Source organism: Neisseria mucosa, assembly GCF_003044445.1.
GTDB classification, from domain to species: domain Bacteria; phylum Pseudomonadota; class Gammaproteobacteria; order Burkholderiales; family Neisseriaceae; genus Neisseria; species Neisseria mucosa_A.
The window spans coordinates 1-56,570 of the sequence record NZ_POWX01000015.1; the positions used below are offsets into that span (position 1 = coordinate 1).

The 56,570-nt window shown below is 52.5% G+C and carries 53 protein-coding genes, 2 tRNA genes and 1 pseudogene (1 of these 56 running past the window's edge); 27 read left to right on the top strand and 29 right to left on the bottom strand.

The features are described 5' to 3' along the window. Window positions 1-399: 399 nt before the first annotated feature. The 5 genes from DBY90_RS08900 to DBY90_RS08925 form a co-directional block, all read right to left on the bottom strand. Window positions 400-1,374: a S49 family peptidase gene (locus tag DBY90_RS08900; protein ID WP_107987034.1), complete on the bottom strand. Its 975-nt coding sequence runs from the start codon at window positions 1,372-1,374 to the stop codon at window positions 400-402. Window positions 1,375-1,455: 81 nt separating this feature from the next. Next, on the bottom strand, window positions 1,456-2,406 hold the full coding sequence (locus DBY90_RS08905) for a YheT family hydrolase (protein ID WP_107145803.1): 951 nt from the start codon (window positions 2,404-2,406) through the stop codon (window positions 1,456-1,458). Next, window positions 2,406-2,906, bottom strand: coding sequence for a phosphatase PAP2 family protein (locus DBY90_RS08910; RefSeq protein ID WP_234405125.1), 501 nt, complete (start codon window positions 2,904-2,906; stop codon window positions 2,406-2,408). The genes DBY90_RS08905 and DBY90_RS08910 overlap by 1 nt, the downstream gene beginning before the upstream one ends. A 716-nt stretch (window positions 2,907-3,622) precedes the next feature. Then, window positions 3,623-4,609, bottom strand: a complete 987-nt coding sequence (locus tag DBY90_RS08920; RefSeq protein WP_107987038.1) for a peptidylprolyl isomerase — start codon at window positions 4,607-4,609, stop codon at window positions 3,623-3,625. Continuing rightward, window positions 4,606-7,014 (bottom strand): LPS-assembly protein LptD, encoded by a 2,409-nt coding sequence (locus tag DBY90_RS08925; protein WP_199904708.1) that lies wholly within the window; start codon window positions 7,012-7,014, stop codon window positions 4,606-4,608. The genes DBY90_RS08920 and DBY90_RS08925 overlap by 4 nt, the downstream gene beginning before the upstream one ends. A gap of 69 nt (window positions 7,015-7,083) precedes the next feature. Between DBY90_RS08925 and amgK the strand changes: the two genes are divergently transcribed. Beyond that, window positions 7,084-8,088 carry an N-acetylmuramate/N-acetylglucosamine kinase AmgK gene (gene amgK / locus DBY90_RS08930; protein WP_107987042.1) on the top strand — a complete coding sequence of 335 codons (1,005 nt, stop codon included), beginning with the start codon at window positions 7,084-7,086 and terminating at the stop codon, window positions 8,086-8,088. Between the two features lie 407 nt (window positions 8,089-8,495). Here the strand turns inward: amgK and DBY90_RS08940 are convergent, their stop codons facing one another. From DBY90_RS08940 to DBY90_RS08955, 3 genes are all read right to left on the bottom strand, one after another. After that, window positions 8,496-9,971: a malate:quinone oxidoreductase gene (locus DBY90_RS08940; RefSeq protein WP_070492921.1), complete on the bottom strand. Its 1,476-nt coding sequence runs from the start codon at window positions 9,969-9,971 to the stop codon at window positions 8,496-8,498. A 390-nt stretch (window positions 9,972-10,361) separates the two neighbouring features. Beyond that, window positions 10,362-10,949, bottom strand: a complete 588-nt coding sequence (locus DBY90_RS08950) for a GNAT family N-acetyltransferase (RefSeq protein WP_070492919.1) — start codon at window positions 10,947-10,949, stop codon at window positions 10,362-10,364. Between the two features lie 94 nt (window positions 10,950-11,043). After that, entirely contained in the window at window positions 11,044-11,634 is a 591-nt protein-coding gene (locus DBY90_RS08955) for a 5-formyltetrahydrofolate cyclo-ligase (RefSeq protein WP_107987044.1), read from the bottom strand. A 77-nt stretch (window positions 11,635-11,711) separates the two neighbouring features. Here DBY90_RS08955 and DBY90_RS08960 point away from each other — a divergent pair, with 77 nt between their 5' ends. The 6 genes from DBY90_RS08960 to DBY90_RS08990 all read left to right on the top strand — a co-directional run bounded on the left by DBY90_RS08960 (window position 11,712) and on the right by DBY90_RS08990 (window position 18,957). Beyond that, the gene (locus DBY90_RS08960; RefSeq protein ID WP_107987046.1) at window positions 11,712-11,954 is read left to right on the top strand and encodes a hypothetical protein; all 243 of its coding nucleotides are present in this window, start codon (window positions 11,712-11,714) and stop codon (window positions 11,952-11,954) included. A 173-nt stretch (window positions 11,955-12,127) separates the two neighbouring features. Then, the gene (gene rpsB, locus DBY90_RS08965) at window positions 12,128-12,856 is read left to right on the top strand and encodes a 30S ribosomal protein S2 (protein WP_002243114.1); all 729 of its coding nucleotides are present in this window, start codon (window positions 12,128-12,130) and stop codon (window positions 12,854-12,856) included. A 121-nt stretch (window positions 12,857-12,977) separates the two neighbouring features. Then, window positions 12,978-13,832, top strand: coding sequence for a translation elongation factor Ts (gene tsf, locus DBY90_RS08975; RefSeq protein WP_009175015.1), 855 nt, complete (start codon window positions 12,978-12,980; stop codon window positions 13,830-13,832). A gap of 311 nt (window positions 13,833-14,143) precedes the next feature. Further along, window positions 14,144-14,863, top strand: a complete 720-nt coding sequence (gene pyrH / locus DBY90_RS08980) for a UMP kinase (protein ID WP_003741378.1) — start codon at window positions 14,144-14,146, stop codon at window positions 14,861-14,863. Between the two features lie 425 nt (window positions 14,864-15,288). Then, complete coding sequence (gene mnmG / locus DBY90_RS08985; protein WP_070492915.1) at window positions 15,289-17,184, top strand: tRNA uridine-5-carboxymethylaminomethyl(34) synthesis enzyme MnmG; 1,896 nt, start codon at window positions 15,289-15,291, stop codon at window positions 17,182-17,184. A 279-nt stretch (window positions 17,185-17,463) separates the two neighbouring features. After that, entirely contained in the window at window positions 17,464-18,957 is a 1,494-nt protein-coding gene (locus DBY90_RS08990) for a KAP family P-loop NTPase fold protein (RefSeq protein WP_070492938.1), read from the top strand. 57 nt (window positions 18,958-19,014) lie between these two features. On the opposite strand, the gene DBY90_RS08995 is transcribed toward DBY90_RS08990, so the two are convergent. The 4 genes from DBY90_RS08995 to pyrE all read right to left on the bottom strand — a co-directional run bounded on the left by DBY90_RS08995 (window position 19,015) and on the right by pyrE (window position 21,928). Then, window positions 19,015-19,090, bottom strand: a tRNA-Thr gene (locus tag DBY90_RS08995). 315 nt (window positions 19,091-19,405) lie between these two features. Next, on the bottom strand, window positions 19,406-20,716 hold the full coding sequence (argA, locus tag DBY90_RS09000) for an amino-acid N-acetyltransferase (RefSeq protein ID WP_070492913.1): 1,311 nt from the start codon (window positions 20,714-20,716) through the stop codon (window positions 19,406-19,408). Continuing rightward, window positions 20,713-21,174, bottom strand: a complete 462-nt coding sequence (locus DBY90_RS09005; RefSeq protein WP_070492911.1) for an MJ0042-type zinc finger domain-containing protein — start codon at window positions 21,172-21,174, stop codon at window positions 20,713-20,715. The genes argA and DBY90_RS09005 overlap by 4 nt, the downstream gene beginning before the upstream one ends. 112 nt (window positions 21,175-21,286) lie before the next feature. After that, a complete protein-coding gene (pyrE, locus tag DBY90_RS09010) occupies window positions 21,287-21,928 on the bottom strand; it encodes an orotate phosphoribosyltransferase (RefSeq protein ID WP_070492910.1) in 642 nt (213 codons plus the stop codon). A 252-nt stretch (window positions 21,929-22,180) separates the two neighbouring features. Here pyrE and DBY90_RS09015 point away from each other — a divergent pair, with 252 nt between their 5' ends. From DBY90_RS09015 to DBY90_RS09040, 6 genes are all read left to right on the top strand, one after another. Further along, on the top strand, window positions 22,181-22,867 hold the full coding sequence (locus DBY90_RS09015; protein WP_019270041.1) for a Bax inhibitor-1/YccA family protein: 687 nt from the start codon (window positions 22,181-22,183) through the stop codon (window positions 22,865-22,867). Window positions 22,868-22,995: 128 nt separating this feature from the next. Then, a complete protein-coding gene (gene coaD / locus DBY90_RS09020; RefSeq protein WP_016686445.1) occupies window positions 22,996-23,502 on the top strand; it encodes a pantetheine-phosphate adenylyltransferase in 507 nt (168 codons plus the stop codon). 368 nt (window positions 23,503-23,870) lie between these two features. Then, a complete protein-coding gene (locus DBY90_RS09025) occupies window positions 23,871-25,979 on the top strand; it encodes a TonB-dependent receptor (RefSeq protein ID WP_107987048.1) in 2,109 nt (702 codons plus the stop codon). A 298-nt stretch (window positions 25,980-26,277) separates the two neighbouring features. Further along, window positions 26,278-26,640 carry a hypothetical protein gene (locus tag DBY90_RS09030; RefSeq protein ID WP_019270038.1) on the top strand — a complete coding sequence of 121 codons (363 nt, stop codon included), beginning with the start codon at window positions 26,278-26,280 and terminating at the stop codon, window positions 26,638-26,640. Continuing rightward, window positions 26,640-27,026 (top strand): acyl-CoA thioesterase, encoded by a 387-nt coding sequence (locus DBY90_RS09035; RefSeq protein ID WP_070493043.1) that lies wholly within the window; start codon window positions 26,640-26,642, stop codon window positions 27,024-27,026. Before DBY90_RS09030 ends, DBY90_RS09035 begins: the two co-directional genes overlap by 1 nt. Next, window positions 27,023-27,511 carry a TlpA family protein disulfide reductase gene (locus DBY90_RS09040; protein ID WP_070493039.1) on the top strand — a complete coding sequence of 163 codons (489 nt, stop codon included), beginning with the start codon at window positions 27,023-27,025 and terminating at the stop codon, window positions 27,509-27,511. Before DBY90_RS09035 ends, DBY90_RS09040 begins: the two co-directional genes overlap by 4 nt. 218 nt (window positions 27,512-27,729) lie before the next feature. Here the strand turns inward: DBY90_RS09040 and DBY90_RS09045 are convergent, their stop codons facing one another. After that, window positions 27,730-29,382 carry an ArnT family glycosyltransferase gene (locus DBY90_RS09045; RefSeq protein WP_070493036.1) on the bottom strand — a complete coding sequence of 551 codons (1,653 nt, stop codon included), beginning with the start codon at window positions 29,380-29,382 and terminating at the stop codon, window positions 27,730-27,732. 169 nt (window positions 29,383-29,551) lie between these two features. Continuing rightward, window positions 29,552-29,767, bottom strand: a complete 216-nt coding sequence (gene rpmE, locus DBY90_RS09050) for a 50S ribosomal protein L31 (protein WP_016686438.1) — start codon at window positions 29,765-29,767, stop codon at window positions 29,552-29,554. A gap of 283 nt (window positions 29,768-30,050) precedes the next feature. On the opposite strand from rpmE, the gene DBY90_RS09055 reads away from it, so the two are divergent. Beyond that, complete coding sequence (locus DBY90_RS09055) at window positions 30,051-30,566, top strand: acyltransferase (protein ID WP_411713479.1); 516 nt, start codon at window positions 30,051-30,053, stop codon at window positions 30,564-30,566. Between the two features lie 85 nt (window positions 30,567-30,651). Here the strand turns inward: DBY90_RS09055 and cysS are convergent, their stop codons facing one another. From cysS to DBY90_RS09070, 3 genes are all read right to left on the bottom strand, one after another. Next, window positions 30,652-32,073, bottom strand: a complete 1,422-nt coding sequence (cysS, locus tag DBY90_RS09060) for a cysteine--tRNA ligase (protein WP_070493030.1) — start codon at window positions 32,071-32,073, stop codon at window positions 30,652-30,654. Window positions 32,074-32,255: 182 nt separating this feature from the next. Then, entirely contained in the window at window positions 32,256-33,410 is a 1,155-nt protein-coding gene (obgE, locus tag DBY90_RS09065; protein ID WP_070493027.1) for a GTPase ObgE, read from the bottom strand. A gap of 194 nt (window positions 33,411-33,604) precedes the next feature. Then, window positions 33,605-34,303 carry a thiol:disulfide interchange protein DsbA/DsbL gene (locus tag DBY90_RS09070; RefSeq protein ID WP_070493023.1) on the bottom strand — a complete coding sequence of 233 codons (699 nt, stop codon included), beginning with the start codon at window positions 34,301-34,303 and terminating at the stop codon, window positions 33,605-33,607. Between the two features lie 210 nt (window positions 34,304-34,513). Here DBY90_RS09070 and murJ point away from each other — a divergent pair, with 210 nt between their 5' ends. Further along, window positions 34,514-36,055, top strand: coding sequence for a murein biosynthesis integral membrane protein MurJ (gene murJ, locus DBY90_RS09080; RefSeq protein ID WP_070493020.1), 1,542 nt, complete (start codon window positions 34,514-34,516; stop codon window positions 36,053-36,055). Between the two features lie 177 nt (window positions 36,056-36,232). Continuing rightward, window positions 36,233-37,207 carry a glycosyltransferase gene (locus tag DBY90_RS09085; protein WP_083286765.1) on the top strand — a complete coding sequence of 325 codons (975 nt, stop codon included), beginning with the start codon at window positions 36,233-36,235 and terminating at the stop codon, window positions 37,205-37,207. Window positions 37,208-37,278: 71 nt separating this feature from the next. Here the strand turns inward: DBY90_RS09085 and DBY90_RS09090 are convergent, their stop codons facing one another. Continuing rightward, window positions 37,279-38,079 carry a competence/damage-inducible protein A gene (locus DBY90_RS09090; RefSeq protein WP_107987050.1) on the bottom strand — a complete coding sequence of 267 codons (801 nt, stop codon included), beginning with the start codon at window positions 38,077-38,079 and terminating at the stop codon, window positions 37,279-37,281. A 314-nt stretch (window positions 38,080-38,393) separates the two neighbouring features. Here DBY90_RS09090 and argG point away from each other — a divergent pair, with 314 nt between their 5' ends. From argG to DBY90_RS09115, 5 genes are all read left to right on the top strand, one after another. Further along, a complete protein-coding gene (argG, locus tag DBY90_RS09095; RefSeq protein ID WP_107987052.1) occupies window positions 38,394-39,737 on the top strand; it encodes an argininosuccinate synthase in 1,344 nt (447 codons plus the stop codon). Window positions 39,738-39,808: 71 nt separating this feature from the next. Next, window positions 39,809-40,024 (top strand): DUF4177 domain-containing protein, encoded by a 216-nt coding sequence (locus tag DBY90_RS09100; RefSeq protein WP_003765071.1) that lies wholly within the window; start codon window positions 39,809-39,811, stop codon window positions 40,022-40,024. Next, window positions 40,017-40,232: a hypothetical protein gene (locus DBY90_RS09105; RefSeq protein WP_107987054.1), complete on the top strand. Its 216-nt coding sequence runs from the start codon at window positions 40,017-40,019 to the stop codon at window positions 40,230-40,232. The genes DBY90_RS09100 and DBY90_RS09105 overlap by 8 nt, the downstream gene beginning before the upstream one ends. 95 nt (window positions 40,233-40,327) lie before the next feature. Beyond that, window positions 40,328-40,777, top strand: coding sequence for a DUF3290 family protein (locus DBY90_RS09110; RefSeq protein ID WP_003677016.1), 450 nt, complete (start codon window positions 40,328-40,330; stop codon window positions 40,775-40,777). A 12-nt stretch (window positions 40,778-40,789) separates the two neighbouring features. Continuing rightward, on the top strand, window positions 40,790-41,419 hold the full coding sequence (locus DBY90_RS09115; protein WP_107987056.1) for a DUF421 domain-containing protein: 630 nt from the start codon (window positions 40,790-40,792) through the stop codon (window positions 41,417-41,419). 139 nt (window positions 41,420-41,558) lie between these two features. Here DBY90_RS09115 and DBY90_RS09120 read toward each other — a convergent pair whose 3' ends face one another. Then, window positions 41,559-42,998: a surface lipoprotein assembly modifier gene (locus tag DBY90_RS09120; RefSeq protein ID WP_107987058.1), complete on the bottom strand. Its 1,440-nt coding sequence runs from the start codon at window positions 42,996-42,998 to the stop codon at window positions 41,559-41,561. A gap of 108 nt (window positions 42,999-43,106) precedes the next feature. Beyond that, on the bottom strand, window positions 43,107-43,847 hold the full coding sequence (locus tag DBY90_RS09125; RefSeq protein ID WP_107987060.1) for a Slam-dependent surface lipoprotein: 741 nt from the start codon (window positions 43,845-43,847) through the stop codon (window positions 43,107-43,109). 298 nt (window positions 43,848-44,145) lie between these two features. On the opposite strand from DBY90_RS09125, the pseudogene DBY90_RS12935 reads away from it, so the two are divergent. Then, a pseudogene (locus tag DBY90_RS12935) lies at window positions 44,146-44,265 on the top strand (IS5/IS1182 family transposase); the annotation flags it as partial. 118 nt (window positions 44,266-44,383) lie between these two features. On the opposite strand, the gene DBY90_RS09135 reads toward DBY90_RS12935, so the two are convergent. After that, window positions 44,384-44,459, bottom strand: a tRNA-Phe gene (locus DBY90_RS09135). A gap of 220 nt (window positions 44,460-44,679) precedes the next feature. Between DBY90_RS09135 and DBY90_RS09140 the strand changes: the two genes are divergently transcribed. Next, window positions 44,680-44,952, top strand: coding sequence for an oxidative damage protection protein (locus DBY90_RS09140; protein WP_029609564.1), 273 nt, complete (start codon window positions 44,680-44,682; stop codon window positions 44,950-44,952). 79 nt (window positions 44,953-45,031) lie between these two features. Here DBY90_RS09140 and DBY90_RS09145 read toward each other — a convergent pair whose 3' ends face one another. Both DBY90_RS09145 and DBY90_RS09150 read right to left on the bottom strand, forming a co-directional pair. After that, on the bottom strand, window positions 45,032-45,637 hold the full coding sequence (locus tag DBY90_RS09145; RefSeq protein WP_070492992.1) for a nitroreductase family protein: 606 nt from the start codon (window positions 45,635-45,637) through the stop codon (window positions 45,032-45,034). A gap of 199 nt (window positions 45,638-45,836) precedes the next feature. After that, window positions 45,837-46,238, bottom strand: a complete 402-nt coding sequence (locus DBY90_RS09150; RefSeq protein ID WP_070492438.1) for a DoxX family protein — start codon at window positions 46,236-46,238, stop codon at window positions 45,837-45,839. A 345-nt stretch (window positions 46,239-46,583) separates the two neighbouring features. Between DBY90_RS09150 and DBY90_RS09155 the strand changes: the two genes are divergently transcribed. Then, a complete protein-coding gene (locus tag DBY90_RS09155) occupies window positions 46,584-47,480 on the top strand; it encodes a LysR family transcriptional regulator (RefSeq protein ID WP_070492439.1) in 897 nt (298 codons plus the stop codon). Between the two features lie 75 nt (window positions 47,481-47,555). Here DBY90_RS09155 and DBY90_RS09160 read toward each other — a convergent pair whose 3' ends face one another. The 5 genes from DBY90_RS09160 to DBY90_RS09185 all read right to left on the bottom strand — a co-directional run bounded on the left by DBY90_RS09160 (window position 47,556) and on the right by DBY90_RS09185 (window position 53,056). Beyond that, window positions 47,556-47,987 (bottom strand): plastocyanin/azurin family copper-binding protein, encoded by a 432-nt coding sequence (locus DBY90_RS09160; RefSeq protein WP_003743313.1) that lies wholly within the window; start codon window positions 47,985-47,987, stop codon window positions 47,556-47,558. A 167-nt stretch (window positions 47,988-48,154) separates the two neighbouring features. Then, a complete protein-coding gene (locus tag DBY90_RS09165) occupies window positions 48,155-48,922 on the bottom strand; it encodes an ABC transporter ATP-binding protein (RefSeq protein WP_070492440.1) in 768 nt (255 codons plus the stop codon). Between the two features lie 12 nt (window positions 48,923-48,934). Then, the gene (locus DBY90_RS09170) at window positions 48,935-50,158 is read right to left on the bottom strand and encodes an ABC transporter substrate-binding protein (RefSeq protein ID WP_070492441.1); all 1,224 of its coding nucleotides are present in this window, start codon (window positions 50,156-50,158) and stop codon (window positions 48,935-48,937) included. 70 nt (window positions 50,159-50,228) lie between these two features. Next, window positions 50,229-51,275 (bottom strand): FecCD family ABC transporter permease, encoded by a 1,047-nt coding sequence (locus DBY90_RS09175; protein ID WP_070492442.1) that lies wholly within the window; start codon window positions 51,273-51,275, stop codon window positions 50,229-50,231. 665 nt (window positions 51,276-51,940) lie between these two features. Beyond that, window positions 51,941-53,056: an ABC transporter substrate-binding protein gene (locus tag DBY90_RS09185; RefSeq protein ID WP_070492444.1), complete on the bottom strand. Its 1,116-nt coding sequence runs from the start codon at window positions 53,054-53,056 to the stop codon at window positions 51,941-51,943. 364 nt (window positions 53,057-53,420) lie between these two features. On the opposite strand from DBY90_RS09185, the gene DBY90_RS09190 reads away from it, so the two are divergent. Next, window positions 53,421-54,251 (top strand): ATP-grasp domain-containing protein, encoded by an 831-nt coding sequence (locus tag DBY90_RS09190; protein ID WP_070492445.1) that lies wholly within the window; start codon window positions 53,421-53,423, stop codon window positions 54,249-54,251. 99 nt (window positions 54,252-54,350) lie between these two features. Here DBY90_RS09190 and DBY90_RS09195 read toward each other — a convergent pair whose 3' ends face one another. Then, the gene (locus DBY90_RS09195; protein ID WP_176621473.1) at window positions 54,351-55,004 is read right to left on the bottom strand and encodes an HAD-IA family hydrolase; all 654 of its coding nucleotides are present in this window, start codon (window positions 55,002-55,004) and stop codon (window positions 54,351-54,353) included. A 152-nt stretch (window positions 55,005-55,156) separates the two neighbouring features. Between DBY90_RS09195 and DBY90_RS09200 the strand changes: the two genes are divergently transcribed. Then, complete coding sequence (locus DBY90_RS09200; protein ID WP_070860513.1) at window positions 55,157-56,161, top strand: quinone-dependent dihydroorotate dehydrogenase; 1,005 nt, start codon at window positions 55,157-55,159, stop codon at window positions 56,159-56,161. Between the two features lie 78 nt (window positions 56,162-56,239). After that, window positions 56,240-56,570: the 5' portion of an Imm42 family immunity protein gene (locus DBY90_RS09205; protein WP_234405127.1), read on the top strand. Its footprint extends 197 nt past the window's final position; only the first 331 of its 528 coding nucleotides appear in the window; it begins with the start codon at window positions 56,240-56,242; the stop codon falls past the right edge of the window.

The following is a 56,570-nucleotide window of genomic DNA, read 5'->3' on the forward strand; positions in this document are numbered from 1 at the left end:
TCCGGGGAGGATTAAGGGGATATTTGGGTAAAATCAGGAGGTATTGGGGGGGAAAAATAGCCGAAAACCTGTGTTTGGGTTCCGGCTGTCAGCGAAAAGGTGAAGAGAGGTATTTTGCAAAGGTCTCTTGATGCATAGGTACACCTTCGGGAATTGTTCTTTGACTACGACGAGACAACATGGTACCGGTTTGAAGTTGCTCTGCTACGCGATATTCGGGCAGCTCTTCCGTGGGTAAAGCCCACGCTACGAATGAAGGAAATCATTCGGTTCTAAATGGATGAAAATACCCGCTTGCCGCTATTACGATGTTCCTTTTTTCATTTCCCGCATAGTCAATATCCTTTAAAACAAAACGTCGTCTGAAAGCTTTTCAGACGACGTTTTGTTTGTATTGCCTTACCACATTTTCGACAGTGTGTTTTCCACCTCAGCCTTGACTTGTGCGCCAAAGCGGCGACTTAAGAATTTACTGAAATCGTCTTCGGGCGTGTAGCTGACCAGTTCGGGGGCTTTGACGACATCGCGGGCGATGCTGTACACGCTGCCGAAGTCGTCAATAAGTCCGACTTTTTTGGCTTCAAGGCCGGTATAGACGCGGCCGCTGAATACGTCGGGGTATTCTTTGTCTTTCAATTTTTCACCGCGTCCGAGTTTGACGGCCTTGATGAATTCTTGATGGGTGTCTGACAGCATACTTTCCCAGATTTTCGCCTGCTCAGGCGTTTCAGGGGTAAACGGATCACCCATGCCTTTGTTGCTGCCTGCGGTTTTCAGACGACGTTTGATACCCAGCTTGTCCATCAGGCCGGTTACATCGAAACCGCCGCCGATCACGCCGATACTGCCGACGATGCTGGAGGGGTCGGCGTAGATTTTGTCCGCGGCGGCAGCGATGTAGTAGCAGCCGGAGGCGCACATATCTTCGGCGACGACATAGACGGGGATGTCTTTATGTTCGCCTTTCAGACGACGTATCTCGTTAAAAGCAGTATTGGAGATAACGGGCGAACCGCCGGGGCTGTTGGCGCGGATGACGATGCCTTTTGCATTCGGATTGTTGTAGGCCGCCTCCATGCTGTCGCGCAGCATTTTGACCTGATCGTCCATGCCGCCGCCTATTTCGCCTTCCAATGTGATGACTGCCGTATGCTCTTTACCTGTGGCCAGCCCTTGTCCGGCCGTGCCGTCGTCCGAACCGAACCATAATGCGGCAATCAGCAGGACGCCGATAATCCGCCAGAAGTTGCGCCAAAAACGGGCGCGCCGCTGCTCTTTATAGGCGGCAAGCAGTACGTCGCGCAACACGTCCCGTTCCCAGCGGCCTTCCGGGCCGTCCGGACGTTTATCGGGGTATCCGTTGGTTTCTTGCATAATTTTCCTTTGTTTCTAAATAAATCCTAAATCAGGTTCGGGGCATTTTATAACGAAACTTCCGGCTGAAAAACCTTCCGTTTACTCGAATGCCTCAAAATACGCCAGCAGGGTTTGCGGCAGCCATTGCAGGTTCAGACGACCTTTGTCGCGGCTGACGAACGCAGCGTGTCCGCCGTATTGGGGTTGCAGCAGTGTAACGGCGGATGAAACCTCTTCTACCGTCGGCAAGGCTTTCGGCGGCAGAAACGGGTCGTTGACGGCGTTGAGCAGCAAAAGCGGCGTACGCACGGTTTTCAGCCAAGGCTTGCACGAAGCGCGGCGGTAATAATCATGCCGGTCGGCGAAACCGTGCAGCGGCGCGGTAAACCTGTCGTCAAAATCCCCCAGCGTTTTGCATTCTTTCAATGAGGTCGTCTGAAAACCTGTTGCGGCGGCTTTGGGCAATAAAGATTTTAAAAAATAGCGGGTATAGAGCAGTTTTGACATTCCCTTATCAAAGCGAGTGCCTGCCGCTGCCGCATCCACCGGCGCAGAGACGGCGGCAGCGGCGTAAGGGACAGCAGCTATGCCCAGACTGCCGTATTCGCCCAAATATTTTGCCAGCGCATTGCCGCCCAAAGACACGCCCGCCACATAAATCCTGCGGTAGCGTTCCGAAAGCATTTCCAGCATAAAGCCGATTTCCCGCGTATCGCCCAAATGATAAAACACAGGCGCGGTATTCTCTACGCCGCCGCAACTGCGGAAATGCACCACCACGCCGTTCCAGCCTTTTTCAATGACCGCTCGCATCAACTCAACGGCGTAATGGCTGCGGCTGCTGCCCTCCAATCCGTGAAACAAAACTACTAAAGGCGCATCGGGATCGGCGGCATCGGCAAAATCACAGGCAACCAAAGTGCGTCCCGTACTGTCCGGCAGCAGCTCGCGGCGGTAGGCAGGTGCGGGGCGTTGAATGAATTTGGCAAATATCGTGTCCGCATGACCGTTGCGCAGCCATAGAGGCGTATTCGGGCATAAGGTTTCCATTATTCGAAATCCTTTTTGAAAACAACATAATAAACCAATAACGCCGTCAGCATCCCATTCGTCCATCCCGCCCAAATATCCGTCGGATAATGTACGCCCAAATAAACCCGTGAAAATCCCGTCAACAAGGCAAACAAGATGCCGACGACAAAAGCGGTATGGCGGTATGCAGTCCGATAACACAATAGAATCAGCATCACTGCGATTGCGGCGGAAAACGTACTATGCCCGCTTGGAAACGAAAAATTGGCCTCTTCGACGGCACGAGGCCAAAGCAACGGGCGCGGACGCTGTATCCATGCTTTTATCCAAAGCATATTCAAAGTCGGCAACAATGCCGCCAAAGGAACGAATACCGCTGCCCTCAGTTTGCCAAACCGCCACAGGCATACCGCCGCCAAACAGACCAGCGGTACGGCGACGGCGGTTTTACCCAAATAATGAAGCAATAGCGCAATTGGAAAAAACCATTGTCCCGTCTGTTCGTGAATGACAAACATCAACGGACGTTCGAATGCAAAACTCTCGCCATTTGCCAGATGGACGGCAATATAAACAGAAAGAGGCAAAAATACCACAATGGCAGTTTGTACAAAACGGCGGAAAAAAAGAAAAAAATCAGGCATAAATCAGTGAAAAAAATCAGGTTTGAATCAAATATCCGACAAACAAGCCGCGTTCGCAATCAAGAAGGATGAACTGATAGTCTTTGGCATTAATTTTTGATAATTACTGCTTTTTTCTCTCTGGAAAATCAGGTAAACCGAATAAGGATACCGCGAGAGGGTGTTATTCTGACCGTACAAACCAAACGGCATCCGTATCGTTTCCCGTCAGGGCAGGCGGATGGTTCCGATAATAATTTCATTCAACATTCGGAGGTTATTATGTCTGTGTCAGTATTATTTTTAGAGGCGATTGTGGCTGTCGGCCTGGCATCCGTCGCCGCCATCGGCATACTGTGGGCAGGCGGAGCGGATTGGTAATCCGTCCGTATGCCGTTCCGTAAAAGGTCGTCTGAAAAACATTTTGTTTTTCAGACGACCTTTTTAATCGGCAACCATCATTCATATTTTATTGGATGCGACGGTAACGACGAAAACGGTTTTTTCTTTCCCTCGCTATATTATTAGGGTCGGCTTGATTTCGGATGGATGCCGCTTGCTGCAAAACAAAACGTCGTCTGAAAAACTTTCAGACGACGTCTGCATCCGCCTTAGCGTATGTCGATGTGCGCACCTTCGTGCAGTTCGCGCAGCAGGTTGATTTCCGCCTGTTCGGCTTTTTGGCGCGACAGATATTGACGTATGGTGTTGTGTTGACGCTCTTCGGGCGTGCCGGCGTCACGGACATCGTTCAGCTTAATGATGTGCCAGCCGAATTGTGTGCGTACGGGTGGGCTGACTTGGCCGGGTTTGAGTTTGTGGACGGCTTCTTCAAACGGCGCAACCATCATGCCGTCGGCGAACCAACCCAAATCACCGCCGCTGTTCGCGCTGCCGTCTTGCGAATATTGGCGCGCCAAACCGGCGAAGTCCGCACCGCTGCGGGCTTGTGCGTAGATTTTGCGGATGGTGCTTTCCGCGCCGGCCGCAGCGTTTTCGTTGTCGGCCTTAATCAGAATGTGTTGCGCATTGTATTGGCGCAGCGGCTCGCCTTCGGGCAGGGCGATGCCTTGCTGTTTCGCCTGTTCGATAGCGCGTGCAACTTCGGCATCGCTGACGCGGCTGTGCTGCATGACTGCCTGTTGACGCACTTTTTCCGCGATGATGCTGTCTGCGATTTCACGGCGGATAGAGGCAGACGGGGTTTTCAGTGAAGGATTGGCGGCAATGACCGCTTCGATTTCTGCGTTATCTGCTTGAATATTCTTTCGTTTGCCCGCTTGGACAATCAGGGATTGGTTGATGAGTTGCGCCAGAACTTGTTCGCGCAATTCGTTATCGCCGATTTGTGTGCCTTTAGGGATGGTTCGGCGCGCGCGTTCGACTGCCTGCGCCAGTTGGCGGCGAGTAATCACTTCGTTGTCGGCGATGGCGGCAATGCCGTCGCTCAGACGTACGCCGTCAGAACGGGTTTCGGTATCAGTCGTCTGAACAGCGACGGGTTTGACGGATTTTTTTACTGTTTTGGCCTTAGGGGCTGCGTGTGCGTTCAATGCCAGACCGAGTGCGGCGGCAAGAATCAGGGGTTTGACGTTCATGGGGTAACTACCTCGTTGGTTTTGCTGTAGCCGGGAATGGCCAAGCGCAGTTTTTCAAATGGGTTGTTGTCGAGATTGCTCAGGTCTTTGAGTTGGAGATTGAAGAATACGGCGTTTTTGCGGCTGTTTTCGCCGGTCACGTAGCGTTGTCCGACGAGGCTTGCGCTCCAGCAGCCGCAATCGCTTTTGTATTCCGCGCCAACCAAGATTTCAAGCGGTTTCTTGGCTTGGATTTCGTAGTTGTAACGTGCGACGGCGTAAAGGTTTTTACGGATGGGCCATTGCGCCGCCAAATCGATTTGGCGGATTTTATCGTAGAAATAGTTGCCGTCCGATTGCAGGTAAATGCGTTCGTCGCGGCCGTATTTGTAACGCGCGCTCAATACTTTGCCCGGCTCGGGATTGTAGCGGACGGTCGCGGCATAGCTTTCGGCACGGCTTTCGTTTTGGTTGTAGTGGATATCGAAGCCGGCATGGATGCTGTCGCTCAGTTTGCCGTGCGCGAAGCCGACCCAGTCGGATTGGCTGCGTTCATAACGGCCGACACTGCCGTCCAGCAATACGTTGTCGTTTTTGAAATAAAACTTCTGTCCGATGCCGGCACGGAACAGCTCGGCACCGTTGTTCGGATTGAGGAATCGGGTTTGCGCGGCGGCGGTCAGGCTGTTGGCGGAGTTGATGCGGTCGTTGCCGACGTACAGGTTTTCACGGAAAAGCTGATTGTAAGAGAAGCTGTTTTCCGAGGTGTCGAAATTGGGTAAGTCGTTTTGGGACTTGGTCGGGATGTAGTTGTAGAACAGGCGCGGTTCGAGGGTTTGCAGATAGGCTTTGCCGAACACATTGGCGTTGCGCTCGAAGGTCATGCCGGTATCGACGTTGAATATCGGCAATACGCGGCTGACGCGGCGGCTGGATTGGTTGCCGAACGAGCCTAAGTCGTAATAAGTCGCGTGTACGCCGATTTTCGGACGGATATAGCCCCATTGGTTGTTGAAATCCCAACGCACGCTGGGATACAGCACGGTACGGCTGCCGTCTTGTTTGCTGTCGTGGACGAAACGGGTGAACTGGCTGAATACGTTGATATTCGCCTTGCCTATGGTTTTCTGCCAACGTCCGGTCAGGCGCGGCATGATGGCGTAGGGTTCGTCTTTGTAACCGTTTTGGTTGGCAAGGGTTTGGTATTTCTGTACGTTCAACGCGCCGTCAAAAGAGCCGCCCCAGATATTGTCGCCGTAGTTCAGCCACAATTGGCGGTTGAGGTTGACGTTGCTGGCAATGTCCTCGCGTCCGTAGAAATCGCGGTAGTAATTGTCGTCTGAAACCTGATTGAAGTTGATGCCGCCGCTGAGTTTGTCGGTCAGTTGGTGGTTGTGGTCAAACTTGATTTGATAGCGGTTGTTTTCGTGGCGTTTTTTATCGTGCGGCATCCAGTCGCCGTCAATGACGCCGTTAAATTTCGGCTCGAGATAGCGGACCTGTCCGCCGAGCTGCACGCCGCGCGAGCTGATGATGCCGGGGCGGAAGGTGGCGTCCAAGTTGGGGGCGAGGTTGAAATAATAGGGAAGGGCGAGTTCCAAACCGTCCGAACCGGTTGACAAGGTCGGCACCAACAGACCGCTCTTGCGATGGCCGTTGAGCGGGAAATCCGCCCAAGGCGTATAAAGTACGGGAACACCGCCGAACACCAGCGATGCGTCTTTTGCCACGCCTATGCCCGTTTCCTGATCGGTTTCGATGCTTTTCGCTTTGATGAACCAACTCGCATCGCCGGGCGAGCAGGTATTGAATTTGGTATTGATGAGCTTGTACAGCCCTTTGCCTTTCATTTCCGCCTTTTCACTGACGCTTTGGAGGCGGCGGCCGTCTTTTTCGGCATCGACGCGGACGTATTCGCTCGAGCCGGTATTGTCTTTCAGGTTGTACACCAAAGTATCGCCGCTGACGGTCGAACCGTCTTGATACAGCGTAAAGCGGTCGCCCGCCCTGACGGTATCGCTGGTTTGGTCGTAATCCGCCCAATCGGCGTTCAACACTTCCTGATTGCGCTCGATGATGACATCGCCTTCGGCGCGGACGGCGACTTTAGACTGTCCGGCAACCTTGTCCGCAATCACGCGGGTGTAGTCCTGCGGCAGGGGGTCTTCGCCGCTGCGTTTGATTTCAGGCTGCTGGTTTGCTTCCGAAGCCTGATGCTGGCAAAACAGGCAGGTATCGCCCAAGGACAATTTGTCCTGATCGGCAGGACGACGGTTTTCCCCGCTCTGAACCGCAGGCGGGGTGGCCCTTACCGGCTCGTAATCGGCAGGTTGCGGCAAAGATGCATTTTGCGCATATGCCCCTCCCGCGCCGAAGCCGACGCTTAACGCCAAAACCAATGGTTTGAGTGAAAATAAACGAGCCAAAATCGCCCCTTAAATCGGTTTGCCAGTTAGAATAGCGGTTATTTTAACCTGAAAATCCGCGACACCGCTATGCAACGACAAACCGAATTACAAAATTGGCTTCACGCCGTCTATCCCGAACAAAACTTCGAATTGAGCTTCGCCGCCGCCGATGCCGACTTCCGACGCTACTTCCGCGCTGCTTTTGCCGACGGCAAGACCGTCATCTGCATGGATGCGCCGCCCGATAAAATGAGCATCGCTCCTTACCTAAAAGTGCAAAAACTTTTCAATATGCTTAACGTTCCCCAAGTATTGCATGTGGACGAAGCGCAGGGATTTATGGTGCTCAACGACTTGGGCAGCACCACTTTCCTGACCGCCATGCAGCAAGAACAAGGCGCGGAGGTACACAAAGTCCTGCTGCTTGAAGCCATAGACGAACTGGTCGAGCTGCAAAAAGCCAGCCGCGCGGGCGAATTGCCCGAGTACGACCGCGACATCATGCTGCGCGAAATCAACCTGTTCCCCGAATGGTTCGTCGCCAAAGAACTCGGACGCGAACTCAACTTCAAACAACGCCAGCTTTGGCAGCAAACCATAGACACCCTGCTGCCGCCGCTGCTTGCACAGCCGCAGGTGTACGTCCACCGCGACTTCATCGTCCGCAACCTCATGCTCACCACCGGCCGACCCGGCGTACTCGACTTCCAAGACGCACTCTACGGCCCGATTTCCTACGACTTGGTTTCCCTCCTGCGCGATGCCTTCATCGAATGGGAAGAAGAATTCGTCTTAGACTTGGTCATCCGTTACTGGGAAAAAGCCCGCGCCGCCGGATTGCCCGTACCCGCCGCGTTTGACGAGTTTTACCGTTGGTTCGAATGGATGGGCGTACAACGCCATCTGAAAGTCGCCGGCATCTTCGCCCGCCTGTACTACCGCGACAGCAAAGACAAATACCGCCCCGAAATCCCGCGCTTCCTCAACTACCTGCGCCGCACCTCCCGCCGCTACACCGAGCTTGCTCCGTTGTATGCGCTGTTGGTTGAACTGGTCGGCGACGATGAATTGGAAACCGGGTTTACGTTTTAAAAGACAGATGGCTTTGTGCCACTCTTGATAAGAAAAGAGGTCGTCTGAAAATCCTGAAATGGGGTTTCAGACGACCTTTTATATCCTTATATATTATGTAAATTTAGGTTTATCCGCTGTGTCAATTTAAGCTTGACTCGACAGCAATCAAAACATCGATACCGTCATTCCCGCGTAGGCGGGAATCCAGGTTTTCGATTTTCAGAAATACTTAGAGATTACTGCAATTCCAAACTTCTGGATTCCCGCCTACGCGGGAATGACGGCTGAGCCTTTTTGTTCAGGTTTGCCATGTATAGCTGACTTTATTGGTTTTATGCTGCACTGCCAACGATGGGCATTTCTATTCTATTCACACATAAAAACAGCGTATCTCAAGGATACGCTGTTTCATCATTACTTTCCCATCATTGATGATGGATGCCCAATACTTTGGCGTTGTGGCTGATGATTTCGTCCGCCAAAGTCGGATTGTCGTTGAGCTTGATACCGAAGCCGGGGACAAGCTCTTTCAGACGACCTTCCCATGAGGGGATGCGGCTTGGGAAACATTGGTGGATGAGCTTGATCATCAAAGGCACGGCGGTTGATGCGCCGGGGGATGCGCCCAAGAGTGCGGCGAGCGAGCCGTCGGCGTGGGCGACGATTTCGGTACCGAATTGGAGGACGCCGCCTTTTTCAGGGTCTTTTTTGATGATTTGCACACGTTGCCCTGCGGTGATGAGTTCCCAGTCGTCAGGGTTTGCTTCGGGGTAGTATTCCAGCAGGGAGGCGAAGCGTTCTTCTTTGGTTTTGCGCAATTCGCCCAGTAGGTATTTGGTCAGGGGCATATTCGCCCAACCGGCACGCAACATGGGGTAGAGGTTGTCCAAGTGGATGGACAGGGGCAAATCCATGAGCGAGCCTTGTTTGAGGAAGTTGGAGCGGAAGCCTGCGTAAGGGCCGAACATCAGGTGGCGTTTGCCGTCGACGTTGCGGGTGTCGAGGTGTGGAACAGACATCGGAGGCGCGCCGACGGAGGCTTGTCCGTACACTTTGGCGTTGTGCTGCGCGGCGGTTTCGGGGTTGCTGTTGCGGAAGAACAGACCGGAAACGGGGAAGCCGCCGTAGCCTTTGCCTTCGGGAATGCCTGATTTTTGCAACAGGGTCAGTGCGCCGCCGCCTGCACCGAGGAAGAGGAAACGGGTGCGCAGGGTGAGTTGTCCGTCGGGATTGCGGGTGTCGCTGGTTTTGAGTACCCATGCGCGGTCGGATTCGCGTTTGACATCTTCGACGTGGCGGTTGAACTCGATTTTGACGCCTTTTTCGCGCAGGTATTGCACCATTTGGCGGGTCAGGCTGCCGAAATCGACGTCTGTGCCTTCGGCGGAGTAGTTGGCGGCGACGGGTTGGCCTTCTTTACGGCCGTTGATGACCAGCGGCGCCCATTCGGCGATTTTGGCGCGGTCGGTGGAGAATTCCATCCGTTCGAAGAGTTTTTGGGATTTGAATGCGTCGTAACGTTTTTGCAGGTAGTTGCAATGGTCGGTGTTCATGACCAGCGACATATGCGGAACGGTATTGATAAAGGAGTTGTCGGCGATTTTGCCTTCTTCGACAAGCGATGCCCAGAACTGGCGGCTGATGTGGAATTGTTCGGCAATATTGAGGGCGCGGGTCGGGTCGATGGTGCCGTCTGCGCCGAGCGGGGCGTAATTGAGTTCGCACAATGCGGAATGCCCTGTGCCGGCGTTGTTCCAAGCGTTTGACGATTCCAACGCTACGTCTTCCAAGCGTTCGATAAGGGTGATTTCCCAAGACGGTTCGAGTTCTTTGAGCAAAACGCCCAAAGTCGCGCTCATAATGCCTCCACCCACCAAGACAACATCTGTTGCTTCAGCCATGGTTGTACTCCTATAAACAGGCATATCCTGCCTTTATGATTATCCGTTGTATTACGAACGCCTGTTTCGACGGTAAAACCTGCTATGGTGTGTGTCCATGGGCGCGGTGTTTTGGTGTGGAAAATTGCGCGCGGGTTTTACGTTTTGGACCGATGTTCAGGCGTTCATAATATGTTATTGAGAATTTAGTGGATTTTGCTGAGAATTGCAAAGATTTTCTGTTTGGATTTACATAAACGCGATTTGAAAAGGTCGTCTGAAACATTCAGACGACCTTTATTTATCAGGGAATTGGCGGCATTGCACCTTATTTCATTAATTTTTTAAAGACTTCGGATTGTCAGCAAGATGGGCGTGTTTTGATGAAAAAATGAAGAAGAAAACGTTTTTTCAGGACGCGTCATAAGTTGCCGCTTTTTCGAGCAGTTTTGCCCTTGCCTGCGGCCATTCCTCACGCAACAGGCTGTATTCCACCGTATCGCGCACGCTGCCGTCTTTCCGCAGCTTGTGGCAGCGCAAGATGCCGTCTTGGTGTGCGCCCAAGCGTTCGATGGCGCGTTGGGAGGCGGTGTTGAGGTTGTCGGTCTGCCAGCAGGCGCAGCGGCAGTTCAAAGTGTCGAAAACGTAGTCGAGCAACATGATTTTACAGGTGGTATTGATGCGCGTGCGCTGTGCCGATAGGGCATACCAGGTGAAACCGATGTAGAGGCGTGGGATGGCGGGGTCGATGTGGTAAAGCGAAGTTGAGCCGACGATTTTGCCCGTGTCTTCGTCGATGACGGCGAAGGCGAGACGGGTTTGCATAGCAGTGCGGATATAGTCCGCCACTTGGTGGGGTTCGGGTGCGGTGGTTACGTTCAGCTTCCAAACTTCGCCGTCGCAAACTGCTTCGCGCAAACCGTCTTCATGTGCCGTTGTTAAAGGTTCGAGACGGACGCGGTCGAAGGACAAAACGGGAACAGATGAAAAATCAGCCATGAGGGTTCCTTTGTATTTGATGGTTTGAGTTTTCAGACGACCTTTTATAGTGTCTTAACGGGCGACATCTTTGAGGTCGTCTGAAAGCTATTGATTAATGATGTTTGAACACCAGCACGCCCGACTCCGATACAAACCCGTCCAGCGGCAGGTCGTGCGGTTCGCGCGGCAGCGTGTCAACCAGTTGGCAATCGAAGCCTACGCCTATGGTTTTTGCCTGTAAACGGTATTTCATTGCCGAGAGCGTCGCGTCGTAATAGCCGCCTGCCTGCCCCAAGCGGTAGCCCTTGCGGTCCATACCGACAATCGGGACGAACAATATCGATAAACCGTGTACGCGGATTTTGCGCCCTGCAAACTGCGGTACATTCAATTTCGCCCTGCCGCACTTGCGTTCTTGTTTTACTCCGTCGGTAGGATAGGGCGTGAACCACATCCGCCGCGAACGAGGTTCGATATAAGGCAGATACAGTTTGGCCCCGCGTTTTTGCGCCGCACGGACGAAACCGTCCAGCCGCAGCTCGTTGCCCATCGGCCAATACACGCCGATCTTACGCCCCTTCTTGATATAACGCTTGAGCAGACGGTTAATCGTTTGCCCCGCCGCCAGCCGCCCTTGATGCCCCATCTGCGTGCGGGCGCGGCGCAACTCTCGGCGCAGGGCGTGTTTTTCCTCATTCCTCATTTCAGACGACCTTTTGAGTGTTGTTGTAGAATACGGCGATTATAAACACTCTGTTCGCCTCAAAACAGGATTCCGCCATGTGGCATATCGTCCTTATCGGCTACCTCTTCGTCGCCGTCATGTATTCCGCCGCCCAACCCAGCATCGCGCGCGCTTTGATTTATTTGGTTTTTTGGGCGGTTCTGCCCGTCGCGTTTACCGTTTTCGTCGTCACTATCCGCCGCCGCAACCGTCTGATGAAGCAGCAGGAAAAGGAAGCATTCGAACAAAGCCGCCGCGCAGCCGGACAAGAAGGCGGCAAACACGACGGCAGTGTATAAAATCCCTTTTCAGACGACCCCTTATCCGCTATAATCCATCAGTTTTCCATTTCGGAAACACACTATTTTTTAAAACTTATGCCCACTTTCGCCGAAGGGTGCTTGACAATAGGCGCAGCCTATCAAGTTCTATGCGATTGAATGTGTGCTCTTAACCCTTTCAAGGAAATAAAATGTCTCAAATTACTATGCGTCAGATGATTGAAGCCGGCGTTCACTTCGGCCACCAAACCCGTTTCTGGAACCCGAAAATGGCACAATACATTTTCGGTGCGCGCAATAAAATCCACATCGTAAACCTGGAAAAAACCCTGCCGATGTTCCAAGAAGCGCAAGAAGCCGTACGCCGTCTGGTTGCCAACAAAGGCACCGTGCTGTTCGTCGGCACCAAACGTCAAGCGCGTGAAATCATCCGCGAAGAAGCTACCCGCGCCGGTATGCCTTTCGTCGATTACCGTTGGTTGGGCGGCATGCTGACCAACTACAAAACCGTTAAGCAATCCATCAAACGCCTGGAAGAAAAAACCGCTGCTCTGGAAAACGCTGCCGAAGGCGGTTTCAACAAAAAAGAAATTCTGGAAATGCAACGCGACGTTGAAAAACTGGAACGTTCTTTGGGCGGTATCAAAAACATGAAAGGCCTGCCTGACGCGATTTTCGTTATCGACACCGGCTACCAAAAAGGTACTTTGGTCGAAGCTGAAAAACTGGGCATCCCCGTTATCGCCGTAGTCGATACCAACAACAGCCCTGACGGCGTGAAATACGTTATCCCCGGTAACGACGACTCCGCCAAAGCCATCCGCCTGTACTGCCGCGGCATCGCCGACGCAGTTTTGGAAGGCAAAAACCAAGCGCTGCAAGAAACCGTAGCCGCTGCCCAAGAAGCTGCTGCCGAGTAATCCGGCAAACCGAAGAGGGGCGTTATGCCCCTTTTCTCAAATCCCGTTCTGAAACCTTTTCAGACGACCCCATTCCCAAACACGGATACCCCGTGTTTCCCAAAAATCTAGGAGATTCAAAATGGCAGAAATTACTGCAAAAATGGTTGCCGATCTGCGCGCCGCTACCGGCCTGGGCATGATGGAATGCAAAAAAGCCTTGGTTGAAGCCGAAGGCAACTTCGAAAAAGCCGAAGAAATCCTGCGCATCAAATCCGGCGCGAAAGCCGGCAAACTGGCTGGCCGTACCGCTGCCGAAGGCGTATTGGCTTACGCCATCAACGGCAATGTCGGCGCATTGGTTGAAGTAAACTGCGAAACCGACTTCGTTGCCAAAGACGCAGGTTTCGTAGAATTCGCCAACTTCGTTGCGAAAACTGCTGCCGAGAAAAAACCGGCTACCGTTGAAGAATTGAGCGAACTGGTTGAAGCAGAACGCAAAGCCATCATCGCCAAATTGGGCGAGAACATGTCTGTCCGCCGCTTCCAAGTGATCGACACTGCCAACCAACTGGTTGCCTACATCCACGGTGCATTGGCTACCGAAGGCGTATTGGTTGAGTTCAAAGGCTCTGAAGATGTAGCGCGTAAAATCGGTATGCACATCGTTGCCGCTAAGCCGCAATGCGTAACCGAAGCCGAAGTAGATGCCGAAACCATCGAAAAAGAACGCCACATCTACACCGAGCAAGCCATCGCTTCCGGCAAACCTGCCGACATCGCCGCTAAAATGGTTGAAGGCCGTATCCGCAAATTCTTGGCTGAAATCACTCTGAACGGCCAAGCATTCGTAATGAACCCTGACCAAACCGTTGCCCAATTCGCTAAAGAAAACGGCACGGAAGTCGTCAGCTTCGTACGTTACAAAGTAGGCGACGGTATCGAAAAAGCCGTTGTTGACTACGCAGCCGAAGTTGCCGCTGCTGCTAAAGTGTAAGGCAATTATGAAAAAGAAAGCACCTGGATTCCCAACGAATCAGGGTGCTTTTTTTTGAGAGCTACACTGTTTAAAATACTGTCGAAAAGAAAATATTTCATCATAATCAACCAATAATAATTTAACCAAACCCATACACCCACGGAAAACGCGTTACCCTGTCAGCTAAACATCCGGAAAGGTTGTCTGAAAAATCAAACGTCCTTTCCCCGAATTGAAGCAGCGCCACAGGGTGAACTGAACATTTGGAACGAATGGTCGGTTTACCCTGATTACTCGGCGTTATCCACCCAAAGAAAGCAAGGTATCCCATGACACAGCAAATCAAATACAAACGCGTATTACTGAAACTCTCCGGCGAATCCCTGATGGGTTCCGATCCTTTCGGCATCAACCACGATACCATCGTCCAAACCGTCGGTGAAATCGCCGAAGTCGTCAAAATGGGCGTACAAGTCGGCATCGTTGTCGGAGGCGGCAACATCTTCCGCGGCGTATCCGCCCAAGCAGGCAGCATGGATCGCGCCACCGCAGACTACATGGGCATGATGGCGACCGTCATGAACGCACTCGCCCTCAAAGATGCCTTCGAAACCCTCGGCATCAAAGCGCGCGTACAATCCGCGCTTTCCATGCAGCAAATCGCCGAAACCTACGCCCGCCCCAAAGCCATCCAATACCTTGAAGAAGGCAAAGTCGTCATCTTCGCCGCCGGTACGGGCAACCCGTTCTTCACCACCGACACCGCCGCCGCCCTGCGCGGAGCCGAAATGAACTGCGACGTCATGCTCAAAGCCACCAACGTGGACGGCGTTTATACCGCAGACCCGAAAAAAGACCCGTCCGCCACGCGCTACGAAACCATCACCTTTGACGAAGCCTTGAACAAAAACCTCAAAGTCATGGACGCAACCGCTTTCGCCCTCTGCCGCGAACGCAAACTCAACATCGTCGTCTTCGGCATCGCCAAACAAGGCTCGCTCAAACGCGTCGTTACCGGCGAAGACGAAGGCACGCTGGTTCACTGCTGATTTACATCAGGCAATACATTGAAGTGATTTGATCAAGCAAAAGGTCGTCTGAAAAACCGAAACTAGGTTTTCAGACGACCTTCTTTTTTCTCAATATCCTCTCCCCTATGTATGGTAACGGATGGTAGGAAATCCAAAGATTGTGTGCGGCAATGTAGCGCATTCGTTGCCTGCAAAATTCATTCAAAGTCTTCTAAAAAACTGTAGATTTGAGATTTGGTCAAACCCGTTTCATCCGTTTTCATTTCGGTGAGGCCGGATTTTCAGACGACCTTTCCTTCATTTGTTCCCGCAAACCATTGCCACCTGTCAAATCCCCCCGAAAAAGCGTACAATTCCACGTTTATTTTTGAATTCATTATATTTTCAGACGACCTCCGTCAGAGAAAAGGGGTCGTCTGAAACCATTAGGCACGTTAAAACACATGACCCACATGATTTACCCCAAAACCTACGACGTCATCGTCGTTGGCGGCGGCCACGCAGGCACGGAAGCCGCGCTTGCCGCCGCCCGCATGGGCGCGCAGACGCTTTTGCTCACACACAACATCGAAACGCTCGGACAAATGTCGTGCAACCCCTCCATCGGCGGCATCGGCAAAGGACATTTAGTACGCGAACTCGACGCGCTCGGCGGCGCAATGGGGTTGGCGACCGACAAATCCGGTATCCAGTTCCGCCGCCTGAACGCCAGCAAAGGCGCGGCGGTCCGTGCCACGCGCGCGCAGGCAGACCGTATACTGTATAAAGCCGCCATCCGCGAGATGCTGGAAAACCAAGAAAACCTCGACCTCTTCCAGCAGTCGGTTGACGACGTAACGCTCGACGGCGACCGCATCAGCGGCGTAATCACCGCGATGGGCGTGGAATTTAAAGCCCGCGCCGTCGTGCTGACCGCAGGCACGTTTTTGTCCGGCAAAATCCACATCGGTTTGGAAAACTACGAAGGCGGCCGCGCCGGCGACCCCGCCGCCAAATCGCTGGGCGGACGTTTGCGTGAGTTGAACCTGCCACAAGGTCGTCTGAAAACCGGCACACCGCCGCGCATCGACGGTCGCACGATTGATTTCTCCCAACTCACCGAACAGCCCGGCGACACGCCCGTGCCCGTCTTTTCCGTGCGCGGCAACGCCGAAATGCACCCGCGCCAAGTGTCCTGCTGGATTACGCATACCAACCTGCAAACCCACGACATCATCCGCTCAGGCTTCGACCGCAGCCCCATGTTCACCGGCAAAATCGAAGGCGTCGGCCCGCGCTACTGCCCGTCTATCGAAGACAAAATCAACCGCTTCGCCGACAAAGACAGCCACCAGATTTTCCTCGAACCCGAAGGCCTGACCACCAACGAATACTACCCCAACGGTATCTCCACCAGCCTGCCGTTCGACATACAAATCGCCCTCGTGCGCAGCATGAAAGGCCTTGAAAACGCCCATATCCTGCGCCCCGGATATGCCATCGAATACGACTACTTCGACCCGCGCAACCTCAAAGCCAGCCTCGAAACCAAAACCATCCAAGGCCTCTTCTTCGCCGGACAAATCAACGGCACGACCGGCTACGAAGAAGCCGCCGCACAAGGCCTTCTCGCAGGCGCGAACGCCGTGCAATACGTCCGAGAACAAGACCCGCTCCTGCTGCGCCGCGAACAAGCCTACCTCGGCGTATTGGTGGACGACCTCATCACCAAAGGCGTGAACGAACCCTACCGCATGTTCACTAGCCGCGCCGAATACCGCCTGCAACTCAGGGAAGACAACGCCGACATGCGCCTGACCGAAGACGGCCACAAAATCGGCTTGGTATCCGAAGCGCAATGGCGCATGTTCAACGAAAAACGCGAAGCCATCGAACGCGAAATCCAACGTTTGAAAACAACGTGGTACACGCCGCAAAAACTCGCCGAAGACGAACAAATCCGCGTGTTCGGACAAAAACTCAGCCGCGAAGCCAACCTGCACGACCTCCTGCGCCGCCCGAACCTCGACTATGCCGCACTGATGACGCTCGAAGGCGCAAGGTCGTCTGAAAACCTCTCCGCCGAAGTCATCGAACAAGTCGAAATCCAAGTCAAATACCAAGGCTATATCGACCGCCAAAACGAAGAAATCGACAGCCGCCGCGACATCGAAACCTTAAAGCTGCCCGACGACATCGATTACAGCAAAGTCAAAGGTTTGTCGGCAGAGGTGCAGCAAAAGCTCAATCAGCACAAGCCTGAAACCGTCGGACAAGCCAGCCGCATTTCCGGCGTAACCCCTGCGGCAGTGGCATTGCTGATGGTGCATTTGAAGCGCGGGTTTAAAGGAGCGAAGTAGGCTTACCCGCAGATAGGAAAAGGTCGTCTGAAACCCAAAATCAGGTTTCAGACGACCTTTTTAATACCGACACATATTTATGTAGATTAAAATAGAACGCACCCCCTGCCGTCATTCCCGCGCAGCGTCGTAGGTCGGATTCTCGAATCCGACATCTTGGACTGTGTCGGATACAAGTATCCGACCTACGGGTGAATGATTGCGGTCTGGATTCCCGTCTGCGCGGGAATGACGATGCGGGTATTCTTATTTGAATTTATGATTAGACAAAGGGATGACATGGAAACTCAAACTTTAGAAAAACCCACTTTCGATACACAAGACGAATTCAAGCGTAAGCCGATAGCCGAAAACATTATCAGGCTGCTTACCTCAGATATCGACCTCTCCCCCATGGTAATCGACGGTGGCTGGGGAACGGGTAAAACCGAATTTTGCCAAAAACTGATTCGGCTTATGCAGGAGCAACATCGCGATTATCAGCCCGTCTATATTGACGCCTTCCGTTCAGACCACAGCGGAGAGCCTCTGCTGGCATTGCTTGCCGAAATCATCAAAACCTGTACACCGCCTGAAGGTTCTGACGAAAAGCTTATTGAAGAACATAAAGATCGCATTAGGAAAATCGCGAAAGCCGCAGGATTCTTGATGAAAACCGTTGCCAATGCAGCGGTTGGTCATGTCCTAAAGCAAAATGTGGAAGATTTAGCAGAAGGAATGAGCCAAATTATAAATGATAAGCAAGAAGCAAAAAATGCAGCGGCAACCGTAGCTGGTGCTGCCACCACACTTGCTAGCCATTCCATTGATGCAACTATTGATGCAACCGTCGAAGCCTTGTTGAAAGAGCAAATCGAAGCGGAAAAAAATCTGGAAACGCTCAAAGCCTGCCTAAAAGAATTTGCAGCGGAAAAACCGATTATCCTGTTTATCGACGAACTCGACCGCTGCCGCCCCGATTACGCCGTCGATATGTTGGAGGTCATCAAGCATGTCTTTGAGGTTGAAAACGTCAAAGTCGTGCTGGTAACGAACACCAAGCAACTGCGCGCAGCGATTAATCATCGGTATGGGGTGGAAGTGGATGCGCACAAATATTTGGATAAGTTTTTGAAGTATAGCTTTACCTTGCCGGATAAGGTTGTGGCTCCGTTTGAGGAAGAAAGAAAATTTGTATCAATTCGTTATTGTCAGGAATTAATAGAACTGAATGACGAATTATCTCTGTTAATCAAAAATAATCGAATCATGAATTTTCTTGGTGAGATTATTCAACGAAATAATCTGTCGCTAAGAGAAACGGAAACATTAGTACGATATTTGGAAATATTTAATTCTTTAGCCCAAGGATTAGGGAAAGATTTTGTAATTGAATATAAATTGCTCATTATTACAGCTATATTTATCTTTTGTTTTTATCCAAAATTAGCTGAAGATATTAATAGAAATCGCACACATGCCGAAGATTTTGCTCAATTATTCAATATCCAATCATTACCTGACTTCAATGATGAACAGCGTACTTATATTTCCGAGGAAACAGATATACTGGCTATTACATTAATTAACTATAGTTGCATTAAAGATCCTCGGTTCAATTTTCGTGGCAGTGATATTGCAGAATATTGGAATGAGGAAATGAATTTCAGGTTCTTAATGAATAGTAATTTAGGTTATCGTCAAGGATTATCGCTAAAATTTATGTCGCAAAAACTGTTTGGTATTTTGAAAAATACTTTCCAAGTCCTCAGCCTTGAACAAACACCACAATAAAAAAGGTCGTCTGAAAACCTAAAACCAAGTTTTCAGACGACCTCTCTTTATCCAATCTGGTGCCGGAGAAGGGAATCGAACCCCCGACCTTCGCGTTACGAATGCGCTGCTCTACCGACTGAGCTACACCGGCACGGTATTCGTTATCATATACATAAACGGGATGATCAGCAAGTTCGTATTTCCCGATAAAGTCGTTGCTCGGTGAAAATATATGCCGTGTTTTCAGACGACCTTTTTTAAAAAAACCGTATGGGGATATTGTTTTGATTCTTGACTTTCCACTCCTTCCAACCGCCCGGAAACGGCAATGGGTTGGGCAGGTTTATCCGGAATCGGCAAGCTGTCAGCCCTCGTCCAAATATAATATTTAACAGTGAACAAGCTAAATCTGAATGATGGGTTCGACCGCGAGGTCGGATGAACGGGAGGCGCAAAACGTGTCGCATCAAGGTTCGATATTTCGGACGAACACTTGCGAATTGCGGCCGTTGGCAAGGTAGTCGCGGCGGCGTTCTTCGGGTAATGCATCGGGAGAGGTCGTCTGAAAACCGCGTTCGACAAACCATTCGCCCGTATGGGTGGAGAGGGCGAACAGCCGGCGGATGCCCAAGCTTTGGGCTTTTTGGAAAAGGTGGTCGAGCAACATTTCGCCGTAGCCGCCGTCGCGGGCTTCGGGGGAGACGACGAGGCAGGCGAGTTCGCCGATTTCGGGGTCGTCGAAAGTTTTGAGGGCGACGCAGCCGTAGATGTTGCGGTCGTGTTCGAGGACGGAGAAGCCGGAGATGTGGTTTTCGAGATATTCGCGGCTGCGGTGCAACAGGATGCCTTGTTCTTCCAGCGGGCGTATCAGGGCGATGATGCGCGGGATGTCGCGGCTGTGGGCTTGGCGGATGGAGACGAAGGCATCGCGGGCGATGGCGGTGCCGCAGCCTTCGCGGGTAAAGAGTTCGCGTAAAAGTCCGCCGTCTTCGCGCCCGCTGAGGATTTGAACGCGGCTGACGCCGTTTTCGACGGCGTTGACGGCGGCTTGGAGCAGGCGCACGGGGACGTTGTGTGCGGTTTCTATCAGGTGGCGGACTTCGCCTGAGGACAGGGTGGACATGAGGACGCCGTCGGCGTTGCAAATGCCGGCTTCTTCGGTCAGGTACACGAGTTTTTCGGCTTGAAGGGCGACGGCGACGGCTTCGGCGGCTTCGCTCATGCTGAGGTTGAAGGTTTTGCCACCGTAGGAGTGTCCGAGCGGGCTGATGAGGACGATGGCGCCGTCGTCGAGGCGTCGGTTGATGGAGTCGGTGTCGGTTTTGCGGACGATGCCGGTGTAGCCCATGTCTATGCCGTCAATGACGCCGAGCGGACGGGCGGTGAGGAAATTGCCCGAAGCGGTGGGAATCGGCTTGTTGCGTAAGGGCGCGGATGCGCTGCTGCACAGGGCGGCTTCGATGTCGCTGCGTATCATGCCGACCGCCTGCTTGGCGTCGCGCAGGGTGGCATCGTCGGTAATGCGGCGGTTGCGGTGGTATTGCGGAACGAATTGTCTGTCGGCGGCGAGGCAGTTGAGAAAATGGCGCGTGCCGTGTACCAACACGAGGCGCACGCCCAAGCCGGCAAGCAGGTGGAAATCGGCGGCAAGCCGGTTCAGGGTGTCGCCTTCGAGCAGGCTGTCGGTGATGCCGATAACCAGTGTTTTGCCGCGCAGGTAGTGGATATAGGGCGCGGCTTCGCGAAAATCGGCAACAAAGCCCGGAGATGTGTTCATAACAAGACCAGATAGAAAAGCTGCATGATGAGGACGGTCAGCGCAACCAGTACCGCCAGCGTCCAGTTGAAGCCTTCTTCGGATTTGGCGGGTTTGGCAGCGGCAGCCATCAAGGCTTGGAATTCTTCAGTCCGCCGCTTTTCCTCTTCGGCACGTCGTGCCGCCTCTTCTTTGGCCTTTTTGGCGCGTTCGGCACTGTCGAGCAGGTTGGCGATTTCGTGGCGGGAGAGTTGTTTGCGGTTGCGGATATTGCCGCCCATGTCGTGTACGAGGCGAACGTCGGTTACGGCGTTGGGCAGTGTGTCGGAGTTGGCGGGGGCGGAGGACGGCGCCAGGCTGTCTTTGGCTTTGAACAGGCCTTCGCATTTGTTGCAGATGACAAAGCCTTGTGCGACGTTGAGCTGGGTGTCTTTGACCCAAAGTGAAGTTTTGCAGTGTGGGCAGATACATGCGGGCATAGGTGTTTTCCGTGTAAAGTGTGGAATGTGTTGTTTTAATGTGTGTTTGATTGGATGGGGTCGTCTGAAAAGGGGTTGTCCGTTTTCAGACGACCTTTTTGTTCATCGTATTTTAGGCAACGCCGTAGCGTTCGCGGTAGGCTCTGACCGGCTCGAGGAAGCCGCCGAATTCCGCGTTGTTTTGCAAGAGCGTGAACAAGTCGTTCAGGTTGGCAATGGCGACGACGGGCAGGCCGTATTGTTTTTCGACTTCCTGAACCGCAGACAATTCACCCGTACCTTTTTCCATGCGGTCGAGTGCGATGGCGACAGCGGCGGGGGTCGCGCCTTCCGCTTCAATCAGTTTGACCGATTCGCGCACAGATGTTCCCGCAGAAATCACGTCGTCGATAATCAATACGCGACCTTTGAGCGGCGCACCGACCAACACACCGCCTTCGCCGTGGTCTTTCACTTCTTTGCGGTTATAGGCAAACGGCACGTTCACGCCTTTTTCCGCCAGCATCATAGCCGTCGCCGCCGCCAAAATAATGCCTTTGTAAGCCGGGCCGAACAGCATGTCGAATTTCACGCCGCTCTCAATAATCGCCTGCGCGTAAAACTTCGCCAGTTGCAGCGTCGATGCGCCGTCGTTAAACAGTCCGGCGTTGAAAAAATAAGGAGACTGACGGCCTGCCTTGGTCGTGAATTCACCGAATTTCAATACATTCTGCGCCAGCGCAAACTTGAGGAAATCTTGACGGAAATCGGACATTTTGCTTCTTTCGAAAGATATTGATTTATAAAGGAAGAGATTATAAAGGATTCATGAGGAAAATGCAGGTCGTCTGAAAACAGGTTTTCTGGTTTTCAGACGACCTCTTTCATTCAAGCCCTTTAAAATCCTCCATCCGCCATTATCTATCGGTAAGCGGCGACGGCGTCATACTTGATATGCCCAAGCCGATGATTTACTGTTAGAATCCGAATTTATTTGTTTTCAAGCCATTTTTCAGGAGCAAACGCCATGCGAAACGACGTTTACGACTATACCGTCACAGGACAGGTTGCTAAAAATACCGTCCTGCAAAAAACCTACCGCCTGCTCGGCCTGTCTTTCATTCCCGCCGTTGCCGGCGCATATTTCAGCGGCCAATTCGGACTGAATCTGTTCTCTCTGTTCGGTCAGGGCTGGATGGGGCTGGTTGCCGTGCTGGTGTTCTTCTACGGCATGACTTTCCTCATTGAGAAAAACCGTTACAGCAATGTCGGCGCAACTCTCCTGATGATCTTCACTTTCGGCATGGGTGTGCTGATCAGCCCGCTTCTGCAATATACGCTCGCTATTCCAAACGGTACGCAAATCGTCGGCATCGCCGCCGCCATGACTGCCGGTGTGTTCTTTACCATGTCTGCAATGGCGCGCCGCACCAATGTCAATATGAATTCGCTAGGCCGCTTCCTGACCGTCGGCGCGGTGGTATTGATGATCGCGATGATTGCCAACTTCTTCCTGCAAATCCCGGCATTGAGCCTTGCCGTTTCGGCAGCGTTTGTCCTGTTCAGCTCGCTGATGATTATGTGGCAGGTGCGTACGGTGATTGACGGTGGCGAAGACAGCCATATCAGCGCGGCTCTGACCATCTTCATCTCCATCTACAATATCTTCAGCAGCCTGCTGCGGATTCTGCTGGCGTTCAGCGGCGATGATTAACCGTTTACGCATCTGACGAAAGAATTCAAAGGTCGTCTGAAAACTGCAAACAGGTTTTCAGACGACCTTTTTGACATTCCATTCCCCGCCCGCTATTCTGACGGCTGCCATCACTCATCCTACTACCCATGAACACTATCCCCCCGCGCCGCGCCGTTTACGCAGGCAGCTTCGACCCGCCGACCCTCGGCCATCTTTGGATGATACAAGAAGCTCAGGTTCTTTTTGACGAACTCGTCGTCGCCATCGGCATCAATCCCGAAAAACGCAACACCTACACCATAGACGAACGCCGCGCCATGCTCGAAGCGATTACGGGCGACTTTCCCAATGTCCGCATCAGCGTATTTGAAAACCGCTTCCTGGTCCGCTACGCGCGTGAAATCGGAGCGGGTTTTATCGTTCGCGGTATCCGCTCCGCCGCCGACTACGAATACGAACGCTCCATGCGCTATATCAACAGCGACCTTGCACCCGAAATTTCGACGGTTTTCCTGATGCCGCCGCGCGAAATCGCCGAAGTGTCTTCCACTATGGTCAAAGGCCTGGTCGGCCCAGATGGTTGGCACGACATAATACGCCGCTACCTGCCCGAAGCCGTGTACAAAAAAATCGTGCAGGATTATGAAACTTAAATGTTGTTAACGAGAAGGTCGTCTGAAAGCTTGAAACGCAGGTTTTCAGACGACCTTTCGATTTATGGCGGTGTTTGTGTAATTCTAAATTTATAGTGGATTAACTTTAAACCAGTACGGCGTTGCTTCGCCTTGCCGTACTATCTGTACTGTCTGCGGCTTCGTCGCCTTGTCCTGATTTAAAGTTAATCCACTATATATTTAATAATCAGATAATAGTATTCATTTTAAATGTATTTTTCTTAGTAGCTGCTTCGTTGCAGAATATAAACACGATTTGTCATAAATAAAGATAATTGTTATCAATTATCTCAATTAAACAAAAATATTTCCTATAATGCCGCATCCCTTCACCTTCCGAGTTGAACATGCACTATTCCGCCCGTCTTTCCCTGCTTCCCGCCCTGATTGCTTCCGCCTTCCCGCTGTATGCTGCCGATACAGCCGATGGTGAACATTACACCGCCACGCTGCCCACCGTTACCGTGGTCGGACAGTCTGACACCAGCGTACTCAAAGGCTACATCAACTACGACGAAGCCGCCGTTACCCGCAACGGACAGCTCATCAAAGAAACGCCGCAAACCGTCGATACGCTCAATATCCAGAAAAACAAAAATTACGGTACGAACGATTTGAGTTCCATCCTCGAAGGCAACGCCGGCATTGACGCTGCCTACGATATGCGTGGCGAAAGCATTTTCCTGCGCGGTTTTCAAGCCGACGCATCCGATATTTACCGCGACGGCGTACGCGAAAGCGGTCAGGTGCGCCGCAGCACTGCCAACATCGAGCGCGTGGAAATCCTGAAAGGTCCGTCTTCCGTGCTTTACGGCCGCACCAACGGCGGCGGCGTCATCAATATGGTCAGCAAATACGCCAACTTCAAACAAAGCCGCAACATCGGTGCGGTTTACGGCTCGTGGGCAAACCGCAGCCTGAATATGGACATCAACGAAGTGCTGAGCAAAAACGTCGCCATCCGCCTCACCGGCGAAGTCGGGCGCGCCAATTCGTTCCGCAGCGGCATAGACAGCAAAAACGTCATGGTTTCGCCCAGCATTACCGTCAAACTCGACAACGGCTTGAAATGGACGGGGCAATACACCTACGACAATGTGGAGCGCACGCCCGACCGCAGCCCGACCAAGTCCGTGTACGACCGCTTCGGACTGCCTTACCGCATGGGTTTCGCCCACCCGAACGATTTTGTCAAAGACAAGCTGCAAGTTTGGCGTTCCGACCTCGAATACGCCTTCAACGACAAATGGCGCGCCCAATGGCAGCTCGCCCACCGCACGGCGGCGCAGGATTTCGACCATTTCTATGCAGGCAGCGAAAACGGCAGCCGCATCAAACGCAACTACGCCTGGCAGCAGACCGACAACAAAACCCTGTCGTCCAATTTCACACTCAACGGCGACTACACCATCGGCCGTTTTGAAAACCATCTGACCGTAGGCCTGGATTACAGCCGCGAACGCCGCAACCCGACATTGGGTTTCAGCCGCGCCTTTTCCGCCTCCATCAACCCCTATGACCGCGCAAGCTGGCCGGCTTCGGGCAGGCTGCAACCCGTCCTCACCCAAAACCGCCACAAAGCCGACTCCTACGGCATCTTCGTGCAAAACATCTTCTCCGCTACGCCCGATTTGAAATTCGTCCTCGGCGGCCGTTACGACAAATACACCTTTAATTCCGAAAACAAACTCACCGGCAGCAGCCGCCAATACAGCGGACACTCGTTCAGCCCCAACATCGGAGCAGTGTGGAACGTAACGCCCGCCCACACGCTCTACGCCTCGTATAACAAAGGCTTCGCGCCTTATGGCGGACGCGGCGGCTATTTGAGTATCGACACTTCGTCTGCCGCCGTGTTCAACGCCGACCCCGAGTACACCCGCCAATACGAAACCGGCGTCAAAAGCAGTTGGCTGGACGATCGCCTCAGCACCACATTGTCCGCCTACCAAATCGAACGCTTCAATATCCGCTACCGCCCCGATGCGCAAAATGATCCCTACACTTGGGCAGTCGGCGGCAAACACCGTTCGCGCGGCGTGGAGTTGTCCGCCATCGGACAAATCATCCCCAAAAAACTCTACCTGCGCGGCTCGTTGGGCGTGATGCAGGCGAAAGTGGTTGAAGACAAGGAAAATCCAAACCGCGTGGGCATCCATTTGGAAAACACCAGCAACGTTACCGGCAACCTGTTTTTCCGTTACACGCCGACTGAAAACCTCTACGGCGAAATCGGCGTAACCGGTACGGGCAAACGCTACGGCTACAACTCTAGCCAAAAAGCAACCACCACGCTTCCCGGCTTCGTCCGCACCGACGCCATGCTCGGCTGGAACCGCAAAAATCTGAACCTCACTTTCGCCGTCGGCAATCTGTTCAATCAAAAATACTGGCGTTCCGACGCCATGCCCGGCGCGCCGCGCACTTATACGGCGCGGGTGAATTACAGTTTCTAATCCCGGTCAGAAAACAGAACAAAGGTCGTCTGAAAACTCGAAACACGGTTTTTCAGACGACCTTTTATAGTGGATTAACTTTAAATCAAGACAAGGCGACGAAGCCGCAGACAGTACAAATAGTACGGCAAGGCGAGGCAACGCCGTACTGGTTTAAAGTTAATCCACTATACCTTCTATACGCTCATGAATAAGGCGGGACGCTTATTAAGGCTGCAAAGAATGCGGTAGCCCGTAAAGATAGCGTTTGCACGGCCTTTGCTATATCATTCCCTTATCTGAAATCAAGGAAAACATCATGTACGAAGTCAACCGCAGCGTCTTCCTGCTCATCCCGCTCGATCCTTTTTGGAACTGGCTGCAAACCCTGCCCGGCAATCATCTTGACGGTTTGACGCTTGAAGATATTCAAGCCGATGCCAATTCTTATCTCGTCCGTCCGTGTGAAACCGCCGACGAAGTATGGGACGAAATTGAAGCGCGGTTTGAAGACATTTTCGCTGCCGAACTTGCCGACTGGTGCGAAGATGAGAGCGAGTGGCCTGATTTGGACGCCGATATTTTCAACGAATGGTTCGACATCCAGCTTTCTACCGTTATTACCGACCTCGAGCAAGAACCGCTCGCCCGTGAAGCCTTTCAACCCTTTAATCTGAACTGATGAACGTCCGCGTCCGCAATTACCATCTTGACGGCTACGGTCATGTCAACAACGCGCGCTATCTCGAATTTCTCGAAGAAGCGCGCTGGACATTTTTTGAGGAACACGGTTTCTTGTCCGAAATCGACGGCTTGATGCTGGTGGTTGTCCGCACCGACATCCGTTATCGCCGTGCCGCCGTCGATGGCGACATATTGCGTTTTGAAGGTCGTCTGAAAGAGCTGACCTCACGCCATATTATCCTTACTCAAAACATCGTTTTGCCCAGCGGTAAAAATGCCGTCGAAGCTGAAAGCACTTTGATGGTCGTCAGCGCAGAAAGCGGGCGAAGCATCAGCATTCCCGAACCTCTCTTTACTCTTTTAAAACAATACGCCGAAGCATGAAAAAGCTCATTACCATTGCCGCAGTTGCCATTATCGGCGCGCTGCTCGCCATCGTCCTTATTCCGGATAACAAACCTACTCCTGCATTCTCTTTGTCCGACCTGCAAGGCAAACCGGTGTCCAACGCCAATTTGCAAGGCAAAGTCAGCTTCATCAATTTCTGGTTTCCTTCCTGTCCGGGCTGTGTCAGCGAAATGCCCAAAGTCATCAAAATGTCCAAAGACTATCAAGGAAAAGATTTTCAAGTCCTCGGCATTGCCCAACCGATAGACCCTCTGGAAAGCGTAACCCAATACGTCCAAGAATACGGTTTGCCCTTTACCGTCATGTTTGATGCCGATAAAGCCGCCGCACAAGCATTTGGCACGCAGGTTTACCCGACTTCTTTTCTGATTAATAAAAAAGGCGAAATCCTGAAAACCTTTGTCGGTGAACCGAACTTCGCTGAGCTTTATCAGGAAATCGACAAAGAATTGGCGAAATAGCAATCAAAAAAGGGCGCAATGATGCGCCCTTATGTATTTATTGGGATAACGCGTTGATTCATTTTTGCACAAATACTGATTGATGCGAAAATGACAGCAGTTTCGGCAATATTGTTTTTGTGTGCCTTTCTTCATAACCTTAGATGATTTAAAAGGTCGTCTGAAAATCTAAAATACAGGTTTTCAGACGACGTTCGTTATTCATACCCATCGCGGATTCATTCCGCTTTTTCCAACAAAGCGAAGCCTTCCACTTTGTTCCTTGGGCGCGCGCCCTGCCAGATTTTCGTCCAGCCTTGCGGCGCGTCGGTGTTTTTAGGCTGCTGCACCAGACGGTAGCGGCAGGCAGCGTCGTCGATGTGGGGTTTCAATTCGCTGTATTGCGCCCAAGCGATACGGGCGCGGCGGTCTTCGGCGGCTATGCTGATACATTCGAGGTCGTCTGAAAGCCGTTGTTTCAGTTCGGGGGAGAGGGAGGCTTCCATTTGGAGGACGACAGGCGCGTGACTTTTGGCGGCGTCAAGCCACGGCAGGAACAGGGTCATCAGCAATGCCCACGCCAGCGTAACGCCTGCCGCCCAGTTGGTGACGGCTTGTCTGCCGCGGATGTTTTTGCGGGTAATCGCCCACAGCCACAACGGGGTGAACAGCAGGGCGACCGCCATCGGCATCGGGTCGATGTCGGGCGTGTAATACGGGCTGAAATAGGCGGCGCGTTCCGCGAGTTTGGCGGGCCAGCCGTAGTTCATGGCGAAAAAGCCCGTCCACAGGAAGATGGCGAACAGTCCGAATGCCATGATGCCGAACCAGTTGATAAACGCCGCTGCGCCGCGCCGCAATCCGTCCAGTTGCGCCGCGCCGAGCAGGGCGAGCGGGGGCAGCAGCCAAACGAGGTTGTCTTGCAGGCGTTGCGGGCTGACGGCAAGGATGCTGAGGACGATGAGGAACCACGAAATGCACAATACGCTCCAGTTTTTTTCGCGTATGCGGGGGCGGCTCAACGTCCATGCAGCGAGCGGCCACGCGGGCAGCGTGAACCAGAGCAGGTTTTTCAGATAATAGAACAGGCTGAAGGTCGTCTGAAAATCACCCAAGCCGCCGAATGCGCCGAGCGAGTGGTGGTGCAGCCAGAAGGAAAAGAGTTCGGGCTGCGTTCTGGAGAAGATGAGCGGATAAACCGTCAACAGCGGCAGTCCGATGGCAAACGCGCCGACCAGCGTCAGGTAATAGCGTTTGACGCGCCATTGCGCATCGAGCAGCAGGGCGGGGGCTAAAAACATCAGCGCGACGGTCATCAGATAGCCCGATGAAAGCGACAGCAACGCCCAACCGCCGCCCAGCAGCAGCGAGGCGGTAATGACGCGGCGTTGCGCCAACGAGAAACCGCACAATATCATGCCCGATGCGGCAAAGGCGACGGAAGCGGGGTTGAGGAAATGCGCGACCGAGAGCAGCCCGATGCTGCCGATCAGGATGAGGACGACGCTGCGCCCGTGGTGTCTGCCTAAAAAGTTGAATCCGGCAAAACCGCAGGCGGTCAGTCCGATAATCGTAAAGAAAACGCCCGCAAAACGCGCGGCATCATAAGAATCCGCCGCCCAAGGCGACAATAGGTGTTTGAACGCCGCCGCCACCCACAAATAGACGGGCGGAATCTGAAAATCCGGCTGTCCCAACACATGGGCAACCAACGGCGTCGCGCCTGCGTCTAAGGCTTCGACGGCGGTGAAGACGGCGGGTTCGGCGGGGTTCCACAAGTCGTGCGAAAACACGCCCGGCCACAGCCAGGCAAATGCCATCAGCAGCAAGAGCCAGGGTTTTTCATGGGTTTTGGCGGGTTGGCGCGGGTCGGGCGGAGTGTAGGTGAGCATAGGTTTGAGGATGTGGACGTATTTTCGTGTAGTTTAGCAAAGATTTGGCGGGAGGTCGTCTGAAAGGAGGGATTTGGGTTTTGAACTGGTGAAAATGCATTTTCAGACGACATATAAAGCAAAAAAGACTGCATAAAATGCAGTCTTTTTTATTTCAGCAAAGCGGCGGTTAGCGTTTGAACAGGTTGCCGAATTTGTTGTTGAATTTGTCCACGCGACCGGTTGTGTCGACGATTTTTTGGGTGCCGGTGTAGAACGGGTGGCACAAAGAGCAAACCTCGATATTGAAGCTGTCTTTTTCCAGCGCGGATTTGGTGACGAATTTGTTGCCGCAAGAGCAGGTAACGTTGATTTCGTGGTAATTAGGATGGATATCTTGTTTCATTTTGTTTCCTTTCGGTTAAGCGGGCATAGGGGATGTACCTATGCTTCAGACAAGAGTCGGATTCTCGCTGTTTTTTTCTGTTCCGTCAAGAGGATATTGCCCGAGAGAGGTTGATCGGCGTTGCTTTTGTGTTCTTGAAATGATGATTGGGATAATAAGATGCTGAATTATTTATCGTATTGTTTATTTGAGTAATTTTTTAAGAATTTTTGCTTTCTTATTGAACTTTATGCAAAATATAGGTCTGATGACATATATTTATCAAATGAGGGACCGTATAGGAATGAAGGCAAAAGTAAATGGTTTGATTCTGCGTGTGGTCAGCGGTTTGCTGCCGCCGTCTTATTGTCGTGTTTTAGGCACGCCTGCTAAAAGAGTCCGTGTTTTTTTAGCAAAAAGAGTGTCGCCTCATATCGGTACAAACGTCAATATTGAAAAGGGCGCATATGTCATGCCGGATACGGTGATCGGCGATAACTCGGGTGTCGGCGTTAATTGCGAAATATGCTACGGTTTGACGATAGGCAATAATGTCATGATGGGGCCGGAGTGTTTGTTTTATTCTAATAATCACAAGTTTAATCGTGAAACTTTGAAATATGAGGGCTATACGGAAGTCAATCCGATTGTGATTGAGGATGATGTTTGGATCGGACGGCGTGCGATTATTATGGGTGGTGTCCGGGTAGGCAAAGGAGCAGTCATCGGCGCTGGGGCTGTGGTAACCAAAGATGTGCCGCCGTACTGCGTAGCAGCGGGGAATCCTGCAGTCATTAAGAAGAATCTGCTGGAAGATTGAGTACAAACATCACTGCTTTCAATCAAATATCAAAAGGTCGTCTGAAAAATGATTTTCAGACGACCTTTTTTCGTATCACAGCAAATTAGCCGCGACGCCAAGTCGTGCCGCCGGCGTTGTCTTCCAGAATGATTTTGTGTTCATTCAGAAGGTCGCGGATGCGGTCGGATTCTGCCCAGTTTTTATCCGCGCGCGCCTGTTTGCGTCGAACAATTAAGTCTTCGATTTCTTCGTTGGAGAGGCCGTCTGAAACCGCGCCGCCTTGCAAAAACTCGGTCGGGTCGCGTTGCAGCAGACCGATGATGCCGCCCAAGGCTTTCAGGCAGCCGGCGAGGTGTGCGTCGTTGGTTTTGTTCACTTCGCCTGCCAGTTCGAACAACACGGCAACGGCTTCGACTGTGCCGAAATCATCATTCATGGCGGCGTAGAAGCGGCGGGTGTAGTCGTTGGCGTTTTCGGACAAATCAAACGCGGCGGGAGGCGTGTTTTTCAATGTGGTGTACAGGCGGGTCAGTGCACCTTTTGCGTCATCCAAATGCGCGTCGGAGTAGTTCAGCGGGCTGCGGTAGTGGGCGCGCAGGATGAAGAAGCGCACGACTTCGGGGTCGTATTGTTTCAACACTTCGCGGATGGTGAAGAAGTTGCCCAGCGATTTGGACATTTTTTCGCCGTCCACGCGGATGAAGCCATTGTGCAGCCAGTATTTAACGTGGCTGGCAATGCTTTGACCGTGGTGAGTTTTCGCGTGGTCGTGGCCGCAGGTATGACCGCTGGCACCGACGCTTTGGGCGATTTCATTTTCATGATGAGGGAACTGCAAATCCGCGCCGCCACCGTGAATGTCGAAAGTATCACCGAACAGGTTTTCACTCATGGCGGAGCATTCGATGTGCCAACCCGGACGGCCGTTGCCCCAAGGGCTTTCCCATGCCGGCTCGCCTGCTTTCGCCGCTTTCCACAACACAAAATCAAGCGGATCGCGTTTGAAACCATCCACTTCCACACGCTCGCCTGCGCGCAGGTCGTCCAGCGATTTGCCCGATAATTGTCCGTAAGCGGCAAACTCGCGCACGGCATAGTAAACGTCGCCGTTTGCGGCAGGATAGGCTTTGCCGTTTTGAATCAGGGTTGCAATCATGGCAATCATTTGCGGGATATTTTCTGTCGCCTTCGGCTCGATGTCGGGTCGCAAGACTCCCAAAGCATCAGCATCTTCGTGCATGGCTTGGATGAAACGCGCGGTCAGTTCGCCGATGGTCTCGCCGTTTTCAGCCGCACGGGCAATAATTTTGTCGTCAATGTCGGTGATGTTGCGCACATAAGTGAGCGGATAGCCGCACTCGCGCAACCAACGGGCAATCATGTCGAACACAACCATCACACGGGCATGACCTAAGTGACAGTAGTCGTAAACGGTCATACCGCAAACGTACATACGCACGTTTTTAGGGTCGATGGGGGTAAAAGGTTCTTTTTGACGGGTCAGGGTGTTGTAGATGGTGGTCATAGGCATTCACTAAGAGGGGCGTTAGTATATGAGGTCGTCTGAAAACCGCTTAGACGGCGTCTACGAATGAAATCGAGTTCACTTAGATTCTAAAATAAGTTTGTGGAAAGTCATTGCTGTGTTTGTTTCGTTGCATATTTTCCAGACGACCTCTTTATCAAACAAAGGTCGTCTGAAATTTTTTACTCCGGCTTAAACACGCCTGTATCGGTTTTAGGCTGTTGCTCGGCAATCTCGACATTTGCCGCTGCCTGCTCCGCTTCGGCTTTCTCGGCTTCGATGCGTTTTTTCTCGGTCAAGTATTGGTTGATTTGGTGTACCAATTCCTGCGTGCCTTGGTGGGTCAGCGCGCTGATTTGGAAGAGGCGCGGGGTTTCCATGTCGAATTGGAAACGGTCGTCTGGTTTGGGGTAGTCCCAGCCGATGGCTTCGAGGAAGGCGGCGGTGCGTGCTTTGGCCTCTTCTTCGTCGAGCATGTCGAGTTTGTTCAGCACCAGCCAGCGCGGTTTGCCGTAAAGTTCTTCATCGTATTTGCGCAATTCGTTGATGATAGCGAGTGCTTCTTCGGCTGGGTTGACGGTTTCGTCGAAGGGGGCTAAATCGACGACGTGCAGCAGCAGACCAGTGCGTGATAAGTGTTTGAGGAAACGGTGGCCGAGACCTGCGCCTTCTGCCGCGCCTTCAATCAGACCAGGGATGTCGGCCATGACGAAGCTGTGGTTTTCGTCGATGCGCACGACGCCCAAATTCGGATGCAGGGTGGTGAAGGGGTAGTTGGCGATTTTGGGGCGCGCGGCGGATACGGCGGTAATCAGGGTGGATTTACCGGCGTTAGGCATGCCTAATAAGCCGACATCGGCGAGGACTTTGAGTTCGAGTTGCAGGGAACGGGTTTCGCCTTCTTCGCCGGGCGTGGATTGTTTGGGGGCACGATTGACGGAGGATTTGAAGTGGATGTTGCCCAAGCCGCCTTTGCCGCCTTTGGCGAGGCAGACGCGCTGGCCGTGGTAAGTGAGGTCGGCGACGATTTCATCGGTGTCGAGGTCGCGGATAAGGGTGCCGACGGGCATTTTGAGGACGATGTCGTCCGCGCCCGCACCGTAGCGGTCAGAGCCGTGGCCTTTTTCGCCGTTTTTGGCTTGGTAGCGTTTGACGAAGCGGTATTCGACGAGGGTGTTGGTGTTTTCATCGGCTTCCGCCCAGACGCTGCCGCCTTTTCCGCCATCGCCGCCGTCGGGGCCGCCGCGCGGTACGAATTTTTCTCGGCGGAAACTGGTTGCGCCATTACCGCCTTTGCCTGCGGCGACTTCGATTTTTGCTTCGTCGATGAATTTCATGGTGTTCTCTTGTATTTTGGGTTTCAGACGACTTTTTGTGTCGGAGGTCGTCTGAAAAATGGGAATGGGGGATATTATAAGGGATATGGGGGATGTGCGCCCGTTTCTCTGTCCGACTTGATTTTTTGCCTGATTTTTTGTGAAAACAGCCGTCCTGAAATCGCGGTTTCGGACGGCTGTCTGCTTTTTTGGGATTATTTGGCTGTTTTTTGTTCTTCACGCACTTTGTCTGCAAGCAGGTCTATGGTTTTCATACCTGATTCCCAGTCGGCAAATTCGACTTTGTATTTGCCGCCGACGATAACGGTCGGGGTGCCGTCGATTTTGTACGTATTGGTCAGCTCCGCCATTTTGTCGGCACGCGTTTGGCTTTCGGGAGATTCGTAGGCAGCGAGGACTTTTTTGCCGTCAAAAGCGGTTTGCTCGTTCAACCATTTTTTGAGGACTTCCGGGTCTTGCAGTTTGATTTGCTGGTTGACCATGGCATCAAAAATATGGCTGTTTGCAATGTCTTTGGTGTCGGCGACCGCCATATCGACAGCGGCAGCGAGGCGCGCCAATGGTTTCATCTCATCACCCCAGACGACGTGTTCGGTGCGAAGGTAGGTGTCGTCTTTGAATGTTTTGGCGTGTTTGCTCAAAACGGGCTCGAGGTGGGCGCAGTGTGGACAGAAGTAGCCGAAAAATTCGAGGACTTCGACTTTGCCTGCCTGCTGTTGGGGAATAGGCGTGCTGAGTGTGGTGTAGTTAAGCCCCTCAACTAAAGCGACAGGTGCAGCGGAAGCTGCTGAGGCTGCGGGCGCGCTGTCGGCAGGGACGCTGGTTTGGGCTTTGTTGTCGCAGGCGGCCAGGGCAAGCAGGGCTGCGGTTAGCACCAAGGCTTTCAGTTTCATGTTTACTCCGTGATAGTTTGGTTAAATGGGAGATTTTATTGCATTTTGGCAGTTTAATATATGGTTTGATGCGAAAAAGACGGTTTCATGTAGGGAAATGATGGTTTCAGACGATGTTGAAAGAGGTCGTCTGAAAAAAGTGTTCTATTCAATTCTGTCGTACAATACGCGCTTTCAGACGACGTTTGGACTTTTGAAGGAATAAAACGGATGAATTTGTTAGGGGCTTTGGCCAAGGTCGGTAGTTTGACGATGGTGTCGCGCATACTTGGATTTGTGCGCGATACGGTAATCGCCCGTGCGTTTGGTGCAGGTATGGCGACCGACGCCTTTTTTGTGGCGTTCAAACTGCCGAACCTGCTGCGCCGCGTATTTGCGGAAGGGGCGTTTGCACAGGCTTTCGTGCCGATTTTGGCGGAATATAAGGAAACGCGTTCGAAAGAGGCGACGGAGGCGTTTATTCGCCATGTGGCGGGGATGCTGTCGTTTGTCTTAGTCATCGTTACCGCGCTGGGCATTCTTGCCGCGCCTTGGGTGATTTGGATTTCCGCGCCCGGTTTTGCCAAGGAGGTGGACAAATTTCAGCTTTCCATCGATTTGCTGCGGATTACGTTTCCTTATATCTTGTTGATTTCGTTGTCTTCCTTTGTAGGTTCGATACTGAATTCTTATCATAAGTTCAGCATTCCTGCGTTTACGCCGACGTTTTTAAACATCTCTTTTATCGTCTTTTCGCTGTATTTCATACCGTATTTTGATCCGCCCGTTACTGCGCTGGCTTGGGCGGTCTTTGTCGGTGGTATTTTGCAGCTTGGCTTTCAGCTCCCTTGGTTGGCGAAACTGGGCTTTTTGAAACTACCCAAACTGAATTTTAAAGATGCGGCGGTCAACCGCGTGATGAAACAGATGGCGCCTGCGATTTTGGGTGTGAGCGTGGCGCAGATTTCTTTGGTTATCAACACGATTTTTGCTTCTTATCTGCAATCGGGCAGCGTTTCGTGGATGTATTACGCCGACCGCCTGATGGAATTACCCAGCGGCGTTTTGGGGGCTGCGCTCGGTACGATTTTGCTGCCGACTTTGTCCAAACATGCCGCCAATCAGAATACGGAGCAGTTTTCCGGACTGCTCGACTGGGGTTTGCGCCTATGCATGTTGCTGACCCTGCCGGCGGCGGTCGGGCTGGCGGTGTTGTCGTTCCCGTTGGTGGCGACGCTGTTTATGTACCGAGAATTTACGCTGTTTGACGCGCAGATGACGCAACATGCGCTGATTGCCTATTCTTTTGGTTTGATCGGCTTAATCATGATTAAAGTGTTGGCACCCGGTTTCTATGCGCGGCAAAACATCAAAACGCCCGTCAAAATTGCCATCTTTACGCTTATCTGCACGCAGTTGATGAACCTTGCCTTTATTGGTCCTTTGAAACACGTCGGGCTTTCGCTTGCCATCGGTTTGGGCGCGTGTATCAATGCGGGATTGCTGTTTTACCTGTTGCGCAAACACGGTATTTACCAACCTGGTAAAGGGTGGGGGAGTTTTCTAAGTAAAATGCTGCTGTCGCTTGCCGTGATGGGTGGCGGATTGTGGGCGGCGCAGGCTTACCTGCCGTTTGAGTGGGTGCATGTCGGCGGTTTGCGCAAAGCAGGGCAGTTGTGCATCCTGATTGCGATAGGCGGCGGTTTGTATTTCGTTTCGTTGGCTGCGATGGGTTTTAGACCGAGAGATTTCAAACGGGTGGAAACGCATTGAACCAGAAGCATGGAAAGGTCGTCTGAAAACCGGATGCATAGGTTGGAAAGCTTGTCCCTTATTTCCTAGATGGTATGTTATAAAAATTATTAGCGTCTTTAATATTAAACTTGAAACTTAAATACGCGGTGAATGTCTATCTTTAATCGGTTAACCTTCTCAGCAGGATGCAGATTTATGTCGATAACAGTTTCACTCATCGTCCCCGTCTATAATGGAGGAAAATTTGCGGCAGGTTTGTGCCGTCATTTTGCAGGTCTGCATAAGGCTGTCGAAGAGATGGAATTTATTGTTGTAAACGACGGCTCTACCGATGATACCTCGGCTCAGTTCAGGCAGTTTTTCAATGAACATCCCGAATTGCAGGCGCAGTTGATTGATACGCCCAACGGCGGAGTCAGCAGGGCGCGCAATATCGGTTTGTCTAAAGTGCGCGGGGAGTATGTGATGTTTATGGATCACGACGACAATATTGATCCGCCGCTTTTGACAGGTTTGGTTGAAAAAATGAAGCGTTCCGATGCGGATATGCTCCAATTCAATGTCGATGCGCGCTATCCCGCCAATGAAGACGAGGTTATCGGTTTGGCGGATTATATGGACCGCTATCCGTTTTGGTCGTGCGTTTGGTCGTATATCTACAAACGCAGCCTGTTGGAAAAAGCGGGGCTGAAATTTATCGAAGGCATGAAATATTTGGAAGACGGCGTATTTTTGACCGAGTATTTTTTGCAATGCCAAACCGTCATTGCCAGCAATACCGTTGTTTATGATTATGTCGACAACCCCGAATCCGCCATGCGCAGCAAGCGTACGCCCGAGCAGACGAAGAAATACCTCGACGACATCGGTTTGGCAGTAAGGGAATATACGCGCCTGCTCGCCACACCGGGACAGCCGCCTAAAGTTGTCCGCAGGTTATTGGAAATACGGGATTCCTTCCAATTCATCCATTTGGTTTCGATGCTTAAAAGCGGTGTTTCTACGGACGAACTGTTCCGCAGGCTGGAAGAAAACGGCTACGATTTCCGAATGGCGGGCTATCCCAGCAAATTCAACCGCCGCCGCGACGTACGCCTTTTGTGCCATGTATTCCGCAGCCGTTTGTTGTTAAAGCTTCTGGCAGCTTCCAAGATAATGGCAAAAGATTGACAGACTCAAAAAGGTCGTCTGAAAACCAATACAGGTTTTCAGACGACCTTTTGTCAAAGTAGGGTAGGGAGTTAAACTGGCGTATCTTTCAATTCCGCGCCCAAATCCTTCAAACGTTGCAATACTTCGTCCCATGCTTTGTCCAAATCGCGGCACGCTTCGCCTTCCGCTTTGATGCCGAACTCGATATGCGGTTTGACCGTCGTTCCGTCCGCATTTTGCCAGCCGACGCTGGGCAGGCTGTAAGAGCGTACGCCCGGGTAGGTGCGTTCGACGTATTCCATAATCGGCGCGACGCGCGATTCGGGTTGTCCGAACACATACACGCTGCGGCTGCCGCGTTCGGTTTGGTTGAAACGGTCGGCGTAATAAGTATCCAAAACCCATTCCGCCATCGGGTGCGCCATCACGGGGAAGCCGGGGAAGAAATAATGTTCGTGGATGGAAAATCCGGCGATGTTGTTGAACGGGTTGGGTACAAGCTTAGCGCCTGCGGGAAAATCCGCCATTTTTAGGCGTTGGGCGTGTTCGGGAGCGTCGAGCGGCTCGCCGCGTTTAAGGGTAACGGCTTCGATGAACTTGGCGGCTTCGGGATGGCGGACGACGGGCAAATCCAAAGCGGCGGCGGCAGCTTGACGGGTATGGTCGTCGGGCGTGGAGCCGATGCCGCCGGTAACGAAGGTCGGCAGGCCGTCTGAAAAGCTGCAGCGCAGTTGCCGAACCAGCAAATCGGGTTCGTCGGGCAGGTATTGCACCTGATTGAGCTTCAGCCCGCGCGATTCCAGCAGGGATTTGAAAAAGGCGAAATGCTTGTCTTGGCGGCTACCGTGCAGGATTTCGTCGCCGATGATGATGAGGTTGAAAGCGTTCATGGATAGGTTTTCTTTACCGATGCCGTCTGAAAATGTTGATGGCGCTGTAATTTATTCCCTCTCCCGTGGGAGAGGGTTAGGGAGAGGGCTGGGCTTGAGTTTTTCAGGCAACGTTTGCTTAAGGGCTGCTGTCTGCACCCTCTCCCCAACCCTCCCCCGCAGGGGAGGGAGTCGGATTGCGGATGGCGTAAAGGTCGTCTGAAAAGATTTTCAGCGAAACGGGCAAGGCTCATTTTCAGACGACCTTGACGGCTGACAATGTGTTCTATTTATAAGATAATGAACTCCATTTTTCAAGTCCAAAGGATTCCCCCATGAGCCAAAACAATACTATCCTGCAACACCTCCCCGTCGGTCAAAAAGTCGGCATCGCCTTCTCCGGCGGCCTCGATACCTCCGCCGCGCTGTTGTGGATGAAACTCAAAGGCGCGCTGCCTTACGCCTACACTGCCAACCTCGGTCAGCCCGACGAAGACGACTACAACGCCATCCCCAAAAAAGCGATGGAATACGGCGCGGAAAACGCCCGCCTGATCGACTGCCGCGCGCAGTTGGCACATGAGGGCATCGCCGCCATCCAATGCGGCGCGTTCCACGTTTCCACCGGCGGCATCGCCTATTTCAACACCACGCCTCTGGGCCGCGCCGTTACCGGTACCATGCTCGTTTCCGCCATGAAGGAAGACGACGTCAACATCTGGGGCGACGGCAGCACCTACAAAGGCAACGACATCGAGCGTTTCTACCGCTACGGCCTCTTGACCAATCCCGCGCTGAAAATCTACAAACCCTGGCTCGACCAACAATTTATCGACGAACTCGGCGGCCGCCACGAAATGAGCGAATTTCTGATTGCCAACGGTTTCAACTACAAAATGTCGGTTGAAAAAGCCTATTCCACCGACTCCAATATGCTCGGCGCGACGCATGAAGCCAAAGATTTGGAATTCCTCAACAGCGGCATCAAAATCGTCAAACCCATCATGGGCGTTGCCTTCTGGGACGAAAGCGTCGAAGTCAAACCCGAAGAAGTCAGCGTACGCTTTGAAGAAGGCGTGCCCGTTGCACTGAACGGCAAAGAATACGCCGACCCCGTCGAACTCTTCCTCGAAGCCAACCGCATCGGCGGCCGCCACGGCTTGGGCATGAGCGACCAAATCGAAAACCGCATCATCGAAGCCAAATCGCGCGGCATCTACGAAGCCCCGGGCATGGCATTGTTCCACATCGCCTACGAACGCTTGGTTACCGGCATCCACAACGAAGACACCATCGAACAATACCGCATCAACGGCCTGCGCCTCGGCCGCCTGCTCTACCAAGGCCGCTGGTTCGACAGCCAAGCCCTCATGTTGCGCGAAACCGCCCAACGCTGGGTCGCCAAAGCCATTACCGGCGAAGTAACCCTCGAACTGCGCCGCGGCAACGACTACTCGATTCTGAACACCGAATCGCCCAACCTGACCTACCAACCGGAACGCTTGAGCATGGAAAAAGTCGAAGACGCCGCGTTCACCCCGCTCGATCGCATCGGCCAGCTCACCATGCGCAACCTCGACATCACCGACACCCGCGCCAAACTCGGCATCTACTCGCAAAGCGGCTTGTTGTCGCTGGGCGAAGGTTCGGTATTGCCGCAGTTGGGCAATAAGAAATAAGGTTTGCAGTTTTGCATCATTGGCAACTTAAGGGGTCGTCTGAAAAGATGATCCCTTGTAAAAGGAATCCCATGAAAGAATACAAAGTCGTCATTTATCAAGAAAACCTGCTGTCCAGCCTGTTTTTCGGCGCAGCCAAAGTCAATCCCGTCAAATTCAGCGCGTTCCTCAACAGCCAAACTCCCGAAGGTTGGCGTGTCGTAACCATGGAAAAAGACCAACGCCGTATGCTCTTATTTTTCAGACGTGAAGCCTACGTCGTCATTTTGGAGCGGGAACGTGTTTAAGCTCAGCGTTTATGCCTGTCTCGGGCTGTTTGTCGGCTGGGTGTTGCTGCTGATTCTGCAACTTTGGTTTTCTTTTATCGAGGCAGAATTATTCTTCAAAATTACCCTGACCATGGCGGGGTTGTTTGTCATCATCCTCGCTGCCTTGCTGGTGTGCAGTCAGTATTTTTCCGAAAAGAAAATGAAAGACGACGGGTTTATCAACTGATGCGGCTCCGGACAAAACCTGCATCCAAACCATAATAGGTCGTCTGAAAAACCGTTTTCAGACGACCCCACCTTTTCCTCAAATCATTTGAAATCATGAAATTCTTCACACACTTTTATCTTGAAAACCATATGTATTTCAACGACTACTTGAAATACGTCCTCATTTTCGCCGCGCTCGTCGTCCTGCTGCTCGCCGTATCGCAATACCTGCGCCACCGCATGGACACCAAATACCGCGACCTGAGCATTATTGCCCTGCTGCTGCTCATCCTCATCAGCGGCATCCAATACCTCTCATACAGCGAACGCCAAAACTTCGCCGCCGACAACTCGCGCATGGTCGGTTTTCTCAATACCCTGATTGAAAACCAAAAAGTGGAAAAGCGCGACATCAGCGTCAACAGCACGCACCTATACAACGGCATGATCGTCGGCATCAAAAACCAATACTACGAAGTCCATTTCAATCAAGACTTCTCCGCCTACACCCTGACCCCCATCAATCTGGTCAACAACAACATCGAACTTATCGACAAAGAATAACAGGACACACTCATGGAAGCATACTCCCTCCTTGCCCTCAAACTCCTTATGGGCATTTTAGGTTTGGTTTTGCAAATCAACCTTTTAGGTAAAGGCAACCTCGCCCCCACCTCCGCCATGGATCAAGTGCAAAACTATGTTCTCGGCGGCATCATCGGCGGCGTGATTTACAGCGACAGCGTCGGGCTTTTACAGTTTTTCCTCGTGCTGATTTTGTGGACGCTGTTGGTCTTGAGTCTGAAATTCATCAAAAACCACAACCGCTGGGTCAAATCCATCATTGACGGGAAGTCCGTCTGGGTTATTGTCAACGGCGAAATCCAAACCGAAGAATGTATGAAAAACGGCATCAGCGCACACGACCTGATGTTTAAGCTCCGTGCCGCCGGTATCTACGAAATCTCTGCCGTCAAACGCGCCGTCATGGAGCAAAACGGCCAGTTCACCGTCATTCAGTACGGCGACGAAAGCCTACGCTATCCGCTGATTACAGACGGCCAAGTCGACCCCGACATCCTCGAAATCATTAAGCGTGATGAAGAGTGGCTACAACAAGAGCTTGACCGCCTCCACCTTGAAGCCTCGCAAGTCTATATCGGCGAATACATAGACGGAAAATTGGTGGCACACCCTTATCCTTGATTGTGAAAGTGAAGGTTGTGTTTGGGTAAGGTTTATTCGCAATAAACCTACCGTTGATCCAATGCCCAAATATAGTCAAAAGAAAAAAGGTCGTCTGAAAACTGAATTTCAGACGACCTTTGCGTTTCTGCGTCCTGCGTTAGAACGATTTCACCAGCGACAGACCGACTTCGTTTTGCTTGTAGCTGTACAGCCAGTCGGTGTTGCCGTGGACGCGGCGGTGTTTGTAGCTGAGGACGGGCTTGAGGCCGGCGAATTTCCAGCGGTCCGCGCCTATGCTGAGGCGGTAGGTTTGTTCTTTGTCGCGGCGGCGTTGTTCGAGGACGGCATTTTCTTCGCGGTGGCTGCGGATGCCGAAGGCGGCAGAGGCGGAGGCGTCGAAGCCGGCTTCAAACATTTTTGCGGCACCCAGCCGTGCGGAGATTTGGCGGTAACTGTCCACGGGCTCTTTGGCTTTGCGCTGCTGCCAGTCTATGCCGCCGTAGAGCATGAGGTCGTTGCGCGGGAAGTAGGACAGGGTGTTGTAAACGGAGAAGAGGCTGCCGTCGAGCAGGCGGGTTTTGTCGGAATAGGAGAGGTGTTTCCACTCGGCTTCGGTGTTCCACGTCCAACTGCCTTTGTCGAGGTTCCACTCGCTGCGCACGCCGTAGGCGCGGTTGAGGGTTTTGCCGCCGCTGCCGTTCCATTCGACGAGCGGGGCGAGGGCGAAGGTGTGGCGGTGGTTTTCAAACTGATAACCGGCGCTGAGGTTGAGCGTGTGTTCGTTGAAGTCTTTATGGTCGCGGTAGAAGCGGCCGTAGCCGAGCGCGCGGGCGGCGATGCCGTGATGTCCTTTAATCTGCCAGCGGCGGACGGCGGCGGCTTCGTATTTGATGCCGTTGGCGGAAATGGGTTGGTCGCCTGAAAATTCTTCCCAGCATTCGCCGTCGATTTCGGTTTTACACCACGTTTTGCCGCTGGCTTCGTTGATGTTGCTGTTGTGGACGGCGCCGACGGAAAGGCTGCCCTGCCAGCTTTGGCGTTGGTTTAAGGAATCGCGGAAATGGCCGATGTTTTCTTTGACGGCTTCGGGCAGGTCTTCGTTTTGCAGGCGCATAAATTCGGAAGTGGCTTCGCGGTTCAGACGACCTTCAAAGAGCAGGCGGGCGTAATCAAGCCGTCCGCGCGTGAAGTCGGGGTGGCGTTGCAGCAGGGTTTCGTAGTCTTGTTTGGCATCTTTCCACCTGCCTTCGCCGCGGGCGAGCGAGGCACGGGCAAAGAGGGCGATGTCGGGGTCGTATTCGGTTTGCTGGGTATAACGCTCAAGCAGCGGGCGTACGGTTTGCCAGTCGCTGCGGTTGACGGCGTTAAACAGGGCTTCGCCTTGGTCGGCTTCGGGATCGGTTTCGGCTGCCTGCCCGATGTGTTCAGCGGGAATGTCGAGGCGGTATTCGCGCACTTTTTGTTCCTGTTCCTGCATGGTTTGGCGGGTGTCCTGCCACAGGCGTTGCGCGGTACGGTCGTCTGAAAAGTCAGAACGGGGCGCGGCAAGGACGGGGGCGGCGAGAAACAGGAGAAGGCAGGCAGACGGTCTGTACATGGTGTCGGCTTTCCGGTCGGCGGTTTCAGACGACCTTGAGAAGGTTGGCGGGCTGGTGTTTAAAAAAGCCTGCGTGAAGCAGGCTTTCATTTTACTTAACTACGGATTTTAGCGTTTCACACCGCCGAATGCCGTATCCAAGTTGCGGTCGGTTTTAAATTTGGCAACACCGGCCAGCGCGCTTGCGTTGTGACCGAAGAAGTGGCCTTCGGTTTTACCGAAGTGGCCGTTGGCGCGGGCGTAGCCTTCAAACGATGCGCTGGACGGTTTGATGCGGGAATGGATGTCCATCTGTACAGCGTTGTTTTTCATAGAACCTGCCAAGACGCGTTGACCGAAGTCTGCGCGCAAAGTACCGACCATCGGGTTGTTGCCGGTGTAGTTGTTGATACCTTTGACTGCGTAGTTGGCTACACCGGATACCGGCATAGAAGTAGCGCGTTTGTCGCCGGAGTAGAAAACGCCGCGGTTGGTGCCTTTGGCGTATTCTTTGCCGACCCACTCGCCGTAGTACACTTCAGAGCCGCCGCTCTTGATGGTGTTGAATGCATAGCGGCCGAGGTTTTGACGGGTGCGTGCGTCGTTAACCTGTACGGTTTTCACGCCGTTGCGGTCTACATTGCCGGGCATGCGGTTGACGTTGGTGTAGTGCACGCCCGAACGGTAGGCAGCGTGTTTCATCACTTTTTCGCCTTCGGCTTCAGATGCGGGTTTGCCCCATTTTTTGCCGTATTTGTGGTTTTTGTAACCATAATCAAACGGGTTGTAGTAATCGTTGGCGGCAAATACGCCTGCGCTGAACAAAACGGCCAAAACAGCAGCGGTGGTTTTTTGCAGATTCAGTTTCATGATACGCTCCTTAGGGGAAAACGATGGTTGGGAAATGATGTCCCGTCAGTGTCAGTGTGAGCAGACTATCGTTATGTGAGGAGACTTGTTTTGCTTTTTTCTTGAACATCATTCTAGGCTGGGAGTGTTAGAGGAGAATTAGCGGATGTTTTGGAGAAGGTTGGAATGAGATAAGAATAGGATAAGAATGTTTGTTTTTAGTTAAGAAGTATAGTAAACACGGTTGGCGTTGGTGCATGCCGCAATTTAATCTGTCCTGATATTGAAATGTTTTGGTGATGGATTAATTGAAATGATTTATAGTGGATTAAATTTAAATCAGGACAAGGCGACGAAGCCGCAGACAGTACAAATAGTACGGCAAGGCGAGGCAACGCCGTACTGGTTTAAAGTTAATCCACTATATAAAGAAGAGAAAAGGTCGTCTGAAAATTTCTTTCGGCGGAACCCGCAGAGCTTGTTTCAGACGACTTTTGAAATTGAGAAATAATATCTAGGAAATAGGCAAAAAAATAACCGCCAAAGGCGGTTTGTTTTGGTGGCCAGAGGCGGAATCGAACCGCCGACACACGGATTTTCAATCCGTTGCTCTACCAACTGAGCTATCTGGCCTTCGCTGTTTCGTTGCGAGATGTGCATTAAACCAAAAACGGCGTTTTAACGCAAGGTTTATTTCGATGCGCCGTATATTATTTTTATAAATATATGTTTTATATTGGATTAAAAAAGCAGCGTATTTGGCAGGTTTTCCCCGTTTTTCGCAGCCTTTCCTATAAATAGGCAATACGATAAAATACGCGCTGTCTGAAACACCATCATGAAGGAAGCTGCCATGACCCGTATGGTTCACTGCGTCAAACTCGGCAAAGAGGCCGAAGGTATGAAATTCCCGCCACTGCCCAACGAGCTGGGCAAGCGTATTTTTGAAAATGTGTCCCAAGAGGCTTGGAATGCGTGGACGCGTCATCAAACCATGCTGATTAACGAAAACCGCCTGAGCCTTGCTGACCCGCGCGCGCGCGAATATTTGGCGCAGCAGATGGAGCAGTATTTCTTCGGAGACGGGGCGGATGCTGTTCAGGGCTATGTCCCTCCGCAAGAATAAGCGCAAGCTGTTTTGAATGGCAAAGGTCGTCTGAAACCGAAGTGGGTTTTCAGACGACCTTTTTCTGTTTGACGGGCAATTATGCGCCGAACACTTTCAAACGGTTTTCCACCGGTTCGAAGGCTTTTTCACCGGCAGGCGCTTCGATGCCGCCGATGACCATTTGCGCGCGCAAAAGCCAGCTTTCAGGCAGGTTCCACTCTTTGGCGATGGCGGCGTCGGGCAGCGGGTTATAGTGTTGCAGGTTTGCGCCCACGCCGGCGGCGGCAAGCGTTGTCCAGACGGCGTATTGCGTCATCGCGTTCGCATGGTCCGCCCAAACGGGGAAGTTGGCGGCGTATGAAGGGAACTGCTCTTGCAGGCCTTTGACGACGTTTTGGTCTTCGAAGAACAAAATGGTCGCCGCGCCTGCTTTGAACAGGTTTAATTTTTGCGCAGTCGGCTCGAATTGTTCGGCAGGCACGATGGCGCGCAATGCGTCTTCAACGAATTGCCACACTTTGCCGTGTTCCTCGCCGAAGAGGATGACGACGCGGGTGGATTGCGAGTTGAAGGAAGAAGGCGTGTGTAAGACGGCGTGTTTGACGATTTCGCTGATTTCTTCGTTGCTGATAGGCAGGTTTTTGTTCAGCGCGTAAATGGAGCGGCGGGTTTCTGCCGCTTGTTGTAAGGTTTGATAAGTCATTTTGTTTTTCCTTTGATTTAAGTTTAATCGGTTGGCGGGTTTGGAAATATAGTGGATTAATTTAAACCAGTACGGCGTTGCCTCGCCTTGCCGTACTATTTGTACTGTCTGCGGCTTCGTCGCCTTGTCCTGATTTAAATTAATCCACTATAGATTCGCCAAACCCGCTTTGTTTGTTTTCAGACGACCTTTGGGTAGATCAGGCTTTGTTTTTGCCGAACAAGTTGTCCAATGCCAATGAGCCGCCGCCTGCTGCTGCGAGATAGAGGAACACGAAGCAGAACAAGACTGCCGATTCGCCGCCGTTGGCAAGCGGGAACAGCGCCGAACCTTGGGAGGCGTGTGCCATAAAGTAGGCAGCCGCCATCTGACCGGACAGGATGAAGGCGGCAGGACGGGTAAACAGTCCGAGAATCAACAGGATGCCGCCGACGATTTCCAAAATACCCGCCACCAGCATCAAGCCTTCGGGCGAGCCGCTGCCCATGGCGGTCGGGAAGCCGAAGAATTTTGCCGTACCGTGCAAGAGGAAGAGATAGGCGGTTACGATACGCAAAACGGACAATAAAATAGGTTGGATACGGGCGCAGGTTGCAGACATAAATTACTCCTGATGTTTAAATTTGAAACAAACCGATTACGAAATGCCTCGTACGGCAGGCCACAGTAAATTCAAATAAGATATTCCAACCATCGTTATTCCCGCTCCGCTTGCGCGGGGCGGGAATAACGATATGAGCATTTCCTATTCAAACGCACTTAAAAAAGCAAATCCGACTCCCCCTCCCAAGTGGGAGAAAGCCTGGGAGAGGGTCCAAACCGTCAGATTTGTTTCCTGTAATCTCAAAAGGCTTAATGAAAATTAATCTTATCTGCGCAGTATAGATAATTACTGCCAGTAGATATATACTCCTTTCATTGACGCAACGTTTCCCCAAAAGAAAACATGGATACCCTGTTCAGCCTCAAAGTTTTCCGCCAAGTCGTCCAAAGCGGCAGCTTCACCCGCGCCGCCGAGCAGCTTGATATTTCCACCGCAATGGCGAGCAAACACGTCAGCCATCTGGAAAATTCGATTAAAGCCAAACTGCTGCACCGCAACAGCCGCAACCTCCACCTGACCGAAGCGGGCGAAGAATACTACCGCCAATGCAGCTACGCGCTCGATACGCTCGACACCGCCGCGCAAAAGGCGGCAGGCGGGGCGGACACGCCGCAGGGTATGTTGCGCGTGACCATGCCGCTTTGGTTTGCAGGCAATTTAATCGGCAACTGGCTGGCGGAATACCGCGAACGCTATCCCGAAGTCACGCTCGATTTGGTACTCGACAACCGCCACGTCGATTTGATAGCCGAAGGCTTCGACCTCGCCTTGCGCGTCTCAAAAACCCTGTCTCCGTCGCTTATTGTCAAACCGCTGGCACAAATCCAATTCGTCCTGCTCGCCTCGCCCGACTATCTGGCGAAACACGGCACGCCGCAAACGCCCGAAGAAGCCATGCGCCATCCCGCCATCCTGCCGTCCTACACCGACCAGCGCAATTTGGAAATCACGCATCAAAAAACGGGCGAAAAAAGCATTCTGACGCTTAATCCGGTGATTCTAAGCGACAATACGCTGATGATCCGCGAATTGGTCAGGGCGGGCGCGGGCATCGCCTATCAGCCGCTGTGGTCGGTCAGGCAGGATTTGGCGGAAGGCAGACTGGTCAGCCTGCTGCCAGACTATCGCGTGCGGGTCGATCAATTAAACGCGGTTTATGTGGATAGGGCGTTCTTAAGCGCGAAGGTGCGCAGTTTTATTGATTTTCTGAACGAGAAGATTTCGGCGGAAGGGCAATAAGGTCATCGTCCAAAACTAAAGAGGTCGTCTGAAAACGGAAAACGGTTTCAGACGACCTTTTGTTTGTGTGGCAGTTTATTTGACCTGCTGCATGTATTTTTTCAGACGACCCTTGCTCTGCATGGCGCGGTTTTCCAGTTCGTCCACAACGGCTTGCGCTTTGGCTTTGTTCACCGGTTTGCCGACCTGAATCACACCGCTCATGTTCATCATGCGGTGCGGCGGGCAGGTATAGACGTATACGCCTTCTTTGTCGAGTTTGAGGGTGAAGTCTTTGCCGTCTTCGGAGAGGAAGTCGGCAACGCCGTCGGGCAGGGCTTTGCTTTGCACCCAGTGGCCTTTGTTGGCGGCTTTGAAGGTGACGGTGTCGCCGACTTTGGCGTTGACGTAGCCGGGTTCGAACACCATGCTGCCGTCTTTGCCGTTGTCGAGCATTTTGACTTCGTGGTTGGCGGCGTATGCGCCGAGGGAGGCGGTCAGCATGAGGAGGAAGAGGGATTTTTTCATGGGGGGAGTCCTTTCTAAGGATAAAAAATATGGGACGGGCTGATGAGTCGGAGAGGTAAGTCTTGGGCTTACCGCCCTCTCCCTAACCCTCTTCCGCGGGAGAGGGGATAAGTTGCAGGGAGTTCGCAGGCCGGATGCTCAAATCCGACATTTCAGGAGCGGTTAAGTTACGCCGTCTGCCGCATCGGGCGGATAACGGGCAGGCCTTTGCTGTCGTATAAAAGTTCGATGTCCACTTTATACAGCCTGCCTATCATGTCCGCCTGCAACACGTCCTGCGGCGCGCCCTGCGCCTGTACTTTGCCTTCGCCGAGCAGAATCACGCCGTCTGAAAACTGCGCGGCGAGGCTCAAATCGTGCAAGACCATCAGCGTAACCAGATTGTGTTCGTGCGTGTATTGCACCACGCGCTCCAAGAGGTTCAACTGGTGGTGCATATCCAGCGCACTGACCGGTTCGTCCAGCATCAGGATTTCGGGGCGGCGCAGCATGACTTGGGCAAACATGACGAGCTGCCGCTGTCCGCCGGAAAGCCGCATGACGTCGCGGTGCGCCAGATGGCCGATGCCCAGCTCCGCCATGATACTTGCGGCTTCGTGCAGCAGTTCGTCGCCGACGTGCATGTGCAGCGCGTCCATGCGGCCGAGCAACACGACTTCCAGCGCGGTCAGCGAGGCTTCGGCGGCGGTGTCCTGCGGCATATAGCCTATGCGTTTGCGCCAGCTTTGCAGGTGGATTTTGCTCAACGCTTCGTCGCCGTAGCGGATGGTGCCTTTGTGCGCCACTTCGCCGAAAATCGTTTTCATCAGCGAGGATTTGCCCGTACCGTTCGGGCCGAGCACGGAATAGACTTTGCCTTGTTCCAGCGTCAAATCGATACTGTCGGCGACCACATAATCGCCGCGTCGGATGTGTACGTTTTCCAGTCGGAGCATTTTGGACGACCTTTAAGCAAAGAGGGCGGCAAACCAGTTTTTAATACGTTGCCATAGTGACGGTTCGGCGACGGTTTCGGCTGATGCCGCAACAGTGTCGGCAGCCGCTTGTTTGTTGCAGTCTTCCAAACCGTCGCAACCCAAACGGATAAAGAAAGTACCCTGCGGCTCGACCGGCAGGTATTTACGGTGGAATTCACGGTAGGTCTCTTCCGGATTCACATCGGCAAAGGCTTCGGGATACAACGCTTTGGCGATAAATTGGGCGGATGCCAAATCGGAAAGCGAACGCGAAGCAGTATGGTAAATGCCGAACACACGGCCGTTTCGGACAGCGGGAATTTCCGCCCAACCGGCACGCCGGATGAAACCCTGTAAGCGTTTTTGCGCTTCGGCGGCTTCGATGCCGATGCCCATCGCCATTGCTGCCGGCTGCTTCAGTCCGGCTTCGGTGCCGGAAATGATCACAACGTCGGGCTTGGCGGCAAGAAACTGCTCGGGATTAATCGCCCCCCAGTCTTTGATGAAGGCTGCGGCAATATTGTCGCCGCCCACTGTATCGGCAATCGCACCCCACATATTTTTGCCGAAAGTAAAGCTATGTTCGGCAGGACCCTTGTCTCCGAACTCGATATAGATTTTCGGCTTGGGCTTGCCCGCTTCGGCCACGCGTTTTTGAATGTCGGCCATGCCTTGGGCGTATTCGCCGGCAATCTGCCCTGCACGCTCCGGCGTACCGGCGATTTCGCCGAAAAGTTTGGCACTGGCGGTATGGCGTTCGACCGTTTGCGCATTGAAATCGACCACAACCACCGGAATGCCGGCTTTTTCGAAACGCGGCATTTCTTCTTTCAACGCGTCATACTGCCAATCCGCCAACACCACCACATCGGGTTTCATTGCCAAGGTTTTCTCAAACGAAAATGTACCGGCGTTCACATTGCCGATGTCGCCGATGTTTTGCAGCGAAGGGATTTTGGCGCGGTAGAGCGACCAACTGCCGGAGTTGAATTTCTCCCAAAATTCGCGCGAAATACCGACCACATTGTCAAATTTATCGACACCGGATACGGCAATATAATCAGGATAATAAAAGCCCAGCACCACACGTTTGGCAGGTACATCGACCCGCACTTCGCGCCCGCGTACGTCGGTAAGCGTTTTCACTTCGGCACAAACACCCTGCACGGCAAGACTGAACAAGGCGGCGGTTAAAATACGGCAAATAGGTTTCATTGGTTCTCTCTGTAAAATAAAAAAACAGTTTCAGACGACCCCGTCGCAACAAAAGACCGTCCGAAAAAACTTACCGCTTGGACAATACAATCCAAAAGAAAAACGGTACGCCGACAAACGACGTAACGATGCCCACCGGAAACAGCGCGCCCGGGATAATCACCTTGGACAACACGCTGGCTACCGACAAAAACGCCGCCCCTGCCAGCATCGCGCCGGGCAGGAAGAAACGTTGGTCTTCGCCCAAAAGAATCCGCGCCACATGCGGCGCGACCAGTCCGATAAAGCCGATTACGCCGACGAAACTGATTGCCGTCGCCGTCATCACCGCCACCAACACCAGCGTTTTCAGGCGCAAAAGTTGCAGATTGATACCCAGTCCGACGGCGCGTTCTTCGCCCAAGCGCAGCGCGGTCAGCTTCCACACATCGCGTGAAAGCAGCAGCACGCATACCGCCGTAACCGCCGCCGTAACGATGACCGTTTCCCAAGTTGCTTTGTTCAAACTGCCAAACAGCCAGAACAGAATCTGCTGCGAAATCTCAGGCGCGGCGATAAACTGAATCAGCGACAGAATCGACTGAAACAGAAACAAAAGCGCAATTCCCACCAACACCAGCATCGCCGAATTGAAGCGGCGCGCCGAGGCAAACAAAAACAAGATGCCCGAAGCCAGCATGGTCATCACAAACGCACCAATGGGAACGGCGATCGTTTCAGGCAGCCCGAAACCGCCGAACGCAATCACCACCGACGCGCCCAAACCCGCCGCCGCCGCCAAACCCAGCGTATAAGGGCTGGCCATCGGGTTGTTCAACAGCGTCTGAATTTCCGCGCCGCCGACACCCAAAGCCGCACCGACCACCAAGGCCATTACCGCAATCGGCAGGCGCAGATCCATCACAATCAGGCGGTTCATTTCATCGACTTCAGGCTTGCCCAGCAAAACATTGACTACTTCGCCGACGGGCAGCGTGTCCGTCATCGCCGGACCGGTGGCGATGTCGAATAAGAAGCTGACCGATGCGATGATTAAAAACATCAAAACAATCAACCAACGCTTGCCTTCCAACTTGCGCTGGTTTTTCACAATCTCGGCGACAACCGAATCATTCATTTTTTAAGCCTTTGAAATTAAGGAACAAGGTCGGACATCCATGCCCGACAATCTCTTTTGTCTGTATGCGTTTTGAAGGGTGGTTTTTTTGAAAATCGGGATAACGGCGTTCCAAAAAGCTTTGCCCTCTCCCTAGCCCTCTCCCACGGGGAGAGGGAATCGGATAACTGAAATTCAACTATTGTTGCGATTCCCTGCAATTTGTTCTCTTTCCCACGGAGAGAGGGAATCGGATGACTGAAATCTGACCATTGTTGTGATTCCCTGCAATTTGTTCCCTCTCCCCGTGGGAGAGGGCTAGGGAGAGGGCAAAACAGTCAAATCCACCTGAAGCTCCCTGTTCGGTACGACGGGCAGTCGTAGCGTGGGCTTTGCCCACGAAAACAGAAAACCCCATACCGTTCGCCATCATCTCTGCAAACATTATTTCAGTTATCCGTTCCCTCTCCCCGTGGGAGAGGGCTAGGGAGAGGGCAAAACAGTCAAACCTACCTGAAGCTCTCTGTTCGGCACAACGGAAAGTCGTAGCGTGGGCTTTGCCCACGAAACAGGGATCCCCCATACCGCTTGCCATCATTCCCGTAAACATTACCCGTGGGCAAAACCCACGCTGCTTTCAGACGACCTTCCGCATAAAAAGGTCGTCTGAAACCCGCAAACCAGCCTTACTGCCCTTTCGGATACAGGTAGAACGTACCGTTCGGCACGACAGGCAGGTTTTGGCGGTAGAAGTCGGTATAAGTTTTCTCAGGATTGAAGTCTTTGAACAACTGCGGATAAATCGCTTTGGCCATAAATTGAATCGATGCGCCGTCGGAAAGCGTGCGCGAGTTGGCGTGGTAGGCGGCATAGAGGCGGTTGTTTTTAACCGCAGGCAGGTTCGCCCAGCCGGCGCGTTTGGCAAAACCGGCCAAGCGTTTTTCTGCTTCGGCTTTCGGAATGCCCCAGCCCATCACCATGGCGGTCGGGCTTTTCTTCAATTCGGTTTCGCGGCCGGTAATCACGATGACGTCGGGTTTGGCGGCGAGGACTTTTTCAGGATTGATCGGGCCGTAAAACTCGACCGAAGAAGCGGAAATATTGTTGCCGCCGACCAGTGTCGCCATCGAACCCCACATGCTCTTGCCGAAGGTGACGCTGTGTTCGGCAGGGCCTTTGTTGCCGAACTCGATATACACTTTAGGCTTGGGCAGGTTGGCTTTTTTCACGCGCGCTTGGATGGTGTCGGCGATGCGTTTGTAGTCCGCCGCCAGCTTGTCTGCTTTTTGCTGCTGGCCGGTCAGCGTGCCGATGAGTTTGGTCGATTGGATGTGTTTGGCGACCGTTTGCGCGTTGTAGTCCAGAACCACAATCGGAATGCCCGCTTTGTTGATGCGGGCAAGGTCGGAACCCAAAGCCTTGTACTGCCAGTCCGCCAGAATCAGCAAATCGGGTTTTAGCGCCAATACTTTTTCAACGGAGAACGTGCCGACTTCCACTTCGCCCACATCGGCAAGCTGGTTCAACTTAGGCACGGCCTTACTGAACGCCGCCCAGCTCGGCGGCGCCCAGTCGGACCAAACCGCTTTGGAGAAGCCGACCACATTATTCAGCGCGTCCTTGCCGCCGATGGCCATGTAGTCTTGATAATAAAAACCCAAAACCACGCGTTTGGTGGGCAGGTCGACGGTTACTTTGCGGCCGTTGACATCGGTAAGCTGAACCGGTTTGGCATGGGCGGCAGCAGTGCCGAATGCCAATGCGGCGGCGAGGGCAAGGGAGGAGAAGCGTAAAAGTTTCATTGAGGTAAAATCCTTGTAATAAATAATGCTATATCTAATTTATATATAAATAAGAATCTTTCTTATTTTTAATGCCAGACTAATGGATTTAAAATAAACAGAAAAGTTCCGTTATTCAGGGAAGTTTTTATTGCAAGCGTGATGGTGTTTATTGTTTAGACAACACCTGCCGTTTGCCGTATAAAAGGTCGTCTGAAACCTCAAGTAAAGACATAAACCTTTGTAAATATTCAATCATTTTATAGTGGATTAACTTTAAACCAGTACGGCGTTGCCTCGCCTTGCCGTACTATCTGTACTGTCTGCGGCTTCGTCGCCTTGTCCTGATTTAAATTTAATCCACTATATTCCTCGAAAGTCCGCCATGCTGACAATTACCACCTGCCTTGCCTACCCCGAACCGCCGTCCAACCTGCTGCCGTTGGCGGACGCGCTGACACGGGACGGCATCCCCACCACCTTCGCGCCTTGGCAAAACCGTCCGAAATCCGCCTTCATCCTGCCCTTGTGCGCATGGGATTATGCAGCGGAGCCTGAAGCGTTTGGGCAGTGGCTGACCGAAGCGCAAGCGTGCGGGCAAAGGTTTATCAATCCCGTCGGGCTGATGCGTTGGAACATGGACAAACGTTATTTGTGCGATTTGGCAGAATGGGGAGCGGACGTGATTCCGAGTGTGCAGACGTCGTCTGAAAAAGAAAAATTGGAAGAAATTTTAGAGAATCGGGGCTGGCGGGAAGCGGTCGTCAAACCCGTTATCGGGCAGAGCGGGCGCGGCGTGGCGAAAATCAGGGCGGGAGAAGTGTCGTTGAAGGCAGAGGATTATCCGCAAGGCGTCATCGTCCAGCCTTATATCCGCGAAATCGAAACGGCGGGCGAAACCTCGCTGGTGTTTTTTGACGGGCATTTCAGCCATGCCGTACTGCGTATGCCGCCCCAAGGCGAATGGCGCGCCAATTCCGCCTACGGAGTCGCCGTCAGCCCTGCCGCGCCGCCGGAAAAAGCAGTCGAAACCGCACGGCAGATATTGGCAATGCTGCCTGAAATACCGGCATACGCCCGCATAGACGGAACGCTGATCGGCGAAAGATTACTGCTCAACGAATTGGAACTGATCGAACCCGCCCTTTACCTGCATACCGCTGAAAACGCGGTTGCCCATATGGCGCAGGCGGTAAAGCGCGTTATCGCGAGCTGACGATAAAGAGTTTATGCCAAAAAGGTCATCTGAAAACAAAGGTAGCGGGTTTTCAGACGACCTTTTTTTAAAATCAGCAAACGAAATGAAGACCACGCATTATAAACGCGCGATAAAGCCGGGCAGCTCGGACAAATCGTTCAAGATTGCCAAATTCGGCCGCGTTGCCAGTTGCGCGGCGGTATGCGCGCCGGTCGGTACGGCAACGGCAGGGGCTTTCGCATTTGCCGCCATATCCAAATCGTGGGTCGTATCGCCGACAATCAAAGTTTGCGAAGGCTCCAGCCCCAATTCGGAACATAAGGCAAAAACCATATCGGGCGCGGGTTTGGACGCATATTCGCTTGCGCAGGCGGTTGCCATCCAAAAATCTGCCGTCCCCGTCTGCATAATAGAACGGTCCAAACCCGTACGCCCTTTGCCTGTCGCTACGGCAAGCCAAAAGCCTTGTTGTTTTAAAGTGTTCAAACAAGGAATGGCTTCGGGGAACAAGGTCATATTGTGATTGTTCGGATTCAGATAATGCGCGGCATAGGTTTCTGCCAATTCTTCGCGCAGGTGTTCGCCCGCATTAGGCGCAAGGCGGAAGATGATTTCGGGCAGGCTGTAACCGATTAAGGCGCGGATGACATCCGCATCGGGGGCTTTTAAGCCGCAGTCGGCAAAACTTTGTTGGAACGTACGGATAATCGGGCGAGTCGTATCGGCAAGCGTTCCGTCCCAGTCGAAAATAATCAGTTCAGGCTTCATCAGAAATCCTTTCAGACGACGTTATCGATATGATTGTATAGCGGATTTTAAGACGGTTCAAAACGGCATTTCCTTTGAAGATTTGTTTGGCCGGCAGGAAAATACGGCAGTTTCGGGTAAAATACGGCGGTTTGCCAATCATCCGAAAGAAACCCATGTATTCCCTAGCCCGCAGCCTGCTGTTCAAACTTGATGCCGAAAAAGCCCACCATTTCACCCTCGACGCGCTCAATAAAGTGTACAAACTCGGTTTGCTTCCGATTTCCGACAACCGTACCAAGCCTGTCAAACTCATGGGCATCACCCTGCCGAATCCGGTCGGGCTGGCTGCCGGACTCGATAAAAACGGCGAATACATAGACGCATTGGGCGCGCTCGGCTTCGGCTTCCTTGAAATCGGCACGGTAACGCCCAAACCGCAGCCCGGCAACCCGCAGCCGCGCCTCTTCCGCGTTCCCGAACACCAAGGCATCATCAACCGCATGGGCTTCAACAACCACGGTATTGACGCCATGATTCAAAACATCGAAAAAAGCCGTTATCAAGGCGTGTTGGGCATCAACATCGGCAAAAACGCCGTAACCCCCATCGAAAACGCCGCCGACGACTATTTAATCTGCCTCGAAAAAGCCTATGCACACGCAAGTTACATTACCGTCAATATTTCCTCTCCCAACACTAAAAACCTCCGCGCACTGCAAGGCGGCGACGAACTGAGCGCGCTACTCGAAGCCTTGAAAAACAAACAGGCGCAGCTTGCCGCCGCGCACGGAAAATACGTCCCGCTCGCCGTCAAAATCGCCCCCGATTTGGATGAAGCGCAAATCGAAGACATCGCCCACGTTGTCAAATCCGTCGAAATGGACGGCATCATCGCCACCAATACCACCATCGACAAATCAAGCCTCGGCAGCCATCCGCTCGCAGGCGAACAGGGCGGACTGAGCGGTCTGCCCGTACGCGAAAAAAGTAACCAAGTGCTGAAAATATTGGCGGAACACATCGACGGCAAGCTCCCGATTATCGGCGTAGGTGGCATTATGAACGGTAAAGACGCCGCCGAAAAAATCCGACTCGGCGCAACCGCCGTCCAAGTGTACAGCGGCATGATTTATAAAGGTCCGGCATTAGTGAAGGAATGTCTGGCTGCGTTGAAGTAAGCGCGATTTCCAATATGTTAGGAAATTAAAAGATGTTAGCAAAAATTAGTTTAATATACATATATCTTGGAGGATATGATGATTTTTGGAGATCCATATAAATTTGCTATTCAAATTGATTTTGTAGAAGATTGGTTTTTGGAATGGGGTGAAGACCTGAAAAATGATGGAGTATTTCATTATATAATTCAAGGTTATATATTGCCGACCGAATTGAAGTATCAATCAATCAGCATTCTAGATGCGGTAAATTCATTGAATGTAAAAATAGGCAGCCTGAATAAATTTAATGCTTCTACAATCTATAATCAAGATGCTCAATATATTTTGGAAAAATTAGAAAATATTTTGGAAAAGATCTTAAACGGAGATGAAACCTATGAGGAATATCAATTATATGATTCAACCT

Bases quoted from the DNA above. Each gene is read 5' to 3' on its own strand.
- DBY90_RS08900 (WP_107987034.1), bottom strand. From the start codon at position 1,374: ATGCAAGAAACCAACGGATACCCCGATAAACGTCCGGACGGCCCGGAA.
- DBY90_RS08905 (WP_107145803.1), bottom strand. From the start codon at position 2,406: ATGGAAACCTTATGCCCGAATACGCCTCTATGGCTGCGCAACGGTCAT.
- DBY90_RS08910 (WP_234405125.1), bottom strand. From the start codon at position 2,906: ATGTTTGTCATTCACGAACAGACGGGACAATGGTTTTTTCCAATTGCG.
- DBY90_RS08920 (WP_107987038.1), bottom strand. From the start codon at position 4,609: ATGAACGTCAAACCCCTGATTCTTGCCGCCGCACTCGGTCTGGCATTG.
- amgK (WP_107987042.1), top strand. From the start codon at position 7,084: ATGCAACGACAAACCGAATTACAAAATTGGCTTCACGCCGTCTATCCC.
- DBY90_RS08940 (WP_070492921.1), bottom strand. From the start codon at position 9,971: ATGGCTGAAGCAACAGATGTTGTCTTGGTGGGTGGAGGCATTATGAGC.
- DBY90_RS08950 (WP_070492919.1), bottom strand. From the start codon at position 10,949: ATGGCTGATTTTTCATCTGTTCCCGTTTTGTCCTTCGACCGCGTCCGT.
- DBY90_RS08955 (WP_107987044.1), bottom strand. From the start codon at position 11,634: ATGAGGAATGAGGAAAAACACGCCCTGCGCCGAGAGTTGCGCCGCGCC.
- DBY90_RS08960 (WP_107987046.1), top strand. From the start codon at position 11,712: ATGTGGCATATCGTCCTTATCGGCTACCTCTTCGTCGCCGTCATGTAT.
- rpsB (WP_002243114.1), top strand. From the start codon at position 12,128: ATGTCTCAAATTACTATGCGTCAGATGATTGAAGCCGGCGTTCACTTC.
- tsf (WP_009175015.1), top strand. From the start codon at position 12,978: ATGGCAGAAATTACTGCAAAAATGGTTGCCGATCTGCGCGCCGCTACC.
- pyrH (WP_003741378.1), top strand. From the start codon at position 14,144: ATGACACAGCAAATCAAATACAAACGCGTATTACTGAAACTCTCCGGC.
- mnmG (WP_070492915.1), top strand. From the start codon at position 15,289: ATGACCCACATGATTTACCCCAAAACCTACGACGTCATCGTCGTTGGC.
- DBY90_RS08990 (WP_070492938.1), top strand. From the start codon at position 17,464: ATGGAAACTCAAACTTTAGAAAAACCCACTTTCGATACACAAGACGAA.
- argA (WP_070492913.1), bottom strand. From the start codon at position 20,716: ATGAACACATCTCCGGGCTTTGTTGCCGATTTTCGCGAAGCCGCGCCC.
- DBY90_RS09005 (WP_070492911.1), bottom strand. From the start codon at position 21,174: ATGCCCGCATGTATCTGCCCACACTGCAAAACTTCACTTTGGGTCAAA.
- pyrE (WP_070492910.1), bottom strand. From the start codon at position 21,928: ATGTCCGATTTCCGTCAAGATTTCCTCAAGTTTGCGCTGGCGCAGAAT.
- DBY90_RS09015 (WP_019270041.1), top strand. From the start codon at position 22,181: ATGCGAAACGACGTTTACGACTATACCGTCACAGGACAGGTTGCTAAA.
- coaD (WP_016686445.1), top strand. From the start codon at position 22,996: ATGAACACTATCCCCCCGCGCCGCGCCGTTTACGCAGGCAGCTTCGAC.
- DBY90_RS09025 (WP_107987048.1), top strand. From the start codon at position 23,871: ATGCACTATTCCGCCCGTCTTTCCCTGCTTCCCGCCCTGATTGCTTCC.
- DBY90_RS09030 (WP_019270038.1), top strand. From the start codon at position 26,278: ATGTACGAAGTCAACCGCAGCGTCTTCCTGCTCATCCCGCTCGATCCT.
- DBY90_RS09035 (WP_070493043.1), top strand. From the start codon at position 26,640: ATGAACGTCCGCGTCCGCAATTACCATCTTGACGGCTACGGTCATGTC.
- DBY90_RS09040 (WP_070493039.1), top strand. From the start codon at position 27,023: ATGAAAAAGCTCATTACCATTGCCGCAGTTGCCATTATCGGCGCGCTG.
- DBY90_RS09045 (WP_070493036.1), bottom strand. From the start codon at position 29,382: ATGCTCACCTACACTCCGCCCGACCCGCGCCAACCCGCCAAAACCCAT.
- rpmE (WP_016686438.1), bottom strand. From the start codon at position 29,767: ATGAAACAAGATATCCATCCTAATTACCACGAAATCAACGTTACCTGC.
- DBY90_RS09055 (WP_411713479.1), top strand. From the start codon at position 30,051: ATGAAGGCAAAAGTAAATGGTTTGATTCTGCGTGTGGTCAGCGGTTTG.
- cysS (WP_070493030.1), bottom strand. From the start codon at position 32,073: ATGACCACCATCTACAACACCCTGACCCGTCAAAAAGAACCTTTTACC.
- obgE (WP_070493027.1), bottom strand. From the start codon at position 33,410: ATGAAATTCATCGACGAAGCAAAAATCGAAGTCGCCGCAGGCAAAGGC.
- DBY90_RS09070 (WP_070493023.1), bottom strand. From the start codon at position 34,303: ATGAAACTGAAAGCCTTGGTGCTAACCGCAGCCCTGCTTGCCCTGGCC.
- murJ (WP_070493020.1), top strand. From the start codon at position 34,514: ATGAATTTGTTAGGGGCTTTGGCCAAGGTCGGTAGTTTGACGATGGTG.
- DBY90_RS09085 (WP_083286765.1), top strand. From the start codon at position 36,233: ATGTCGATAACAGTTTCACTCATCGTCCCCGTCTATAATGGAGGAAAA.
- DBY90_RS09090 (WP_107987050.1), bottom strand. From the start codon at position 38,079: ATGAACGCTTTCAACCTCATCATCATCGGCGACGAAATCCTGCACGGT.
- argG (WP_107987052.1), top strand. From the start codon at position 38,394: ATGAGCCAAAACAATACTATCCTGCAACACCTCCCCGTCGGTCAAAAA.
- DBY90_RS09100 (WP_003765071.1), top strand. From the start codon at position 39,809: ATGAAAGAATACAAAGTCGTCATTTATCAAGAAAACCTGCTGTCCAGC.
- DBY90_RS09110 (WP_003677016.1), top strand. From the start codon at position 40,328: ATGAAATTCTTCACACACTTTTATCTTGAAAACCATATGTATTTCAAC.
- DBY90_RS09115 (WP_107987056.1), top strand. From the start codon at position 40,790: ATGGAAGCATACTCCCTCCTTGCCCTCAAACTCCTTATGGGCATTTTA.
- DBY90_RS09120 (WP_107987058.1), bottom strand. From the start codon at position 42,998: ATGTACAGACCGTCTGCCTGCCTTCTCCTGTTTCTCGCCGCCCCCGTC.
- DBY90_RS09125 (WP_107987060.1), bottom strand. From the start codon at position 43,847: ATGAAACTGAATCTGCAAAAAACCACCGCTGCTGTTTTGGCCGTTTTG.
- DBY90_RS09140 (WP_029609564.1), top strand. From the start codon at position 44,680: ATGACCCGTATGGTTCACTGCGTCAAACTCGGCAAAGAGGCCGAAGGT.
- DBY90_RS09145 (WP_070492992.1), bottom strand. From the start codon at position 45,637: ATGACTTATCAAACCTTACAACAAGCGGCAGAAACCCGCCGCTCCATT.
- DBY90_RS09150 (WP_070492438.1), bottom strand. From the start codon at position 46,238: ATGTCTGCAACCTGCGCCCGTATCCAACCTATTTTATTGTCCGTTTTG.
- DBY90_RS09155 (WP_070492439.1), top strand. From the start codon at position 46,584: ATGGATACCCTGTTCAGCCTCAAAGTTTTCCGCCAAGTCGTCCAAAGC.
- DBY90_RS09160 (WP_003743313.1), bottom strand. From the start codon at position 47,987: ATGAAAAAATCCCTCTTCCTCCTCATGCTGACCGCCTCCCTCGGCGCA.
- DBY90_RS09165 (WP_070492440.1), bottom strand. From the start codon at position 48,922: ATGCTCCGACTGGAAAACGTACACATCCGACGCGGCGATTATGTGGTC.
- DBY90_RS09170 (WP_070492441.1), bottom strand. From the start codon at position 50,158: ATGAAACCTATTTGCCGTATTTTAACCGCCGCCTTGTTCAGTCTTGCC.
- DBY90_RS09175 (WP_070492442.1), bottom strand. From the start codon at position 51,275: ATGAATGATTCGGTTGTCGCCGAGATTGTGAAAAACCAGCGCAAGTTG.
- DBY90_RS09185 (WP_070492444.1), bottom strand. From the start codon at position 53,056: ATGAAACTTTTACGCTTCTCCTCCCTTGCCCTCGCCGCCGCATTGGCA.
- DBY90_RS09190 (WP_070492445.1), top strand. From the start codon at position 53,421: ATGCTGACAATTACCACCTGCCTTGCCTACCCCGAACCGCCGTCCAAC.
- DBY90_RS09200 (WP_070860513.1), top strand. From the start codon at position 55,157: ATGTATTCCCTAGCCCGCAGCCTGCTGTTCAAACTTGATGCCGAAAAA.